Raw genomic sequence first — 57,671 nt, forward strand, 5'->3', positions numbered from 1 at the left:
ATGGTTCGGGCCGGCCGAGTAACGGGTCAGCGCGCGATCCTTGGCCCACACCGGATCTTCGTTGGTGTAGTTGGCACCGAACACCAGCGAGGAGCGGTCGGTGGTGGTGCCGGCGGTGAAGGAGTACTGCTCCTTGGAACCGTCGCCACGGCCGTTCTGGCCGAAGTAGGCCGACGCTTCGGCACCGTCGTAGTTCTGGCGCAGGATAATGTTGACCACACCGGCCACGGCGTCGGAGCCGTAGATCGCCGAGGCGCCGTCCTTGAGGACTTCGATGCGCTCGATCAGCGAGCTGGGAATGGTGGACATGTCGGTCAGGCCGTTCAGGCTGCTGGTCCAACGCTTGCCGTTCACCAATACCAGGGTGCGGTTTTCATTCAGGTTGTACAGATTGACGTACTGGCCGCCCTGCTCCGAATCGGACGTCAGCACTGCAGCCTTGCTGTAGGACTGCGTACCGGCAATCGACAGGTTCTGCAGGATGTCACCAACGCTGACCAGGCCCGACTTCTGGATGTCCTGCTGGGAGACGGTGAACACCGGCTGTGCGGTTTCGACGTCGACCGAGCGGATGCGCGAGCCGGTGATTTCGATGCGGTCCAACGTCGTGGTCGACGGGGCGGACTGCTCTTGTGCATTGGCGGCAAAAGCCGGCGTCAACGCGATCGCAATACCGGCGGGCAACAGGCCCAGCCGCACTGCGGAGGTGCGAAGGTTCATCAATCTCTCCAGGGTTCGTTAGTGGCGCGTTAAGCGCCCCTGTGCAAATTACGATTGCGTGAACATCGTCGCTTTGCGCGTCACGTTCCGTGGCTTTGCCGAATCTGGCGGATTTGTCGTTTGGTCCCGGTAATGCGATGCGGAGACTCCGAAACGCGCACGAAACGCACGCGCGAAGCTGCAGCAATTGTCGAAGCCGCTTGCGGCTGCAACCTCACCGATCATCATCGAGGTATCGCGCAGCAGATCGGAGGCGCGCTCCAGGCGCAGACGTGCCGACAGGGCCTGCGGGCTTTCCTCGTACAGGCTCTGGAACGTCTTGGACACATACCAGCTGGAGAAGTTGGTCAGCTGCGCCAGCTCGGCGATGCGCACCACGCGGTCACTGTTGCCTTCCAGATACAGCCGGGCGCGTTGCATGCGACCGAACACCTGACGGCGACGGCTGCGCGAACGGCCCGGGCAGCGCTGCTCCTGCGCGATGAAGTCGCGCTGCATCGCGGCCAGATGCAGCAACAGGGGGCGTGCCGACGCACTGCCGCTTTGTGCGGCCGCGTTGCGCCACAAGCGCAGTGCAATCCGCAGATCGCCACGCGACAGCTGGCTGCGCCCCGGATACAACGTGGCGTCGGTCAGTTCGGCCAGGGATTGCAGGCTGTCGCCATCGAGGCTGACGCCGACACAGAGCGCACTGCGGTCGGCCTGCACGGTGGGATGCGATTCCTTGTCGAAGGCGATCCAGTCGCCGGCGCGCAGACGGAAACGCCCTTCCTTGGACTCCACCCAGGCGCGGCCGCGCAACTGCACCCACAGCGTAAAGGTGGCGGCGGCAGTACGGATACTGCCCAGGCGCGAGACGGCCAGACAGGTCGTCGACGTCGGCTCGCTGGTGCCGTCCAGTGAGAGTGCGAGCCCGCGATCTGCGGTGATGACCTGTTGCATGGTGGCAGCCCCCTGTGCAAAAGAGGGCGTAGTGTTTTGCCGAATCTGGCGTGAGTCAGGAAGTTCCGACGAAGGTCTGCCGAAATTGCGACGAAGTCTTTCCGAAGAACTTACGAGGCGATTTTTCTCAGCACGATCAACAGGTTGGATACCACACCCAGGGGCGTTGCCAGGCGTTCCGGCAACGGCATGAAGGCGATCGAACTGCCATCTTCTTCCGCCAATGCCACATACAGCGCGCCGCTGCGCTGATCCACGCTGAAGCCGTTGATGGTGGTGTACTTGGCCGCATCCAGGCACCGCCCGGCACCGGCGCGCAGGTCGCTGTCGTGGGTGGCACAGGTGTCGGTGGACGACAGGTAATGCAACTGGCCTCGCGCACCGGGCGCCCAGCTGCGATAACGCCAGCGCGATGGCTGCTGCGGATCGACTTGCTGCAAGGTGTCGGCCGCCAGCGACGGGGCGACCTGCCATAACCCGCCGCCGGTCAGGCGCGTCAGCAATACCTGGCCACTGACGCGATCCAGCCGCAGCTGCGAGACGTCCTGCAGCGACGCCAGCGCGCGCCAGGGAGAGCTGCGTCTGTCGTAGAGCGTGGCGAAGGTGCGCCCGTCATCCGCTGCAGCCACGACCAGCAACCGGTCGGGATCGGGAAGATGGATCGCCTGCAACGGTCGCGCCTGCGGCACCGGCAGCCGCAGCACCCTGCCCGTGCCTGGGGTCACTTCGAACAAGGCCGCATGCCCTTGCGCATCGCTGCCGCTGACCAGCACGCGTTGCGAATCGGCCGACCAGTCGGCGGCCTGGCGCGCATCCGGCCGCAGGCCTTCGATCAGGCGCACCGAGCCAGGTTTGCCGACATCGCCCCACCACAGGCCGTACGCACCGGAGCGGTTGGAGGCAAAGATCAGCTGGTGCCCGTCCGGCGCGATCATCGGCTGGTCGTCGCGCCCGCTGGAGGGAAACAGCCGGCGGCGGATGTAGCCGCCATTCATGGGGTCGTGAATGACCTGATACACGCCAAATTGAGGTTTACGCTGCACGAACACCAGATGGCCCTGCGCCACATCCGGCGCCTGCGCATCGTCCACACCAAGGTCATGCAGGCTGCGGTCGACCAGATCGAGCCGGTAGAGCCGCGCCTCGCTGTCCACACGACGCCCGAAGATCAGGCCGCTGCCGTCGGGCAACCAGCTCCAGCCGCGGACATCCGCGTTGTCATGGGTCAGCCGTTCGGCGGTTCCGCCGCTTGCCGGAATGCGCCACAGGTCGCCAAGCTGCGGATTGCGCAGAAACACGATCCAGTGGCCGTCCGGCGAGTAGCGCGGCGTGTAGTCGAAGTCGCTCGGCTGCGCGCTGTAGCTCAGCGGCTGCCATTGACCCGTTTCCAGATCCAGCCGCCGCATGTGCGGCGCCCCGTGCGCGCCGGTCATGCTGCCGAACAGCAACGCACGGCCGTCTGGCGACCAGCTGAAACTCAGCATGTCCGCGCCGTCGCAGCGCGCCACCTCGCGTGCGGCAGCCGGGCCGCTGGCGGCGGCAATCATGACGCGGCAGCCACCATCGGGCGCCTGCCGCGAGAAGGCGATCTCGCGCCCGTCCGGCGACCAGGCCGGCAGCCGATCGGAGATGCCGGCCGCCGGCGTATCGAGCACGCGCGGATAGGCGTTGTTGGTGGTCTTGACCAGGATCGAGGTGCCTGCCCGATCGCTGGTCAGCGAGGCGTAGGCCACCATCGCCCCGTCCGGCGACAGGCTGGGCGTGAGATCGAAACCGCCGCCTGCAGTGATGATCTGATACGGGCGCTTGGGGCTGCCCAGCACTGCCGAGGCCGCCGCGGTGTCGCTGGCTGGCGCACGCATCCACAGCGTCCGTGCCGCCAGCACCAGCACCACCAGCAAGGTCACGCCGGCCACCGCCAGTGCGATCCAGCGGCGCCGCTGCGCGGCCGCCGGTGCGGACCGAACCAACGGCAGCGGCTGCCGGTTTGCCGCGTCACGCTCCAGGGCGGCAGCGGCCGCGATGCCGGCCGTGGGATCGCGTTCCTCAAGTGTCGTGCTCGATACCGTTGCCACCGATGGGCCCGCGACGGCATCGGCGGAGCTGTCCGAGCGCTGCTCCCATGCCACCGGCGCCAGCAGGCGATAGCCGGTCTTGGCGATGGTCTCGATATGCTCGAAGCGCTGGCTGCCGTTGCTGGCCAACGCCTTGCGCAGTTGCGTGACCGCCTGGGTCACCACGTCGTTGGTCGGCAAGGTGTCGGGCCAGACCTCGGCCAACAACTGCTCGCGGGTCACCACCTGGCCCGGCTGCCGCGCCAGCGTCAGCAACACCGCCAGGGATTTCGGTGCCAGACGCGCGGCGCGCCGGGCGCCGGGCGCATGCACTTCGCGCGAGGCAACATCGACCACGCACTGGCCGACACGCAACCGGCCCGATGGCATCGCATTAGCGGGAGGAACACTCATCGGCAAGAACACGCACCGGCATGCAAGGACTACAAAGAACGCATCACGCACTTCGCGCGAAGCGCCAAATTCAGCAAAGGACCACAACCAACTGTGTCATGCATCCATTTGGTGCAAATTTTACTCTATGCCCCGTTGCTTCCCTACGACAGGTGGCGACGTCAGGCTCTCTCTCTCTCGCCGACGAATTCAAATAATTACGATGTCCCCTTCGCGCCTCTGGCGCGATTTTTTTATCTGCGATTCAGAAAAATGCGCTGAAATGCTTGCCGGCTGTAACCGCTTGCAGCGCAGTCGCAGCGCGGCACTTGCGCACCACGCTGCGATCTGCCTAAGCCGAAGCTGAATTTTTCTTAAGCGAACTATCGGCCCGCTGCAACGCAACATTGCTGGCGCGTGTCAGGTGGCGCGATACACCTGCGCACCCTGCGCCAGGAACTGCGCCGACTTTTCCTCCATTCCCGCCGACAAGGCATGCGCTTCGCCCATACCGTGCTCGGCTGCGTAATCGCGCACGTCCTGGGTGATCTTCATCGAGCAGAAATGCGGCCCGCACATCGAGCAGAAGTGCGCCAGCTTGTGCGCGTCCTTGGGCAGGGTTGCGTCGTGGAACTCCTTGGCCTTTTCCGGATCCAGCCCGAGATGGAACTGGTCATCCCAACGGAATTCGAAACGCGCCTTGCTCAAGGCGTTGTCGCGCACCTGCGCACCGGGATGGCCCTTGGCCAGGTCCGCGGCATGCGCGGCGATCTTGTAGGCCATGATGCCGTCACGTACGTCCTGCCGGTTGGGCAGGCCCAGATGCTCCTTGGGCGTGACATAGCAAAGCATGGCGGTGCCGAACCAGCCGATCATCGCCGCGCCGATCGCGCTGGTGATGTGGTCGTAGCCGGGCGCGATATCGGTGGTCAGCGGCCCCAGCGTGTAGAACGGCGCCTCGCCGCATTCGCGCAGCTGCTTGTCCATGTTTTCCTTGATCAACTGCATCGGCACATGCCCCGGGCCTTCGATCATGGTCTGCACATCGTGCTTCCAGGCGATCCTGGTCAGCTCGCCCAGCGTTTCCAGCTCGCCGAACTGTGCTGCGTCGTTGGCATCGGCAATGCAGCCCGGGCGTAAGCCATCGCCCAGCGAAAACGCCACGTCGTAGGCCTTCATGATCTGGCAGATGTCTTCGAAATGCGTGTAGAGAAAGTTTTCCTTGTGGTGGGCCAGGCACCACTTGGCCAGGATCGACCCGCCGCGCGAGACGATGCCGGTAACCCGTTTGGCAGTCAGCGGCACATAGCGCAGCAGCACACCGGCATGAATGGTGAAGTAGTCCACGCCCTGCTCGGCCTGCTCGATCAAGGTGTCGCGGAAGATCTCCCAGGTCAGCTCTTCTGCGCGCCCGTCGACCTTTTCCAGCGCCTGATAGATCGGCACCGTGCCGATCGGCACCGGCGAGTTGCGGATGATCCATTCGCGGGTCTCGTGGATGTGCTTGCCGGTGGACAGGTCCATCACCGTGTCGCCGCCCCAGCGGATCGACCACACCAGCTTTTCGACCTCTTCTGCAATACCGGACGACACCGCGCTGTTGCCAATGTTGGCGTTGATCTTGGTCAGGAAATTGCGACCGATGATCATCGGCTCGCTTTCCGGGTGATTGATGTTGTTGGGCAGGATCGCGCGGCCGCGGGCGATTTCCTCGCGGACGAATTCCGGCGTGATGCGGTGCTGGATCGCAGCGCCGAAGGCCTCGCCCGGATGCCGCTTGCACAGGATCGCGTCGGTCACCGCTTCCAGGCGCTGGTTTTCGCGGATCGCCACGAACTCCATTTCCGGGGTGATGATGCCGCGCCGCGCGTAATGCATCTGGGTGACATTGGCACCGTCGCGTGCCACGCGCGGCAGGCGCCGCGCAGGAAAACGCACGGCATCCAGGCGCGCATCGTGCTCGCGGCCGCGGCCGAAGCTGGAACTCAGGCCGTCCAGCGCCACGGTGTCGTCGCGCTCGGCAATCCAGCGCGCGCGCAGCGGCGCCAGACCGGCGGCAAGATCGATCGCCGCGTGCGGGTCGGTATATGGCCCGGAGGTGTCATAGACACTGAGCGGCGCATTGTCCTCACCGCCGAACAAGGTGGGGGTGCGGGTCAATGCGATCTCGCGCATCGGCACCTGCAGATCGGCGCGCGAGCCCTGCACGAAGATCTTGCGGGACCCTGGAATCGGCTGGGTCACAGCCTCGGACAGCGACTGGGCTTGTTGCTGCAAAACGGTAGGCGCGGCATTCATGGCGTTCGTCCTGTGTGCTGGAAAACCAGCACCCACGGCGCTGGCTCTGCGAAGAAGTCGCAGGCGGACGAAGCGGCGGCGCTCAATGGCGATGCGCCCGTGCACGGCACGGACCATCGCATCTAACGAAGCTTCCCTACGCCGGTATCAGCCGGATCAGGTTCGAAGGGACTATCTCAACCGCAGCGCACTGCGGTACCCCCACTTCGGCGGCGATTAAACCACATCGCACCCTGCGCGGCTAAAAAATGTCGCCAGCTGTCGGCACCGCGCTCGGCGAAGAGATGCACGCCTGGTGCAGGCCGTTGCGTGCAGCGGCCGCGCTCGCCTGGCGATGACCAACGCAGTGTTGTCACCTTCGGCAGCGACCGTTGTCCGTGTATGGCAGCGCAGGTCGGCAGCACACGCGCAGCGTCGCTGCGGCGCTACAAGAGCGCCCTCGCACTGCACGCCTCGCACTGCAACACAACGCGCATTCGCGAACAGCGCGTCTGCCAACGCGTTCGATTCGGCCTGGGCCATCCCGGGACGCTGCAGCCACACGTAGACGCCCAGCGCTTCTGATCGCACCCATGAGCCGCCGGTCCGTTGCCTGGACACGCCGGTTGTCACAACGACCACTTTGGGGAAGTCGTTGTCCACGTGCCAGGACTGCCACGTCACCGGCCGCCTGGCACGCAGCAGCGCGGTGGTGCCATGCACGGACATTTCCACGGCACATCACACCGCTAGCCTGCAGTCACCACAACAAGAAACCTGCTCTCTCTCCCTGCCGCCGATCTTCGGCGGCTTTTTTTTGATCCACTTGCCACAGCTATCGCCGGTTCGTTATCTTTCTGTGAAACAAGGGAATGGACGACGCAGATGCAAGGGATGCACCGGTTTGGCTGGGCAGCGATGCTGCTGATGGGGTTTTTTTCAGGGACTGCGCAGGCCGCGTCCCCGCCGCCTGTAGAGGCCTTCGTCGAATCCGGCCCGATCTCCTCGCCGGCGATGTCGCCCGATGGGAAGCATCTGGCGGTCAGCGCGGACCTGGGCGATGGCAACTACGCGCTGGTGGTCTACCGCATTGCCGGCATGCAGTCCACCACGATGCTGCGCCTGCCGCGCTATGAATTGCCGGTGCGCATTGCCTGGGTCAACGACCGCCGGCTGGTGATCGGCAAGGGGCGCAAACTCGGCTCGCTGGAAGAGCCCATGCCGATGGGCGAGATCATCGCCACCGATCTGGATGGCAGCAATCAGCGCTATGTGTACGGCTACCTGCAAAGCACCCGCAACGCGGGGCTGGAGCGCGGGTTCGGCTATATCGAGGGCCTGCCGAGTCGCCGCAACGGGCACTTCTACATGCGACGCCTGTCGCTGGACTCGCGCCACTCGATGCTCTACGACGTCGACGCCAGCACCACTACCCATCGCCTGATGGCAGACGTCGACGTTCCCGATCTGCGCTTCGTGCTCGACCACGATGGTGTGGCGCAATACGCGTACGGCACCGACGACAACGATAACCCGTTGCTGTTCCGCCGATCGGGCAATGGCTGGTCGCCGATGTCCCAGGTCCAGGCCAACTGGCGACCGATCGCATTTGCACGGCAGCCTGGCCGCGTCTACGGCTGGTACAGCGAGGCCGGTGGCCCTGCAGTCCTGGTGGCCAGCGATCCCGACGGCCAGCAGCGCAGCGTGCTCGCGTCGGACCCGTTCTACAGCGTGGACGATCTGCAGTGGGGTCCGGCGCCGCAGACGCCATTTGCTGCACGACTTGGGCCAGGGCGGCCGACGCTGCGCTATTTCGAGCAGGACACTACCGAAGCGCAACTGCACCGGAGCCTGAGCCAGACCCTGGCCGGCCAGTACGTGGACTTCGTCAATTTCACCGAGGACGGCAGCGGCCTGCTGCTACGGGCCTATAGCGACCGCGATGCAGGTGCCTGGTACATCTTCGACCGGCCGAGCAACACGCTGAAACTTGTCATCAAGGCACGCAGTGCATTGCCGGCGGCGCAGATGAACGAGCGGCGCATGGTGACGTTTCAGGCCAGCGACGGGTTGATCCTGGACGGCGTGCTCACCGTCCCCGGCACCGCTGCACGCGGTGAACGGCTGCCGATGATCCTGCTGCCGCATGGTGGCCCGCATGCAGATGGCGATGGCTGGGCCTTCGATACCGACGCCCAGTTCCTGGCCAGCCGCGGCTATTTGGTGCTGCAGGTCAACTATCGCGGCGGCCTGGGGCGTGGCAACCGGTTCGAGCGCGCCGGGTATCGCCAATGGGGCGAGCGTATCCAGGACGATCTGGTCGACGGCGTTCGCTGGGCAGTGGGCCAGGGACTCGCCGATCAGACGCGCATCTGCAGCTATGGCGCCAGCTTCGGCGCGTATGCCGCCATGATGGTGCAGGTCAAGGCGCCGGAGTTGTTCCGCTGCGCGGTGGGCGTGGCCGGCATCTACGACCTGCAGATGATGTACAGCAAGGGCGACATCAATCGCAGCGACTACGGCCTGAATTATCTGGAGCGCGCCATTGGCCGTGATACGGCTGAACTGGCGGCGCACTCCCCGGTGATGCTGGCTGAGCGCATCAAGGTGCCGGTGCTGCTCGTGCACGGCGAAGAGGACGAGCGAGCTCCCTTCGCACAGGCCAAGAGCCTGCGCGCGGCATTGACGCGCAGCGGCAACGCGCCGCAATGGATGTCCGTTCCCAAGGAGGGACACGGTTTCTACAAGGAGGCCAACCAGATCACGTTCTATCGCACCCTGGAACGTTTTCTTGCCGAGCAGTTGGGTGGCAACACTGCGACGGCGACGTCCAGTGCCGTATCCGCCGCGCCGCAGTGACGCGGCGCGCTAGTCCAGCGTGTAGCCCACCCGCAAACCGCCCCAGTGCCTGCGGCCGACGTAGATCGGCACCGACAGGTCGAACATGATCTGGCCGGTGTCGCGGCGGTAGACCTGCAGGCGGTACGGGTCGGTGTGCGCGCCCACGCTGCGGCCGACACGGTCGGTGAACTTGCGCTTGGTGCGGTTGCCGACCAGATCGCGCTTGGGATCGCCGGTCAGCGGCTGGGTGAAGCGAAGGTTGTGCGTGGGCACATAACCATCGGGATTGGCGCAGATCGCGAACACGATCCAGGGATGCGCATCCAGCAGCGGCTCCTGCAAGGCAGGCAACACCGCGTCGCAAAGCGCATCGAAGTCGGTGCTGAACTTGGCGGGCTCCACGCCGGCAATCGGCGTGTAGGTGCGTGCGAACAGCGCCGCTTCGTCGATCTGGCCGCGTGCGATGGCCTGCGCCAGGGCGGTGCCGATGCGAGCGGCGGCGGCCACGGCGAGTTCCTTGACGCGCGCGTGGCGGGGAACTGCCAGCGGATCGGCCGGCAGACGGAACAGGCCCACGCAGTCGCGCAGCGTCTCGGTGCCGCGCTCCAGCGCCTCGCTGCGTTCGGCCACATGCGCGGCATGCTGCAGGTTGCTGCGCCCCAGCGCCACCACGCCATCGACGGCACGCTCGATGCCGCGAATCTCGCCGTCCTGCGCCTGGATCCGCCCGGCCACCGTGGTCATCGCGCTGCTGGCCTGGCCGAGCACGCGGGTGATGCCATCGAGCACCGCTTCGGTGCCGCGCGCCGAGGCCGCGCCCTCGCCCACCGCGGCGCTGGTTTCGGCCAGGATCGCGCGCACGTCGCGCGCTGCCGCTGCGGCCCGTTCAGCCAGGCGGCGGATCTCGGTGGCGACCACCGCAAAGCCGCGCCCGGCATCGCCAGCGTGCGCCGCTTCGATGCTGGCGTTGATCGACAGGATGTTGGTCTGGAACGCCACCGAGTCGATGACTTCGATGACCTCGCCGGCACGCGCCGCGCGACGTTCCACCTCGTGCATGGCCTGGCCCAGCGCATGTGCGGCAGCGACGCCCTGGCGTGCGCTGTCGTCGGCGCTGGCGGCCAGCGCAATCACCTGCGCCAGATCGGCGTTGACGTCATGCAGGCTCGCAGCAAGGCGCTCCACCGCGGTGCGCGCGCCATCCAGCGCGTCGGTCTGTGCCTGCGACTGACGCACCATCTCGTCGTTTTCGGCCACCAGCGGCGGCACTTCGGCAGCGATCTGCACCGACAACGCCACTGCCTGGCGGATCGCTTCGGCCAGATTGCCGAAGCCGGCCTGCAGCCGGCGCCCCATGTCGGTCTCGGACAGACCGGGCGGCAGCAACAGCTCCAGCTCGCAGCTAGCCAGTGCCTGGGCGGTGCGCTCGAGTACGGTGCGGTCTTCATGTTCGGCCTGCAGGCGCGCCACCAATGGCTGCAGCAGCGGCGAGATCGGCACCGGCCGGCTGTCTTCGGCCAGGCGGGTGGCTTCGCGCAGCAGGATCGCGGTTTCCACATGCGGCAGCGACAGCATCCAGCCCCCGTACTCGCGGTCGCGCACATAGCGCACGCGCCGGGCCGGGTCGTCGCCGGGGGCGGCCCATACGCCGTCTTCGCCGGCCAGATCGGCTGCACTCAATCCCCACACCACCGACACCGGCGCGCCCTGCAGCTCGCTGGCGGTCTTGCCCAGGACGTCCAGGCCGGCGCGGTTGCAGGCCACCACGCAGGCCTCGGCCGATAGCCGCAGCAGCGCGACCGGTGCATCGGGGAGCAGCGCCGCCTGCGTTTGCGACGGCGGACCGGGCTGTTGCATCGAGCTCATGGGCGTTCCTAATCCATCACCATCATTAGCGGCGCGCCGCGGCTGCAGTTGAGCGGCGCCATGCATCCGCAGGCGCCTGCTCAGTAACCGGCGGCCTGCCCGTCCTTGCGGCTTTCCGAAGCGCCGTAATACACCCCGCTGGCCGGATCACGCGCGATCGCCTGATATCCGCCATACGGGCCATCGGCAAAGATCACCCGGTGGCCCTTGCGCATCAGCGCGCGAATGGTGTCGTAGGAGAAGCCGGTTTCCAGATTGACCTCGCCGCCATCGCTCATCGCGGTGGCCTGGCCGGTCGGCTCGGTGGAGCCTTCGTGCTGGATGCGCGGCGCGTCACCGGCTTCCTGCAGATTCATGTGGAAGTCCACCAGGTTCATCACGATCTGCACGTGACCCTGCGGCTGCATCGCCCCGCCCATCACCCCGAAGCTCAGCCACGGCTTGCCGTCCTTGGTGACGAAAGCGGGAATGATGGTCTGGAACGGCCGCTTGCCCGGCGCGTAGCCGTTGGGGTGATCCTTCTTCAGCACGAACATCTCGCCACGGTCCTGCAGGATGAAGCCCAGCCCCGGCGGGGCCATGCCGCTGCCCATGCCGCGGTAATTGGACTGGATCAACGACACCATCATGCCGTCGGCATCGGCCACGGTCATGTAGATCGTGTCGCCCTCTTCCAGCTGCTTGGGCGTGCCCGGCTGCACCTCCTTGAGCGCCTTGTCCATGGAGATCAGCGCGCGACGCTGCGCGGCGTAGTCCTTGGAAATCAGCCTGGCCAGCGGTGCCGGCTGGAACGCCGGGTCGGCATAGAAACGCGCGCGGTCGGCGAAGGCCAGCTTCTTGGCTTCGGTGAACAGGTGCACGTGTTCGGCCGAGCCGTACGGGATCTTGGAGAAATCGTAGCCCTCCAGGATGTTGAGCATCTGCAGCGCGGCAATGCCCTGGCTGTTGGGCGGCAACTCCCAGACATCAACGCCACGGTAGTTGGTGGACACCGGCTCCACCCACTCGCCGGTGTGGCTGGCCAGATCCTCGTAGCTCAGGTAGCCGCCATTGGCCTTGAAATAGGCGCCGATGGTGCGGGCGATATCGCCCTTGTAGAACGCGTCGCGGCCGCCGTCGGCGATCAGCTGCAAGGTGTTGGCCAGGTTGGGGTTCTTCCACAGCTCGCCCTTGCGCGGGGCATGGCCGTCGATGGTGAACTGCTCCTTGAAGCCGGGGTATTGCGACAGGCGCGGCACCGAGCGGTCCCAGTAATAGGCGATGGTTTCGGCCACCGGATGGCCTTCGCGGGCATAACGGATGGCCGGGGCCAGGTTCTGCGCCATCGGCTTGCGCCCGAAGCGCTCATGCAACGCGAACCAGCCATCCACCGCGCCCGGCACCGACACCGGCAACGGGCCGGTCGGCGGAATGTCCTTCAACCCGCGGCGCTGGAACTCGGCCAGGGTCAGCGACTTCGGCGAGCGGCCCGAGCCGTTGTAGCCGTAGAGCTTGCTGGTCCTGGGGTCCCAGACGATGGCGAACAGATCCCCACCCACGCCGTTGCCGGTCGGCTCCATCAGCCCCAGCGCGGCATTGGCGGCGATCGCCGCATCCACCGCCGAGCCGCCGCCCTTCATCACATCCAGCGCGATCTGGGTGGCCAACGGCTGCGAGGTCGCCGCCATTGCGTGCGGGGCGATGACTTCCGAGCGGGTGGCAAACGGCTGCCCGGTGATCCGGTCGGCAGCACTCAGAGGTGGCGCAAGCAGCGCCAAGGCAGACACCAACAACACAGGTACGCGACGCATGACAGACGATCCCCGAAACACCACATGTGAGTGGTCAACCATACCAGCGGGTCAGGCCACATCGTTCGGCACGCACTGCCTGTCAGCACAAATGCCGCGCATTTAGTGACGCGTAGCGCCTGCCGCTGGCCCGTACCGATCCGGTTTCAACAGCAACCATGCTGCTGCCACGCGGTTTTGCGCGACACAGCGCCCATTGACGCGGCCGTTTCACGCGCAAGGGTTGACACCCCACCAGCAGCGATGGTTATCTCGGTCTCATGCCGCACCGCCACACCACCTCGAACGCCCCAGTGTCCGCACCCATCGGTGCGTCGGCAGCGTCGCTTCTCGTGCTCGTACTTATTACCTCGCCAACCGGTGCGGGACGGGACTTCGTGTAGGCAACAGACACACAAGGCTTCGATCAGACCCCGCACCGGCAACGGCGCGGGGTTTCGCGTTTCAGGGACCACCAAAAGTTTCGAATGACATGAACGACATCACTGACATCGCCGCAATGCCCATCACGCGTGCCCACCGGCGCGCTGGTGATTGCGCGTGCATGCGCAGTGCCATCGTCCATCCCCACTTTGCCTGGCCGGCCAGTGTCTGCACCGCCGGCTGATTTCTTTCCCACTGCCAAACCCCGCAAGGACTACTCCATGAGCAACGACACCCAACCGAAAATCGCGATCATCGGCTACGGCAGCCAGGGCCGCGCGCATGCGCTGAACCTGCGCGATTCCGGCTTCGACGTCACCGTCGGCCTGCGTGCCGGTGGCCCGACCGAATCCAAGGCCCAGGCCGACGGCTTCACCGTGGTGGCGCCGGCCGAGGCGGTGAAGAGTGCCGACCTGGTCGCGATCCTGACCCCGGACATGGTGCAGAAGAAGCTCTACGAGGAAGTCATCGCCCCGAACATGAAACAGGGCGCCTGCCTGCTGTTCGCGCATGGCCTGAACGTACATTTCGACATGATCACCCCGCGCGCCGACCTGGACGTGGTGCTGGTCGCGCCGAAGGGCCCGGGCGCGCTGGTACGTCGCGAGTATGAAATCGGTCGCGGCGTGCCGTGCATCTACGCGGTCTACCAGGACACCAGCGGCAAGGCCGAGCAGTTCGCGCTGACCTATGCCGGCGGCCTGGGCGGGGCGCGTGCCAACATCATCAAGACCACCTTCAAGGAAGAGACCGAAACCGATCTGTTCGGCGAGCAGGCGGTGCTGTGCGGCGGCGCCTCCTCGCTGGTGCAGGCCGGTTTCGAGGTATTGGTGGAAGCCGGTTACCAGCCGGAGATCGCGTATTACGAAGTGCTGCACGAACTGAAGTTGATCGTGGACCTGTTTTACGAAGGCGGCATTACCCGCATGCTGGAATTCGTGTCCGAAACCGCGCAATACGGCGACTATGTCAGCGGCCCGCGCGTGATCGACGCCAGCACCAAGGCGCGAATGAAGGACGTGCTGACCGACATCCAGAACGGCACCTTCACCAAGAACTGGGTGGCCGAATACGAAGCCGGCCTGCCGAACTACACCAAGTTCAAGCAGGCCGATCTGGAGCACCCGATCGAGGAAGTGGGCAAGAAGCTGCGCGCCAAGATGGTGTGGCTCAACGGGCAGCAACAAGCCGCCGCCGCACCCGCGAATCAACAAGCGGCGTAATGCCGCCGCACCCCCACCGCTAACACCGAAGGTCCGCAACGCATGAACACCTCCGCACACAGCACGCCCCGCAACGGCGCGCGCTGGCTGACGCAGGCCCTGGAAGCCGAGGGCGTGGAAACGCTGTTCGGTTATCCGGGCGGCACCATCATGCCGTTCTACGACGCCCTGGTGGATTCCAGGCTGAAGCACATCCTGGTCCGTCACGAACAGGGCGCCGCCCTGGCCGCCAACGGCTACGCCCGTGCCAGCGGCCGGGTCGGCGTGTGCGTGGCCACCTCCGGCCCGGGCGCGTCCAATCTGGTCACCGGCATCGCCGATGCGATGCTCGATTCGGTCCCGATGGTGTGCCTGACCGGCCAGGTCGCCACGCCGCTGCTGGGCACCGATGCGTTCCAGGAACTGGATGTGTTCGGCATGACCATGCCGATCGTCAAGCACAGCTTCCTGGTGCGGCGCGTGGAGGATCTTCCGGGCATGGTGCGCGAAGCGTTCCGCATCGCGCGCGAGGGGCGTCCCGGGCCGGTCCTGATCGACCTGCCCAAGGACGTGCAGATTGCCGACGCGTCGCATCTGCCCGATCACGTGCCGGCGGCGGTGTTGCCGCCCCCGGCGCCGGAAGATGCAAAACTGGCGCAGGCCCTGGCGGCCATCGCCAGTGCCGAACGCCCGGTGGTTTATGGCGGTGGCGGGATCGCGCTGGCCGGCGCGGTGGAGGCGTTCCGGCGCTTTGTCGAAGCCACCGGCATCCCCACCGCGCTGACCTTGCGCGGCCTGGGCGCGTTGCCGCATGCGCATCCGGATTATCTGGGGATGCTGGGCATGCATGGCACGCGTGCGGCCAACATGGCGATCCAGGAATGCGATCTGTTGGTCGTTGTCGGCGCGCGCTTCGACGACCGTGCCACCGGCAAGCTGAGCGAATTCGCACCCTTCGCACGCGTCATCCACCTGGATGCCGACGCCTATGAAATTTCCAAGCTGCGCACGGCCGACATCGCCGTGCCCGGCGATGTGGCGGTCAGTCTGAAGGCATTGAGCGCAGCACGTGGCAATTGCCAGGCATGGCGTACGCGCTGCTTTGCCAACCGCGAGAAATTCGGCGCGCGCTACGACGCACCCGGTACCGATATCTACGCGCCGGCATTGCTCAAGCGCCTGAGCGAAGTGGCCCCGGCCGACACCATCATCGCCTGCGATGTGGGCCAGCATCAGATGTGGGTAGCCCAGCATTGCCGCTTCAACGATCCGCGCAACCACCTCACCAGCGGCGCGCTCGGCACGATGGGCTTCGGCCTGCCGGCGGCGATGGGCGCGCAGTTCGCCTGCCCCGACCGCACCGTGGTGCTGGTGTCCGGCGACGGCAGCTTCATGATGAACGTGCAGGAACTGGTGACGATTGCACGCTGCAAGCTGCCGGTGAAGATCGTGCTGCTGGACAACAGTTCGCTGGGCATGGTGCGGCAGTGGCAGGAGCTGTTCTTTGCCGAGCGCTACAGCGAGATCGACCTGTCCGACAATCCGGATTTTGCGGCGCTGGCGCAGGTCTTCGGCATCCCCGCCAAGCGCATCATCGCGCGCGGCGACGTGGACGCGGCGCTGGCCGAGCTGCTGGCACAACCCGGCCCCGGCCTGCTGCACGTGGCCATCGACGCACGCGCCAACGTGTGGCCACTGGTGCCGCCCAACAACGCCAACAGCACCATGCTGGACAGCAATCCCGCACACGCGGCCAAGGAGACATCGCATGCGTTACCGGCTTGATCTGGTGCTGACGCCGGCCGAAGGCGCCCTGGTGCGCGTGCTCGGCATGACCGAGCGACGCGGCTTTCGCCCCTGTGCCATCCAGGGCGCCTGCGCACCGGACGATGCCGGCCGCTGGCATCTGCAACTGGACGTGGACAGCACGCGCCCGCCGGAGACGCTGCGCCTGCAGCTGGAAAAAGTGTACGACTGCGAGTCGGTGGTGATCACCGCGCTGGACTCGGTCGAGGTTGCGGCATGAACGCCCAGACCTCGCGCGACCAGCAAATCGCCATCCGGAGGTGTCTTCTTCCGGATCGGCCGTGCGCGTGCCGCAATGCCTGATTCCGGCCGCCCCTCCCCGCAGGAGCCAGACGTAGGCGACGTGGCCGTCAGCGTGGCCGACGTGCTGGCCGCACAGGCACGTCTGCGCAAGTACCTGTCGCCGACGCCGCTGCATTACGCCGAGCGCTTCGGTGTGTGGTTGAAGCTGGAAAACCTGCAGCGCACCGGCTCCTACAAGGTGCGCGGCGCATTGAACGCGTTGCTGGCAGGCCTGGAACGCGGCGACGAGCGCCCGGTGATCTGCGCATCGGCCGGCAACCATGCGCAAGGCGTGGCTTGGTCGGCGTACCGGCTGGGCGTGCAGGCCATCACCGTGATGCCCTACGGCGCGCCGCAGACCAAGATTGCCGGCGTCGCGCACTGGGGTGCCACCGTCCGCCAGCATGGCAACAGCTATGACGAAGCGTTTGCGTTCGCGCGTGAGCTGGCCGAGCAGAACGGCTACCGTTTTCTGTCCGCCTTCGACGACCCGGACGTGATCGCCGGGCAAGGCACGGTCGGCATCGAACTGGCTGCGCATGCCCCTGACGTGGTGATCGTGCCGATTGGCGGCGGCGGGCTGGCCTCCGGTGTGGCGCTGGCACTGAAATCGCAAGGCGTGCGCATCGTCGGCGCGCAGGTGGAGGGCGTCGATTCGATGGCCCGTGCCGTGCGCGGCGACTTCCGCGAAATCACTCCGGTCCCCACGCTGGCCGATGGCGTGAAGGTCAAGATTCCCGGTTTTCTGACCCGCCGCCTGTGCTCGAGCCTGCTTGACGATGTGGTGATCGTGCGCGAGGCCGAATTGCGCGAAACCCTTGTGCGCCTGGCGCTGGAGGAACACGTCATCGCCGAGGGCGCTGGCGCGCTGGCACTGGCTGCCGGTCGTCGCGTTTCAGGCAAACGCAAGTGCGCGGTGGTCTCTGGCGGTAATATCGACGCAACTGTTCTGGCCACACTTTTGTCCGAGGTGCGGCCGCGGCCGCCACGCAAGCCGCGTCGTCGCAATACCGAGCGGCTGCGCAACGAACGCAGCGCCAAGTCACTTCCCGAAACACCCGTTCTTTCCCGCCCATCCGCAGTCGCTTCAACGCCTGTCAACGCCATCGCCGTAGAGGAGTCATCCTGGTGAACACGACCGTATCCAACCAGACCCCGCGTATCCGAATTTTCGACACCACCCTGCGCGACGGCGAGCAATCCCCCGGTTGCAGCATGACGCCCCAGCAAAAGCTGGTGATGGCGCGCGCGCTGGACGAGCTCGGCGTGGACATCATCGAAACCGGTTTCCCGGCCAGTTCGCATTCCGACCGCGAGGCGGTGGCGATGATCGGCCGCGAATTGCGTCGCCCCACGCTGGCGGTGCTGTCGCGCTGCCTGCAGGCCGATATCGAAACTTCCGCACGTGCACTGGAAGCGGCTGCCAATCCGCGCCTGCATGTCTTCCTGTCCACCAGCCCGCTGCATCGCGAGCACAAGCTGCGCATGAGCCGCGAGCAGGTGCTGGAATCGGTGCACAGGCATGTGACGCTGGCGCGCGGCTATATCGACGATGTCGAGTTCTCCGCCGAGGACGCCACCCGCACCGAAGAGGATTTCCTGGCCGAGGTCGCGCGCGTGGCGATCGCCGCCGGTGCCACCACGATCAATCTGCCGGACACCGTGGGCTTTACCACGCCGGAGGAAATCCGCGGCATGTTCTCGCGCCTGATCGCCAGCGTGGAAGGTGCCGACAGGGTCATCTTCAGTGCGCACTGCCACAACGATCTGGGTCTGGCGGTGGCCAATTCGCTGGCGGCGATCGAAGGCGGTGCACGCCAGGTCGAATGCACCATCAACGGCATCGGCGAGCGCGCCGGCAATTGTGCACTGGAAGAAATCACCATGGCACTGAAGGTGCGCGGTGCGTTCTACAACATCGATACCGACATCAACACCCCACGCATCGTCTCCACCTCGCAGTTGCTGCAACGCCTGGTCGGCATGCCGGTGCAGCGCAACAAGGCGGTGGTGGGCGGCAATGCGTTCGCGCACGAGTCGGGCATCCACCAGCACGGCATGCTGCGCCATCGCGGCACCTACGAAATCATGCGTCCGGAAGACGTGGGCTGGGAGTCCTCGCAGATGGTCCTGGGCCGCCACAGCGGCCGCGCGGCAGTGGAGCAGCGCCTGCGTGCCCTGGGATATCTGTTGGAGGAAGAAGAGGTCAAACTGGTCTTCGAGCAGTTCAAGGCATTGTGCGAAAAGCAGCGCGTGGTCACCGACGCGGACCTGCAGGCATTGATGCAGGACGCCACCGTGCAGGAAGGCTACCGCCTGGCGTCGATGACCATCAGCGATGTCGGCAGCCGTGCCAATGCGCTGGTGGAATTGTCCGATCCGGAAGGCAACCGCGTGGCCGAAACCGCGCAGGGCAATGGTCCGGTGGACGCGCTATTCGGCGCGTTGGCCTCGGCCACCGGTGTGAAGCTGGAGCTGGACAGCTACCAGGTGCACAGCGTGGGCATCGGCGCGGACGCACGTGGCGAAGCCAGCCTGAGCGTGCGCCACGACGGCGTGGAATACGAAGGCACCGGCACCAGCAAGGACATCATCGAAGCCAGCGCACTGGCCTGGCTGGACGTGGCCAACCGCCTGTTGCGTCAGCGCGAGCGCGGCGTGGTCGCGGGTAAGACGGCTGCGGTGGCGTAATAACGGTAGTTTGCTAGACGATAAGACCTGACGGCCGGCAGCGTGATCTGCTGGCCGTTTTGGTTTTGGTGTTCCAACTTTCTTGCAAGTGCGTCGGGCTGCTGCGGGCGCGTGCACTCGTACCGACACAAAACAACCTCGCACACGAGATCTGCCGGTTTTGTGCGAATGCTTCGGTCTGCTGCGGGCGCTTGCACGTGTACCGGTGTGGGACACGCCGCAAGTACGTCCATGTAGGCTCTGGCGCGGCATCCATGCCGCTCAAGGTCCCACACCGGCACCCGCGCAAGCACCACCAATTGCTATCGGTTGCGGAAAGAAATGCAGAGGGCATGCTGAGCTGGAGGTCCTTCGGAGCGTCCATCCTGGCGACGTGAGCAGATAGATGGCTTGCCGATTACATCGGCTGGGAAGTCTGCAGGCATCAACACGTGCTTGAAGCATTGCTTGCCGATCAGCGATAGCAATGGTGGAAGCGTGGTGTCGCTTCCGGGGGCGGGACCGTGTGGCGGCATGGATGCCGCCACCGAGCCTCCAGGGACGGATTCACGGCGTGTCCCGACACTGGATGCGGCACCGCGCTGCCGACCAGCTCCGCTTACCGATCAATCTTGCGCACGACACCTGGCGTTCCACGCGAACTTAAAAGCATTGCTTGCCGATCAGAGGCGGCAATATTGGGAGCGTGGTGTCGCGTCCGGGTGCGGGACCGTGTGGCGGCATGGATGCCGCCACCGAGCCTCCAGGGACGGATTTACGGCGTGTCCCGACACCGGATGCGGCGCCGCGCCGCCGACCAACTCCGCACACCGACCGGCCTTGTGTACGACATCTGGCGTTCCATGAGAGTGCTCCGGTCTCCTGCGGGCGCTTGCACGCGTACCGGCGTGGGACACGCCGCAAGTACGTCCGTGTAGGCTCTGGCGCGGCATCCATGCCGCTCAAGGTCCCACGCCGGCACGCGCGCAAGCACCACCAATTGCTGTCGCCAGGTGAGGACAGGGATGCGGCATCGCGCTACCGACCAACACCCGCATGCCGGCCACTCCTGCGCACCACAACGCTTCAGGAATGCGGGCGCTGTTACAGCGCTGCCACCACTGCATCCCCCATTGCCACGGTGCCGACCTTGGTCGTGCCTTCCGACCAGATGTCGGCGGTGCGCAGGCCCTGGTCGAGCACCTTGCCGACAGCCTGATCGATGGCATCCGCTGCAGCCGATTGCGCGAAGGTGTAGCGCAACATCATTGCCACCGACAGGATGGTAGCCAACGGATTGGCAATGCCCTTGCCTGCGATGTCCGGCGCCGAGCCATGACATGGCTCGTACATGCCCTTGTTGTTGGCATCCAGCGAGGCCGAAGGCAGCATGCCGATCGAGCCGGTGAGCATCGACGCCTGGTCGGACAGGATGTCGCCGAACATGTTGTCGGTCACGATCACATCGAACTGCTTGGGCGCACGCACCAACTGCATCGCCGCGTTGTCCACGTACATGTGCGACAGCGCAATGTCCGGATAGTCCTTGGCCACCTCTTCGACGACCGCGCGCCACAGCTGGCTCGATGCCAGTACGTTGGCCTTGTCGACCGAGCACAGCTTCTTGCCGCGCAGGCGTGCCATCTCGAAGCCGGCCTTGGCGATGCGGCGGATCTCGCTTTCGCTGTAGGGCAGCGTGTCGTAGGCCTGACGCTCGCCATTTTCCAGCGTGCGCGTGCCACGCGGCTGACCGAAATAGATGCCGCCGGTGAGCTCGCGCAGGATCAACAGATCCAGCCCCGACACCACCTCAGGCTTGAGCGTGGAGGCATCGGCCAGCTGCGGATACAGCAGCGCCGGACGCAGGTTGGCGAACAACCCGAGCTGCGAGCGGATCTTGAGCAGGCCGCGCTCCGGGCGCAGCGATGGATCGATGGTGTCCCATTGCGGGCCACCCACCGCACCCAGCAGCACCGCGTCGGCGGCGCGTGCGCGCTCCAGCGTTTCGTCGGCCAGCGGGCTGCCGTACTTGTCGTAGGCCGCACCGCCCAGTTCGTCATACACCAGGCTGACACCCAGCCCATGCTGCGCATCGATGCGCGTCAGCACCTTGACCGCTTCGGCCATGATCTCCGGGCCAATGCCGTCGCCGGGAAGAATCAGAATCTGCTTGCTCATGCAATCCTCGTCAGTGAAATCAACACAGCGCAGCACGTACTGACGCAACCAGGGCGTGGGTACGTGCCGGCGGAATTACTGCAGCGCGCCGAACAGCCACGGTTGACGCGCGCGATGCCCTTGCTCGAAGCGGCCGATCGCATCGGCGTCCTGCAGGGTCAGACCGATGTCGTCCAGCCCGTTGAGCAGGCAGTGCTTGCGGAACGCATCGATCTCGAAGCCGTATTCCACGCCATCGGGGCGGCGCACGCGCTGTGCGGCCAGATCCACGGTGAGTCGGTAGCCCTCGGTGGCCAGGCATTGCGCGAACAGGGCGTCCACTTCTGCTTCGGCCAGCACGATCGGCAGCAGGCCGTTCTTGAAACTGTTGTTGAAGAAGATGTCGGCAAAGCTGGGCGCGATCACCGCGCGGAAGCCGTATTCGTCCAGCGCCCACGGCGCGTGTTCGCGCGAGGAACCGCAGCCGAAGTTCTCGCGTGCCAGCAGGACGCTGGCGCCCTGGTAGCGCGGGAAATTGAGCACGAACTCCGGGTTGAGCGGGCGCTGGCTGTTGTCGCGGCCAGGCTCGCCGACGTCCAGGTAGCGCCATTCGTCGAACAGGTTCGGCCCGAAGCCGGTGCGCTTGATCGACTTGAGGAATTGCTTGGGAATGATCTGGTCGGTATCGACATTGGCGCGATCCAGCGGCGCCACCAGTCCGGTGTGTTGGGTGAAAGGGGTCATTGAGAGAGGCCGGGATTGGGGATTGGGGATTCGAAAAGGCTGGGGATGGCGGAGCGCTTTTTACGAATCCCGAATCCCTATTCCCGAATCCCCGAGGTCACGCACATCAACAAAATGCCCGCTGACCGCCGCTGCTGCGGCCATGGCCGGGCTGACCAGATGAGTGCGGCCGCCGGCGCCCTGGCGGCCTTCGAAGTTGCGGTTGGAGGTGGAGGCGCAGTGTTCGCCGCTGCCCAGCTTGTCCGGGTTCATCGCCAGACACATCGAGCACCCCGGCTCGCGCCATTCGAAGCCGGCGTCCAGGAACACCTTGTCCAGGCCTTCGGCCTCGGCCTGCGCCTTGACCAGACCCGAGCCCGGGACCACCAACGCCTGCTTGATGGTGGAGGCAACCTTGCGCCCCCGGGCGACCGCTGCGGCCGCGCGCAGATCCTCGATGCGTGAGTTGGTGCACGAGCCGATGAACACGCGATCCAGGCGGATCTCGGTGATCGGCTGGTTTGCCCGCAAACCCATGTATTTCAGCGCGCGCTCGATCGAGTCGCGCCGGGTCGGATCCTGTTCGGTTGCCGGGTCCGGCACCTGCTGGTCGACCGCCAGCACCATTTCCGGCGAGGTGCCCCAGCTGACCTGCGGCTTGATGTCTTCGGCACGCAGCTCCACCACGGTGTCGAAGTGCGCGTCCGCATCGGAAACCAGCGTGCGCCACAGTGCGACGGCGGCCTCCCAGTCGGCGCCCCTTGGCGCGAACGGGCGGCCCTGCACGTAGGCAATGGTCTTTTCGTCCACCGCGACCATGCCCACGCGCGCACCGGCTTCGATGGACATGTTGCAGATGGTCATGCGCCCTTCCATCGACAGGGCGCGGATCGCGCTACCGGCAAATTCCAGCGCATGGCCATTACCGCCGGCGGTGCCGATCCTGCCGATCACCGCCAGCACGATGTCCTTGGCGGTCACCCCGAACGGCAGCGTGCCCTCCACCCGCACCTGCATGTTCTTCATCTTCTTGGCGATCAGGCATTGCGTGGCCAGCACATGCTCGACCTCGGAGGTGCCGATGCCGTGCGCCAGCGCGCCGAACGCGCCATGGGTGGAGGTATGCGAATCGCCGCAGACCACGGTCATGCCCGGCAGGGTGGCGCCCTGCTCCGGGCCGACCACATGCACGATGCCCTGGCGCGCATCGTTCATCTTGAACTCGAGGATACCGAAGTCGTCGCAGTTCTCATCCAGCGTCTGCACCTGCAGCCGCGAGACTTCGTCGGAGATCGACTCCAGCCCGCCCTGGCGCTCGGCCCGCGTGGTCGGCACGTTGTGGTCGGGCGTGGCGATGTTGGCGTCGATGCGCCACGGCTTGCGCCCGGCCAGGCGCAGGCCTTCGAACGCTTGCGGCGAGGTCACTTCGTGCAGGATGTGGCGGTCGATGTAGATCAGCGACGAACCATCGTCGCGGCGCGTGACCTCGTGCAGGTCCCACAGCTTGTCGTACAGCGTCTTGGCAGTCATTGCGGCGATCCGGTTGGCGGATGGTGGGAGTGCCCACCTGGCTGCGTTCGATGCTAGGAGCTTGCCTTCGATAACGCAAATTCATATTGTTTATTCAACAAATGAAATTTGGGAATGGCAATGGACCTGGCAAGCCTCAGCGCCTTCGTGGCGATTGCCGAAAGCGGCAGCTTTTCGGCCGCCGGCGAGGCCCTGCACCTCACCCAGCCGGCGGTGAGCAAGCGGATCGCCTTGCTGGAAGCACAACTGTCGGCGCGGCTGTTCGACCGCCTGGGCCGCCAGGTGGTGCTGACCGAGGCCGGCCAGGCCTTGCTGCCGCGTGCGCAACGCATCCTGGCCGAGCTGCAGGACACCCGCCGCGTGCTGGAGCATCTTGGCGCGGCGGTCGGCGGGCGGCTGAGCCTGGCCACCAGCCATCATGTCGGCCTGCATCGCCTGCCCGCCCTGCTGCGCCGCTTCGCCGCGGAGCATCCTCACGCAGCGCTGGACATCCAGTTCCTGGATTCGGAGCTGGCCTATGCCGCGGTGCTGCGCGGCGAGGTGGAGCTGGCGGTCACCACGCTGGCACCGGACACGCGTGCGCCGCTGCGCGCGCAACCGATCTGGCATGACCGCCTGCAGTTCGTGGTGGCGCCCGATCACCCGCTTGCCGCGTTGCGCGCGGTGTCGCTGGAGGATGTGGTGGCGCATCCGGCGGTGCTACCGGATCCGGGCACGTTCACCCATCGCATCGTCGCCGGTCTGTTCGCCGGGCATGGGCTGGTGCCGAGCCTGCGCATGACCACCAACTATCTGGAGACGATCAAGATGCTGGTGTCGGTCGGCCTAGCGTGGAGCGTATTGCCGGAACGCATGATCGATCACCAGATCGTGGCGCTGCCGCTGGCCGATGTGACGCTGTCGCGCGAGCTGGGCTGCGTGACCCATGGCGGGCGCACCCTGTCGCGCGCCGCGCAGGCGTTTGTCGCCTTGTTGAACGCGCAGGCGGACCAGTTGCAGGAGTAAGCGCGGCAGCGCCATGCCCCTGGCAACGCGACAGGCTTACTGATCCACCAAGCGGTCGCGCCCCAGCCGCTTGGCCTGGTACAGGCGGCGGTCTGCCAGTGCCAGCAGTTCGCGGCGGCTCGGTGCTTCATCGCTCATCGCCATGCCCATGCTGGCGGTGCAGCGCACCGTCGTGCCCTGCGTCTCGATGCCGATCGCCGCCAGCCGCTGGCGCATGCGCTCGAACAGCGCGCGTGCCTGTGCAACGTCCACCCCCACTGCCGCGAGCAGAAACTCTTCGCCACCGTGGCGCGCGGCGAAGCACTGCGCCTGATCCTGCTCGTTAAATGCTTCGCCGATCGCGCGCAGCACCGCATCGCCGACCTCATGGCCGTACTCGTCGTTGATGCGCTTGAAATGGTCGATATCCATCAGCACCAACGCCAGCGAGGGACCACCGGCGCGCGCATCATCGAACCATTGCTGCAGGACGCGCTCGGCCTCGCGCCGATTCGGCAAGGCGGTCAGCACGTCGTGGCTGGCGCGGTATTCGAGCTGGCGCATCAGGGCTTCGCGCTCCTGGCTGGCCTGCTGCAGCGCGAGGTTCTTGTCGCTCAACTCGCGGGTGCGTGCGTCGATCACCGTATTGAGTTGGCGCTGACGACGGCGGTAGCTGGCGGTGCGCCACAGATAGAGCCCGTAGATCAGGCTGCCCAGTCCGAGGATGCCCAGGGCGATCACTTCGCCACGCCGCCACCACGGCGGCGCCAGTGCGATCACCAGGCTGGATTCGCCCACCAGCGCGGTCTGCCGCCAGTCCACCGGCAGCGACATCGCCTGGACGCGGAAACGAAAACGGCCCGGCGGCAGATTGGTGTAGACCGCTTCGCTGGCGCTGTCGGCGTCCACCCAGTCCGGGTCGAAGCCTTCCAGCCGGTAGCGGTAGCGCACCTTGTCCGGGCCACGATAATTCAGCCCCGCATAGACAATGGCGATGCGCCGGGTCTCCGCGCCGAAGCGATGCAAGCCATTGAGCGGCTGCACCGTGCCGTCGACCAGCAGCCGCTCGAACACGATCGGCACGCGATGGCCTTGCAAGGTGCCCACGCGCGCCGGATCGATCACGCCCAGGCCCGCAGCGGTGGGAAACAGCAATTGCCCGGACTGGGTCATCCAGCCTGCCGGCGCGCTGCTGCCATTGCCCTGATTGCCGGGCATGCCGTCGCTGCGATCCACCACCTCCACACTCAACTGCTCGCGCGTGCCGGCATCGAGCTGGTCGAAGTCGCTGCGCGCGATGCGGAACACGCCGTGGTTGCTCGACAACCAGAAATAACCGCGGCCGTCGTCGATCACCCGGAACACCTTGTCGCGCGGCAGCCCGACCCGGTGGTCGTAGACGCGGAAGGTCTCTCCACTCAGGCGCAGCAGGCCGCGATCGCTGGCGATCCACAGGTCGCCATTGGTATCGCGCAGGAAGTCGAACGCGTTCTGCCCGGGGAAATCCTGCTCGCCCAGCCATGCGCGTGTACTGCCATTTGCCGACAGCGCAGTCATGCCACGATCGGTGCCGATCCACACATTGCCCTGCGTATCGCGATACAGCACCTGCACCGAGCCATCGGGTACGCCGTCGGCGGCGGTGAAGCGGCGTGCCTTGCCATCGCGCCAGCGCACCAGCCCGGCGGTGGTGCCGATCCACAGCGTCTGGCCATCGGGCAACACCGCGCGTACCGACAGCGACGGCAGGCCGTCGGCCGCACCAATGCGCGCCAGCACGCGCCCTTGCGCATCCAGGCGCACCACACCCTGGCTGTACGTGCCGGCCCAGACGCCGCCATCGCCGGCATCGGCCAGGGCCAGCACCGATTGCTCCAGCACGCGGCCGCCCTCGTTCGGCACCACCGACACGCGGCTGATCCGGTCGTTGTGCCAGCGGTCCAGGCCCACCGCGCTGCCCACCCACACGGTGCCGTTGCCGGTCTGCAGCACCGTGCGCACGTAGTCCGAGGCCAGGCCGTCTTCGTGGGTGACGCCATGCGCGGCGCCTTCGGCAATGCGGAACAGGCCGTGCGTGCTGCCGACCCAGATCAGGCCCTCGGCGTCTTCCAGCAACGCCGGGCTGGCGACGCCCGAAATGGCGATCTGTTCGTCCGGCGTACCCGCGCCGCCATGCACCACCAGCGTGCCCGACGGCAGGCTCATCCACAGATGTCCGCGCCGATCCAGCAGCAATGCATCCACCCGCTGGCCTTGCCGGAAACGCTGCAGTCCGCCACCGCGGCTCCACCACCACACGCCGTCGTCGCCAGCGACCAGCAGGCCGCCCTGACGATCGCTGGCCAGCCGTCGCACCGGTGCGGCGCGCATGCCATGTGCCTTGCCCCAGGCCTCGGCCACAATGCCATCGCGGGGCAGACGATAGAGCCCCACTTCGGTGCCCACCCACAAATCGCCATCGGCATCGGCCGCCAGCGCGGTGATGCGCGCGCGCGGCAGGCCGGCCTGGCGCCCGACGTCCACCACCCGCCCGTCCGGCTCGATGCGGTACAGCGTCTGCGGCGTGCCCACCCACAATGCGCCATCGGCGCAGCGCAGCAGTGCACTGACTGCCAGGTGCCGTGCCGAAGCATCGCCCAGCTGCTGCCAGTGGCCGTCCTGGTAGTGGTAGACCCCATCGAAGGCGGTGCCGAACAACATCCCGCCGGCGCTGTCGCGTGTCACCACGAACACGCCCCCCAGCTCGACGCCCGGTGTGTTCTGACGGTCATACACGGTGAAGTCACGGCCGTTGAAGCGCGCCACACCTTCCCAGGTGCCCAGCCAGATCAGGCCATCGGCGCCCTGTGCCACCGCATGCACCAGATTGTGCGGCAGGCCGTCGTCCATGCTCCAGCGCGTGACGGTGTGGTACGCGGTATGGGTCGGCGGCTGGGCGCCGGCCGGCCAGACGCCGAACAGCACGCAGGCCAGCAATGCCCATCGCCACAGCAGCCCGGTCCGCCGCACGCATGTGCTGCGGACGCAGCCCGTCTGCGCATGCGCCCCGACCCTGTCCACGCTCCCCATCCCCTCATTGTGCTGGCCAAAGGGGCTGCCGACGTGCGCCGACAGACCGTTAGCCAATCTATCACCGGGGGTTTTTCAACGCGCTAGGTGGATTCCCCACACCGATGGGATGCACCATGACACCGGGAGGCATTCAGCCGAAACAATTACCGGCCATAACCAAGCTGGTGCGCAGCTAACGCCTGGGCGCGGCCGTTCCTGAGCGCTTGCCTGCATTCCACCGGCAGCGAGTATAAATATAGAACCCGATGGTCTAGTATTGGCAGCATGTCCAGCTCGCCCCCCCTCAAGTCCAAGGCCAGGAGCAACGGCCCCGGACGGCCCAAGGATCTTGGGAAACGCGCCGCCATTCTTGGCGCTGCCCGCACCATGTTCATGGAGCAGGGGTATGCCGGGGTAAGCATGGATGGCATTGCCGCCCAGGCGGGCGTGTCCAAGCTCACCGTCTATAGCCATTTTGGCGACAAGGAGAGCCTGTTTTCCGAGGCGATCCGTGCGCAATGCCAGCATATGATGCCGGACGACCTGTTCGATCATGCTCCCGAGGGCGCGCTGCGCGATCAGCTGATCGAAATCGCCGATGCCTTCTTCGCCATGGTCAGCACCGAGTCGGCCATTGCCACCCACCGCATGATGATGGCGCCCGGTACCGGCGACGTGCATGTACGCGAGATGTTCTGGGATGCCGGCCCCAAGCGAACCCAACGGGCGCTGGCCGATTTCCTGTCCGCACGCGTGGCCGATGGGCAGCTGAAGATCGACGATGTGGCACGCGCCGCGTCCCAGTTCTTCTGCCTGCTCAAGGGCGAGCTGTATGCGCTGATGATGTGCGGCCTGCACGGCCAGCCCACCCGCGCGCAGGTGGACGAGCACTTGCAGGCCAGCGTGGATTTCTTCTTGAGGGCGTATGCGCCGCGCTGACCGCCCCCGGCCTTTGGTGGCGATGACTTCCGGCACTGCGTCGTTTGCCGGCGCGCAGCGATGCTAGATGCGCCAGTTGCCCCGTGCACCGGTAAAATGCCTGCCCCACCGCGTTGGATAACCGCACCATGACGATCGATTTCTCCCAGGCCCGCGAAAAGATGGTCGAACAGCAGATCCGGCCGTGGGACGTGCTGGACCTGCGTGTGCTCGACGTGCTGGCGCGCCTGCCGCGCGAGGCCTTCGTGCCCGAGGCCTACAAGACCCTGGCCTATGTCGATGTGGAAATCCCGCTGTCGGCCGGCCACAAGATGATGAAGCCGGTGGTGGAAGGCCGCATGTTGCAGGCACTGGACCTGCAGCCGGGCGAAGACGTGCTGGAAATCGGCACCGGCAGCGGGTTTTCCACCGCCTGCCTGGCCGCGCTCGCCCGCGAAGTGCTGAGCCTGGAGATCGATCCGGCCCTGGCCGCCGCTGCCCGCGCCAATCTGGACAGCAGCGGCCTGGGCAGCAACGTGCGGATTGAAACCGCCGACGTGTTCGGCTGGCAGAGCGAGCGCCGCTTCGATGCCATCTGCGTGACCGGCGCGGTCGATACGCTGCCGACGCAATGGCTGCAATGGCTGCGGCCGAACGGGCGCCTGTTCGTGGTCCGCGGTCACGAACCGGTGATGGAAGCGGTCCTGGTCCGTGGCGACGTCAACGCTCCGCGCATCGAATCGTTGTTCGAAACCGACCTCGCCTATCTCCAGGGCGCCGCACCGACGCCCCGATTCCAATTCTGATTCTGATTCCCAAGGAAGCTTCCCCGATGATCCGCCGATCCCTCGTCCTGGCGCTGGCCGCCGCCCTGTCTCCGATGGCCGCGAACGCCACCGATCTGCTGCAGGTCTACGAAATGGCCCGCAACGGCGATCCGCAGCTGGCAGTGGCCGAGTCCACCCGGCTGGTCAATCGGGAGGGCGAAGTGCAGGCGCGTGCGGCGCTGTTGCCGCAGTTGGACGGCACTGCCGGGTACACCCAGTCGCACCGCGAGTTGGAAGGTGTGGATGGGCGCTCGACCACCAAGCAGCGTCAGTACGCGATCCAGGGCAGCCAGACCATCTTCAACTGGGCGCAGTTCGCCAATCTGCGTGCGCAGCGCGAAGTGGCCAAGGCAGCCGACTTCACATTGGAATCGGCCAACAACGACCTGATCACCCGCACCTCGGCGGCATATTTCCAGGTCCTGGTCGGCATCGAATCGCTGGCGGCGGCAGAGACCAACGAAGCGGCCGCCAAGAAGCAGTTCGATTACGCCGACAAGCGGCTGGAAGTGGGCCTGGCCCCGATCACCGACGTGCATGAAGCGCGTGCCCAGTACGACCAGGCGCGTGCCGACACGATCAACGCGCGCAACACCTTGAAGGATTACTACCAGGCCTTGACCGAACTCACCGGCCAGCCGGTCACGTCCTTGCGCGCACTTCCCGAAGACTTCCGCCCCGAAGTCCCGGCGGCGTACAGCAATGTCGATCAATTGGTGGCCACTGCCATCGCCGACAACCCGGCGCTGAAGTCGCAGCAGTTGCAGGTCAGCGCGGCTGAGGCACAGGTCAATGCCGCACGTGCGGGCCATTACCCGACTTTGAACCTTGGTGCCAATGTCGGCCGCAGCAACAGCTGGGGAGGCGCAGGCACCATCGATCAGGCCGCAGGCAACTTCACCACGCAGGGTCGCGATATCGACACCGATTCGATCGGCCTTACGCTGTCGATTCCGATCTTTGCCGGCGGCGCCACCCAGTCGGCCGTGCGCCAGGCGTTGTCACGCCGCGATATCCAGCAGGACACCTACGAGCAGCAGAAGCGCGCGCTGGATCGCAATACGCGCAATGCCTACCAGACCGTGGTTGCCGGCATCAGCGAAGTGGAAGCCCGTCGCCTGGCCGTGGTTTCCGCGCAGGCCGCATACGACGCCTCGCAGGTCGGCCTGGAAGTCGGCACGCGCACCGTGCTGGACGTGGTACAGAACCAGCGCACCCTGTTCCAGGCGCAGCTGAACTATGCACAGTCGCGCTACACCTTCCTGCAGAACCGCCTGCTGCTGGGCCAGGCGATCGGCAAGCTCAACATCACCGACCTGCAGGATGTGAACCGGCTGCTGTCGCAGGATGCCGAGTCCAAGCTGCAGGGCAGTGGCTCGCTGCAATAAGAAGATCTCGGCATGACTGAAGAGGCGGGCACAGGCCCGCCTTTTTTGTGCGTGATGCGATGTGATGCGATCGCGTGTCGGCCGATCATCCGCGGATTGGCTGCGGAGCCTTGCCCGCCCATCATCACGGAACACGCCGGAAGTCCGTGGCGGCATCCATGCCGCACAAGGCCTTGCGACGCTGGCTGACAAGGATCATCAAGGATGGTTGGCGTGCCTGCTCCAGGGGCACTGCACACTGCGACGCAGCCGCAGTGACATCCTCAGGACGCGGCACCCTCGCTCACCACCGGCGGCAGGTGCGGCGCGATCTGCACCAGCGTCCTCGCCACTGCGCCCTTGCCGTTGGCGACCAGTGCCAGCCCTGCCGCGGCCATCGCTTCACGCTGGACAGGGTCGCCGAGCAGGCGCGCCAGATCGTGGTACACGCTGTCGGCATCTTCGCAGATGGTCACCGCCTCGGCCTCGCGCATGCGCCGCGAAATCTCCGAGAAATTGTGCAGATGCGGGCCGGTGACGGCCGGCGTGCCGACTGCCGCCGGCTCGAGCAGGTTGTGCCCGCCGATCGGCTGCAGACTGCCGCCGACGAAGGCGACCTGTGCACAGGCGTAGAAACTCATCAGCTCGCCCAGGGTATCTATGACAAACACTTTGTCGCGCGCCTGCGGCCATTGCTGGCTTTTACGCGTGGACACGGCCCAGCCACGCTCGCGCGCCACGGCCTCGACCTTGGGAAAGCGCTCGGGGTGGCGCGGCGCCCATAACATCAGCAGATCCGGAAACTGCAGCAGCAGGCGCGCATGGATGTCGGCCACGGCCGCCTCCTCGCCTTCGTGCGTGCTGGCGGCAATCCACACCGGCCGCGAGGCCGGCACGTGCGTGTGGAACTGCGTGACCAGGGCCTGCAGCTGTGCAGGCGCGGCGATATCGAATTTGAGATTGCCCAGCGCGATCACCTGGTCGGGCCGCGCACCCAGCGTGACGAAGCGTTCGGCATCGTCGTGCGACTGCGCCGCCACGCAGGTGACGGTGCGCAGCGCGCGGCTGATCAACGGTGCCAGCAGGCGATAGCCACGCAGCGAGCGCGCCGACAGCCGCGCGTTGAGGATGTACACCGGAATCCCGCGGTCGCGGCAGCCGAACAACATGTTCGGCCACAGCTCGGTTTCCAGGATCAACGCCAGGCGCGGGCGGAAATGCTCCAGGAAGCGACCGACGCTGCCGGGCACGTCGTAGGGCAGATACACGTGGTCCACTGCATCGCCCCAGACCGCGCGCACGCGCTCGGAGCCGGTGGGGGTAATGGTGGTGATGACCCAACGGATATCCGGGCGCTGCGCACGCAGGGCGTTGACCAGCGGCGCGGCGGCATTGACCTCGCCCACCGACACCGCATGCACCCACACGCGCGGGCGACCGCAGGCGTGCGTGTAGGAGGCATAGCGCTCGTTCCAGCGGTTGAAGTATTCGCGGACGCGAAAACCGCGCCACACCAGGTGGTACACCGTCACCGGCAGCAACAGGTACAACAGCGCCGAGTACAGTCCGCGCAACAGCCATTCGATCGGGTCTTTCCGCATCGGTGCAGGATACGGGAGCGTTGCGGCGTGCGCATGTGCACGCTGCCGCGCGCGCATGATCCCTTAGAATTGCCCCATGTCCGAGCCCGCCAACGTCGCTGTCCGCCCTTCCCTGCGCAACCCCAGGCACTGGCCGATGTACCTGGCCCTTGTCGTCATGGTGATCGCCGGACGCCTGCCCTGGATGCTGCAGCGTGCGCTGGGGCGTGGCGTGGGCTGGATCGCGATGCGCCTGGCCGGCACGCGTCGGCGCGCTGCCGAGGTCAACCTCAAGCTGTGTTTTCCCGAACAGGACGATGCCTGGCGGGCGCGGCTGTTGCGCGACAGTTTCGATGCGCTGGGCGTGGGCCTGTTCGAATTCGCGCGCGCCTGGTGGGGCAGCATTGATGCGATCCGCCCGGGCGTGCAGGTCGAAGGGCTGGAACACCTGCAGCGCCTGCAGGAACAAAAACGCGGCGTGTTGCTGGTGTCCGGCCACTTCATGACGCTGGAGATGTGCGGGCGGCTGCTATGCGATTACGTGCCGCTGGCCGGCATGTACCGCAAGCATCGCAACCCGGTGTTCGAGTGGGCGGTCAAGCGCGGGCGGCTGCGCTATGCCACGCACATGTTCGCCAACGAGGATCTGCGCGCCACCATCAAGCACCTCAAGCGCGGCGGTTTCCTGTGGTACGCGCCGGATCAGGACATGCGCGGCAAGGACACCGTGTTCGTGCCGTTCTTCGGGCATCCGGCCTCCACCATCACCGCCACCCATCAGCTGGCGCGGCTGACCGGTTGCGCGGTGGTGCCGTACTTCCATCGGCGCGAAGGTGGCCGCTACCTCCTCAAGATCGCACCGCCGCTGGCAGACATCCCCTCCGACGATGTGATCGCCGATACCACGCAGGTCAATGCGGCGATCGAGGACATGGTGCGCGAGGCGCCGGACCAGTACCTGTGGATCCATCGGCGCTTCAAACGCCAGCCGGGTGGGCGCAGCGATTTTTATCGTTGATATCGCGTATCTGGATGCAGGCGGCGCGTGCAGCCGCAGCACCGCAAAGGATCCTCAGCGCGGCGGCGGCTGATCTGCGTCGTCGTTGAGCAAGGCACCGGCATACAGGCCGGCCAGCATCAGGCTCAGCCCGCCCCAGAAGCTGGAATAGAACGCCAGATGCGTGTTGAGCGGGAACACCGTGGCCACCAGCGCGATCATCGCCGGGCGTGCCTGCTCGCGCGCGGCCAGGCTGGAATAGCGCCACGCGCGCCAGGCCTGCGCCGCACCGGCCAGCCACAGCAGCAACCCGATCACCCCGGTTTCGGCCAGGATTTCCAGCACGATCTGGTGCGCATGGAAGGCCGGCCCATCGCCCCAGGCCGGCGCCTGCGCGGGTGCCGGATTGCAGGCCGGATACGCCTGCCGGAAGCCGCGGGCGCCCACCCCATTGAGTGGATGCGCGTGGATCATGCACAGCGCTGCGCCCCAGATCTGCGCACGCCCGGACAAGGCCTGGTCGACGCCCTGCTGGTCATCGCTGAAGGCCAGCGCGGTGCGCTGGATCCGCTCGCGCGCCTGCGGCGCCACCGCCACCACGCCGGCCGCCAGCAGTGCGCCGACCACCGCCACCGCAAGCAGGCGGCGGCCACCCAGCAACTGCCAGCCGGACAGCAGCACGATCACGCCGTAGGTGATCCACGAGGCCCGCGACCCCGCCAGCACCAGCACCACGCCGACCGCCGCCGCAGCGCCCGCCCAGGCCCAGGCATTGCGCCGCCCCAGTGCCAGCAGCAGGAAGGGCGACAGGCTCGCAAGCGTCTGACCGAACTTGAGATTGCACGGCCCCAGCACGCCGCTGAGGCGGTCGACCAGGGCCAGCTCCTGCGGCGTGCACAGACCATGCCCGCTGATCAGCTGCTTGATCTGATCCAGGCCGAAGAACAACGGGCTGCTGCCGAACACGGCCTGCAGCAGCGCATCCAGTGTCCACACCCCGCCGATCACCGCCAGGCCGGTGAAGGTGCGCCGACGCCGCTGCGCATTGGCCACCGCGATCGCGCACAACCACATGAACGGCAGATAGCGCAGATCGGTGGCCGACTTGCGCAGCGCGCGCCCCACGTCCACCGCATCGAACGCCGACAGCATCTGCGGCAACCAGTACGCGAAGAACAGCACGCTGGTCAGCGCCCAGGCCGCACCACTGAGCAGCCGGGTGCCGCCACGGAACCGCGCATGCAGCAGGCGGTAGGCCGCAAACAGCGCGCCCAGCGACAACACCGTCTCGGCCAGCCCGGGCGTGGGCCATAGCGCCACGAACAGGAGCACCCACAGCGGCGCCCAGCGACCGGCGTCGGGGGTCAGCGCGGACGCGGGTGGGATGGCCTCAGCGGCGGAGTTCGTCATAGACCTTCAGGGTGGCCGCTTGCATGGCCTGCAACGTATAGGGGAGCACGGCGGGCGGTGTCGGCGCCTGCCGCAGCAACTGCAGCGCCTGGGTGCGCAAGGCATGGGCATCGAAGGCCGGCACGGCGCCGCCGGGTTGTAACTCGGCCAGCAGCTCGCCGACGCCGCCGTGCGCCCAACCCAGCACTGGCCGGCCCACCGACAGGGCCTCAACCACGGTGCGGCCGAAGGCCTCGGGCTTGCGCGACAGCTGCAGCACCAGATCGCTGGCGGCATAGGCCTCGGCGATGCGTGCGGTGGGTTCGGTGAAGGCCACCGCCTCGGCCACGCCCAGTCTGGCGGCCTCGGCTTCCAGCTCGCGCAGATAGGCATCACGGCCCGGCTCGCGCGCGCCTGGCAGCCACAACCAGGCCGGCACGCCGGCAGCGCGCACGTCGGCGAGCAATTGCAGGCCGTCGGCGTGCCCTTTCAGGCGCGTGCCGCGTCCGGGCAGCAGCAGCAGCGGCGCATCGGCCGGCAAGCCGGGCAGCACGGTCTGTGCCCAGCTGCGCGCACGGCGGTCCGGCTGCGGGCGACGCGGAAATTGGGCGATGTCGACGCCGCGCGGGATCGTGCGCAGGCGCGCGGTGTCGGTCTGCGGATAGTGCGTGCAGACGTACTCGCGCACCGTCTGCGAGACGCAGATCACCCGCTCGCCATAGGTCATCACCGCGCTGTAGCGGCTGGGCGAGTTGAGCCCGTGCACGGTAGTGACGAAGCGCGGCCGGGTGGCCTGCGGCATGCCGCGCAACGCGTACCAGCCCAGCCAGGCCGGCAGGCGCGAACGTGCATGCACGATGTCGGCGCCCAGTTCGGCGAACAGCCGGCGCAGGCCGACCACGTGACGCAAGGTCAGCAACGACTTGCGCCCGATGTCCAGCGTGAGATGTTCGCCGCCCGCCTCCAGCAGCGGCTGGACCAGGCGACCGCCGGCCGAGACCACCACCGCGCGGTGGCCGGCGCGCACCAGCGCAGCGGCGATTTCCAGGGTGGAGCGCTCGACGCCGCCGGACTGCAGCGCCGGCAGCAGTTGCACCACGGTCAGGCGGTGCATCCGGCCAGGATCAGTCGGCGAGCACGAACAGCGCGCCGCAATACGGGCACTTGGCTTCGCAGTTGGGCTCGTCCTCGATCGGCAGATACACGCGCGGATGCGAGTTCCACAACGCCATCTGCGGCGTCGGGCAGCTCAGCGGCAGATCGCCGCGATGCACGGTGTAGCGCGATTCGGCATTGGCGGGCGCGGTGGCGGTCTGGCTCATGGCGGCACGATCGTAGAGACAAGGCAGAGCGCGGATTCTAGCAGCCTGCGTGGTGATCGGCCCATTGACCGGCCACACCGGTTCGGGTGGTGATGCTCTCAACAGCCGCCCGGGCGCTGCCAGCGTCGGGGAGCGATGCGGCAGCCCTGGCTGGCCTGGCCTTGCTGGCCCAGCAGCGCCAGGCAGCCACACCCGGACATCGCGCTTATCATCGCCGGACAATGGCGCACCGCCCCGGCGTGCGCGTGCCCGGCTCGCATGCCTCGGCAGGCCGGACCTGCCCTGCGGCATCGCACCCAAGGAGACATCGCCACGTGACCTCGTCTGTTGTGTTGCTGCATCCGCGTGACCTGTGGTTCCGGCTGGTCGTTGCCCTGGGCGTCGCTGCGCCGTTGTCGGTGAGTGCGGCGACCGGGTTGTCGACCTCGTTTGAAGCCGGCCAGCCGTTGCCGGTGAGCGCGGCGGCGGGCGATGTGCAGATTGCCATCGGCACCGGTCCGGCGGCGCCGTATGCGGCCAAGCCGAACGCCGGCTACAGCGGTGCGCATGCCCTGCGGTACGACAGTCGTGGCGCAGGTGGGCGGCGCACCTTGTTGACCGGCGAGATCCCGATCGGTGCCGATACCACGCTGTCCTGGCTGGTATTGCCCGAGAGCGTGGGCGGCGAGCATGTGGCATCGACCTATGTGTCGCTGGACCTGCTGCTGGACGACGGCACACGCGTGTCGGCCAGTGCTGCGCGGGATCAACATGGCGTCGCGCTCGGTGCGCGGGCGCAAGGCGAGTCGAAGACGCTGTATCCGCAGCAATGGGCGCGCAAGGCGGTGCGGCTGGGTGACGTGGCCGGTCTGCGTGGGCGCCATGTGCGTGCGATCGAGCTGGAAGTTGCACCGCCGGCAGGCGCGCCCGGTGCCGGCTGGATCGACGATATCGCCATTGCCGTGGTACCGCTCACGCCGGCAACGCGTCCGTCGGATTGGGTGCTGACCACGCGCGGCACGCAGTCCAATGGCACGTTCTCGCGCGGCAACAATTTCCCGGCAACCGCGGTGCCGCATGGCTTCAACTTCTGGACGCCGGTGACCGATGCGGGCACGCTGACCTGGCTGTATCGCTGGAACGAACACAACGATGCGGACAATCGCCCGCGCCTGCAGGCGTTGTCGCTCAGCCATCAGCCCAGCCCGTGGATGGGCGACCGCCAGACCTTTCAGGTGATGCCGTCGCTGGCGGCCGGCGTGCCGCCAGCCGATCGCAAACAGCGTGCACTGGCGTTTTCGCACACCAATGAAACTGCGCGCCCTTATCGCTACGCGGTGCAGCTGGACAACGGGATCCAGGCCGAGATCGCGCCGACCGACCATGCCGCGTTGTTCCGTTTTCGCTTCCCGGCGCAGGGCGATGCCAATCTGGTGTTCGACAATGTGGACGCGCGTGGCGGGCTGCGGCTGGATGCGGCGACACAGACACTCTCCGGCCATACCGATGTGCGTAGCGGGCTGTCGACCGGCGCCACGCGCATGTATGTCCATGCCAGCTTCGATACGCCGTGGGAAACCAGCGGCCTGAGCGACACCGGCCGGCCCACCGGCTGGATCAAGTTCGCTGCCGGCAGCACCCGGCAAGTGCAGATGCGCATTGCCACCTCGCTGATCTCGCTCGAGCAGGCCAGGCACAACCTGGCACTGGAAATCGCACCGCAGACAACATTCGAGCAGGTCGCCGCGCGGGCGCAGGACGCCTGGGATGCGTTGCTGGGGCGCCTGGAAGCGCCCGACGCCACCGCCGAGCAGAAGACCACGCTGTACTCCAACCTGTACCGGCTGCACCTGTATCCCAACTCCGGCCATGAGAATGTCGGCAGCGCCGGTGCCCCGGACTGGCGTTATGCCAGCCAGAGCAGCTGGTCGGACGACAACATCGACGGCAGCGCGGTGCGCAGTTTCGCGCCGATCCGCGATGGCCGGGTCTACGTCAACAACGGCTTGTGGGACACCTTCCGCACTGCGTGGCCGGCGTATGCCTTGTTCGCCCCCGACGCTGCCGGCGCGCTGGTGCAAGGCTTTCTGGAGCAGTCGCGCGCGGGCGGCTGGGTGGCGCGCTGGTCGTCACCGGGGTATGCCGATCTAATGGTCGGCACCAGTTCCGACGTGGCGTTTGCCGATGCCTGGCGCAAGGGCGTGCAGGGCTTCGATCCGGCCGAGGCATACGTTGCCGCGCGCAAGAACGCCACCGTGGTGGCGCCCGACAGGCACGTCGGCCGCAAGGGCATGGCGCGTTCGACCTTTCGCGGTTATGCCGATACCGACACGCACGAAGGCATGTCGTGGTCGATGGAGGGCGCGCTCAACGATTTCGGTATCGCCAACATGGCCGATGCGCTGGCCGGGCAGGCAAAGACGGCCACGGCGCGCGAGCGTTACACGACCGAGGCACTTTATTTTCGTCAGCGCGCGGCGGGCTATTCGGCGTTGTTCGATCCGGCGATCGGTTTTTTCCAGGGCCGCACACCGGACGGCCACTGGCGCGTGGACGCGGCACGGTACGACCCGCGCGTGTGGGGCCACGATTACACCGAGTCCAGCGGCTGGACGTTTGCGTTCACCGCACCGCACGACGGTGAAGGCCTGGCGGTGTTGTATGGAGGACGCGCGGGCCTGGCAGCGAAACTGGATATGTTCTTTGCCACCCCCGAGACCGCCGAGGCCAGGTTCGCCGGCTCCTACGGCACCACCATTCACGAGATGACCGAAGCGCGCGATGTGCGGATGGGCATGTATGCGCACAGCAACCAGACCGCCCACCATATCCCGTGGATGTATCTGTACGCCGGGCAGCCGTGGAAGACGCAACGCATCACCCGCCAGATCCTGGCACGCCTGTACCTGGGCAGCGAGATCGGCCAGGGCTATCCCGGTGATGAGGACAACGGCGAAATGTCGGCGTGGTATCTGTTCGCGGCACTGGGCCTGTATCCGTTGCGCATGGGCGCGCCGGAATACGTGATCGGCTCACCGCTGTTCAAGCATGCCAGCGTGCGGTTGCCCGATGGCGGGACGCTGACGGTCAATGCGCCGCAGAATTCGCCGCAGAACGTGTACGTGCAATCGCTCAAGGTCAACGGAAAGCCCTGGCGCAAGACCTGGTTGCCGCATGCGGACATCGCCAGGGGCGCGACGCTGGACTTCGTGATGGGGCCTGCACCCTCGTGCTGGGGCACCGGGCCGAACGATGCGCCACCGTCGCTGACCGCTGCGGGCAAGCGCCCTGCCCCGTTACGTGATGTGCTCGGAGACACGGCGCGCATCACGCTGGCCGATGGTGGCGAGGTCGCTGCCCTGCATGACGACGATGCGGGAACCGTCGCTGCAGTTGCATCGACATCGACGCTGACGCTCAGTGGCATGGCGCGCGGCACGCCCACGCTCTACACACTGACCAACGGCAACGCGGCCATTGCGGCCAGTGGCTGGACGTTGGAAGCGCGTGCGGCCGATGGTGCGTGGACGGTGGTCGATCAGCGCCATGAGGAAGCGTTCGACTGGCCGTTGCAGACGCGGCCGTTTCGTATTGCCACGCCTGGTGCCTATGCCGAGTATCGGCTGCGATTCAGTGCGCCTGCGAAAGTGCAGCTGGCGGAGATCGAGTTGCTGGGGACTGAGCCTGCGGTGCGTTGAGGCGCCGGTCTCGCAGCGCTGATTGCGCTGCTTTCTGCAGGCAGGCGACTGCAGGATGCAGGCACCCGCTCACGCAATCGACGGATTCGCACGGGTGCTTCCGGAGCGAGGTCCCACCGCAATGTCGGCAGCGCTGGTGAACCGTACCCTCACCCACCCCCCGCTCCGCGCCCCGGCCCGCGCTTGCGGCGCGGGCGCTTCAAGGCACGCGTGCCAGTGGCGCGCAAGCAGTGCCTTGTCGCCCCGGGAGGAGAGGGGCTTGGCGCGGTGCGTCTGGTGCCGCTCGCGGATCGGTCTTTGATGTCTTCCCGGTGGGAGGATCTCAACCGCTATTTTTTTCGCTGGCGTTCTTCTCGGCATCGCGCTGCCGGCGGATCTGCGCATCCACCGCCGCGATCGCGGTCATGTTCATCACCCGGCGCGAGGTGGCGCTGGTGGTGAGGATGTGCACCGGCTTGGAGATGCCCATCAGGATCGGGCCGATCGCCACGCCGTCGGTGAACACGCGCACCAGGTTGTAGGCGATGTTGGCCGCCTCCAGGTTCGGCAGCACGAACAGGTTGGCGCGACCCTTCAAGGTGCTGTTGGGCATGATCTGCTTGCGCAGTGCTTCGTCCCAGGCGGTGTCGCCCTGCATTTCGCCGTCGATGTTGAGCTCGGGCTTGCGCTTGAGCAGGGCCTCGCGCACCTGGCGCATCTTCAGCGCATCGCGCGAGTCGTGGCTGCCGAAGTTGGAGTGCGACAGCAGCGCGATGTTGGGTTCGATGCCGAACAGCTTCAGGCGGTACGCGGCCTGCAGCGTCGCTTCGACCACCTGCTCCACGGTCGGGTCCTCCTGCACATGCGTGTCCAGGAAGAAGAACACGCCCAGCTGGTTGATCACGCCGGTCATCGCCGAGGTGGAGCTCACCCGCGGCTCCAGCGGAATCACGCTGCGTGCGTAGCCCAGCTTCTTGTGGAAGCGGCCGACCACGCCGGACAGCATTGCATCGGCTTCACCACGCGCCACCATCACCGCGGCGATCAGGGTCGGACGCGAGCGCATCAGCTCCTTGGCGGCAGTGACGGTCACGCCGCGACGCTCGGTGAGCGCGTGGTAGTACTGCCAGTACTCGTTGAAGCGGGGATCGTCGAGGATGTTGGTGATCTCGAAATCCACCCCGGCGGTCAGGCGCAGGCCCATGCGCTCGATGCGCGCCTCGATCACGTCGGGGCGGCCGATCAGGATCGGGAAGGCCAGGCCTTCGTCGACCACGTTCTGCACCGCGCGCAGCACCACTTCCTCTTCGCCTTCGGCATACACCACGCGCTGCTTGTCGGCGCGCGCACGGTCGTAGACCGGCTTCATCATCAGGCTGGTGCGGTAGACGAACTGGCCGAGCTTGTCGCGGTAGGCCTCCATGTCGGCGATCGGCCGCGTGGCCACGCCCGAATCCATCGCCGCCTGCGCAACGGCGGAAGACAGCTCCACCAGCAGGCGCGGGTCCAGCGGACGCGGAATCAGGTATTCCGGGCCGAAGCTCGGGGTCTCGCCGCCATAGGCCGCGCCCAGGTCGGAGGCCTCGCGCCGTGCCATCGCGGCGATCGCCTTGACGCAGGCGATCTTCATTTCTTCGTTGATGCCGGTGGCGCCCACGTCCAGCGCACCGCGGAACAGGTACGGGAAGCACAGCACGTTGTTGATCTGGTTCGGGTAGTCGGACCGGCCAGTGCCGATGATGCAGTCCGGGCGCACCGCCTTGGCCGCTTCCGGGGTGATTTCCGGGTTGGGATTGGCCAGCGCGAAGATCACCGGCTGGCGCGCCATCGTGGCGACCATTTCCGGCTTGAGGATGCCGGCCGCCGACAGGCCCAGGAAGATGTCCGCGCCCTCGACGATTTCGGCCAGGGTGCGCTTGTCGGTGTCGCGCGCGTAGCGCTGCTTGTCCGGGTCCAGGTCGGTACGGCCGGTGTGGATCACGCCATCGCGGTCCAGCGCCAGGATGTTCTCCGGCTTCAGGCCCAGCGAGACCAGCATGTTGACGCAGGAGATGCCGGCCGCGCCCATGCCGGTGGTAGCCAGCTTGACCTCTTCGATCTTCTTGCCGGTGACCACCAGCGCGTTGAGCACGGCGGCGCCGACGATGATCGCGGTGCCGTGCTGGTCGTCATGGAACACCGGGATGTTCATGCGCTCGCGCAGCTTGCGCTCGACGATGAAGCACTCCGGCGCCTTGATGTCTTCCAGGTTGATGCCGCCGAAGGTCGGCTCCAGGCTGGCGATGATGTCGACCAGCTTGTCCGGGTCGTTCTCGTTGATCTCGATGTCGAACACGTCGATGCCGGCGAACTTCTGGAACAGCACGCCCTTGCCTTCCATCACCGGCTTGGACGCCAGCGGGCCGATGTTGCCCAGGCCCAGCACGGCGGTGCCGTTGGTGATCACCGCCACCAGGTTGCCGCGCGCGGTCAGCTCGCTGGCCTGGGTGGGTTCTTCGACGATCGCCTCGCAGGCGAAGGCCACGCCCGGCGAATACGCCAGCGACAGGTCGCGCTGGGTCAGCATCGGCTTGGTCGCGGTGACCTTGATCTTGCCGGCCGGCTGCTGGCGGTGGTAGTCGAGGGCGGCCTGTTTGAAGTCGTCGTTGGACATCGGCGTTGTGGGTCTCGAAGGCGCAGGAGGGCTGAATTCTACCCCCCTGCCTGAACATGGGCCTGTCGCGCAGCTGTCGCGGCGGCAGGAAGATCGCATGCCACAACGCGGCATACATTGCGGCCAGTGCTGGCTGGATGTGGAAACGGCCCTGCATCCCGCCGGCAGCGCCGACGGAATGCAGGGCCGTAGGAAGCATCAGCGCGCGCTGATCGGGGCGACGACGTCGGTCGAGGCCACCGGTGCCTGCAGCGGCGGCGAGCCGCCATCCAGCACCAGCTTGAGCTGATCGCGGTCCAGCGCATTTTCCCAGCGCGACACCACCACCGTGGCGACCGCGTTGCCGATGAAGTTGGTCAGCGAGCGGCACTCGCTCATGAAGCGGTCCACGCCCAGGATCAGCGCCATGCCGGCCACCGGCACGTCCGGCACCACCGACAGCGTGGCGGCCAGGGTGATGAAGCCGGCGCCGGTCACGCCGGCCGCGCCCTTGGAGCTGAGCATCGCCACCGCCAGCAGGGTGATCTGCTGGCCCAGGGTCAGGTCCACGTTGGTGGCCTGGGCGATGAACAAGGCGGCCAGGGTCATGTAGATGTTGGTGCCATCGAGGTTGAACGAGTAGCCGGTCGGCACCACCAGGCCCACCACCGACTTCTCGCAGCCGGCCTTTTCCATCTTCTCCATCAGCGAGGGCAGCGCCGACTCCGATGAGGAGGTGCCCAGCACCAGCAGCAACTCGGCCTTGAGATAGCGGATCAGCTTGAGCACCGAAAAGCCGCACAGACGGCAGACGATGCCCAGGATCACCAGCACGAAGAACAGCGATGTCAGGTAAAACGAGCCCACCAGCCAGGCCAGGTTGACCAGCGATTCCACCCCGTACTTGCCGATGGTGAAGGCGATCGCACCGAATGCACCGATCGGCGCGGCCTTCATCAGCATGTGCACCAGGCGGAACACCGGCGCGGTCAGCGCTTCCAGGAAGCTCAGCACCGGCTGGCCACGCTCGCCGACCAGGGCCAGCGCGATCCCGAACAGCACCGCCACGAACAGCACCTGCAGGATGTTGCCATCGACGAACGCGCTGACCAGCGTGGCCGGGATGATGTCCATCAGGAAGCCGACCAGGCTCAGCTCGTGGGACTTCTGCACGTAGGTGTTGACCGCGCTCTGGTCCAGCTCGGCCGGATTGATGTTCATGCCGGCGCCGGGCTGCACCACGTGCGCCACGATCATGCCCACGATCAACGCCAGCGTGGAGAAGAACAGGAAGTAGGTCATCGACTTGGCGAAGACCCGGCCCACCGTCTTGAGGTGGGTCATGCCGGCGATGCCGGTGACGATGGTCAGGAAGATCACCGGGGCGATGATCATCTTCACCAGCTTGATGAAGGCATCGCCCAGCGGCTTGAGGCTTTCGGCGAAGGCCGGCTCGAAGTGGCCCAGCAGGGCACCCAGGACGATCGCCACCACCACCTGGAAATACAGCTGACGGTAAAAGGGGACGGGCGCCGGCAAGGGGCCGGCAGGCTTGCTGATGTGCATGACGCCACTCCGAGGGAACATAGAGGGGGCCTGAGCAGGCACCCGGTGCGGGCATTCTGGCCGTACGTCGCAGCCCGGGCCGATAGCCCATTGGTACTACGCACTGTCGCCGGGCTGAACGTCGCCTTACACTTCAGCGGCGTCGCCACCGGCCGTTAATTCCGTTTAACGCAGACACCGATTGTTGTGTCGTTGGCCGTCCGGAACCTGCGCGCTTGCTGAAGCTGTTCAGTGCGACCGCCATGGCAGGACGCCCGGCCCTTTCTCCTTGCCGAAGACCACACCTATGCGCCTCAATCCGCTCGTTCTCGCGTTGGCCATCGCCGCCGCGCCCGCAGCCGCCAATGCGGCCACCTCGCTGGAAAACTGGCCCACCAAGTACACCTTCGGTGATGGCACCGAGCTCGGCCTGACCGGCAACTACGCCTACGACGACAACAACTTCTCCGGCGACGACCGCCTGGAAGACCGCACCGACTTCCGCCGCAAGGAGTTCGGCGCCACCCTCAAGAAGAAGGGCGTCTACGACGCCATGGTGTATTTCGACTTCGAAGCCAAGCTGTGGCTGGACGTGTTCTTCCGCGTCGAGACCAAGGCCGTGTTCGGCCAGGATTACGGTCGCGTGCGGCTGGGCTACATGAAGGTGCCGGTGGGCCTGGAAGCGGTGCAGAGCTCGCGTGCGGGCAGTTTCATGGAACTGGGCCTGCCGGTCCAGGCGGTGTTCCAGGGCCGTCGTACCGGCGTGGAATGGACGCTGGAGCGCCAGCAGTACCTGCTGCAGGCCGGCGCGTACGGCGGCAAGGATCTGCAGGGCGACAACCCGGGCACCACCCAGGCCGTGCATGCCGCCTGGACCCCGTTCAAGGCCGAAGGCAATGTGCTGCACCTGGGCCTGGCCGGCTCGGTGGAGAACCCGCGTGGCTTCAGCGACGGCCGCGGCGTGTCGTTCAGCCCGCGCGTGCGCCTGCGTGCCCGCCCGGAGGCCGGCCTGACCGACGTGCGCCTGATCGACACCGGCACCATTCTCGACGTGGACCACGTGATCCGCGCCGGCGTGGAAGCGGTGTGGATCCACGGCCCGTTCTCGCTGCAGAGCGAAGCGCTGCGCGCCGAGGTGGCACGTAACGACAACCAGCCGCATTACATCGCGCAGGGCCAGTACCTCTATGGCACCTGGACGCTGACCGGCGAGTCGCGCAGCTATGCCGGCGGCGTACCGGGCAACATCAAGCCGGCGCACGACTACGGCGCGGTCGAGCTGACCGCCCGCTACAGCCGCCTGGACCTGGAAGACAACCGCGTCAGCGGCGGCCGCCAGCACGACACCACCATCGGCGCCAACTGGTACCTCACCAGCCACTTCAAGTTCCAGGCCAACTACAGCTGGGTGGATGCCACGCGCAACGGCGTGCATGAAACCCCGCACGTGATGGAGCTGCGCGCGCAGGTGCAGTTCTAAGCGTGATGGCGCACAGCTAACCCGGGCCTGGTCGGCCGCGCGCTGCCTTCGCTTCAACGCGCCAAGGCGGCAACCCACACCAGCGCACGTGCCCCTGCGGCCCCCTCCTTTCGGGGATGCGGCCGCATGCGTTTGTGGCTGCGGCGGTGTCGGCGCCTGGCGCAGGCCCGGTGCCGATAGCTGCACGATGCAGCGGCGCACCGCCATACTTGCCGGCATGTACGCCTCGCAACGCCGCCGTCTGCTGCTGACCCTGACCATCGTGCTGGGCGGCATGCTGGTGGCCATGCTGGCGGCCGGGCACTTCGTCGAACAGAACGCCCTGCACGAGGAAAGCGCCACCGTGCGGCGTCAGCTGCGCCTGTACGCGCAGGCCCTGCAGCAACGCGTCGATCGCTATCGCACCCTGCCGCAGATCCTGGCGCTGGACCCGGAACTGCGCGCGGCCGTCTCCGGGCCGTTATCGGCCGCGCAGGTGGAACGGCTCAATCGCAAACTCGAGCGCGCCAACAACGTCACCCAGTCCTCCACGCTGACGCTCATCAACCGCGACGGCCTGGCATTGGCTGCCAGCAACTGGCGCGGGGCGCGCAGCAACGTGGGCGTGGACTACGCCTTCCGCCCGTATTACCAGCAGGCATTGTCCAACGGCAGCGGCAGTTTCTACGGCATCGGCATGACCACCAGCGAGCCGGGTTACTTCCTGTCGCAGGCCATCGTCGACGCCGGCGGCCAGGTGCAGGGCGTGGTGGTGATCAAGATCGCGCTGGCCGCGCTGGAACGCGAGTGGCTGCAGACCCCGGACATCGTGCTGGCCTCCGACGCGCACCAGGTGGTGTTCCTGGCCAGCCGCCCGCAGTGGCGCTACCGCATGCTGGCACCGCTGAGCCTGCGCGACCGCAGCGAATTGCGCAGCACCCGCCAATACGCCGACCAGGGCCTGCTGCCGCTGCGGCGCCGGCTGATCGAGCAGACCGGCAACGGTGGCGTGCTGGCCGAGGTCAGCGACCCACCGCTCGCCGGCCCGGTGCTGTGGCAGACCCTGGAGGTGCCCGAAAGCGGCTGGCGCCTGCATCTGCTGCACGACACCCGCGCCAGCGCGGCGGCCGGCCGCGCCGCTGCGATCGCCGCCGCCGGTGCATGGTTGGCGCTGGCCTTGCTGTGGTTGTTCGTGCAGCAGCGGCGGCGCCTGTCCGCCCTGCGCCAGCGCAGCCGGCACGAGCTGGAAACGCTGCTGCAACAACATGCCGAAGAGCTGCGCACCGCGCAGGATGGCGTGGTCACTGCCGCGCAACAGGCCAATGCCGGCCTGAGCCGCAGCCTGGAACACCTGCCGCAGGGCGTGGTGGTGATCGACGAGGCGCTCAAGCTGGTGGCGTGGAATTCGCGCTATGTGGAACTGTTCCGCTTCCCGCCGGAACTGCTCAAGATCGGCCGCCCGATCGAAGACCTGTTCCGCTTCAACGCACGCCGCGGCCTGCTCGGACCGGGGCCGATCGAAGCGGCGATCGAGCGCCGCCTGAACCATTTGCGCAGCGGCAAGCCGCATATGCGCGAGAGCGAGAAGGAAGACGGCACGGTGCTGGAAATCCGCGGCAATCCGTTGCCCGATGGCGGATTCGTCACCAGCTATGCCGACATCACCAGCTACAAGAACGCCGCGCGCGAACTGCGCTCGCTGGCCGATGCGCTGGAACACCGCGTGGCCGAACGGACCCGCGACCTGGCCGCGGCCAAGCGCGAGGCCGAGAGCGCCAACCGCTACAAGACCCGCTTCGTCGCCTCGGCCGTGCACGACCTGCTGCAACCGCTCAACGCCGCACGCATGTTCGTCTCGGTGCTGCGCGGGCAGGTGCGCGAGGCCGGCAGCGCGCGCGTGGTCGACAACATCGAGGGCGCGCTCGCCGCGCAGGACGCCATCCTCAACAGCCTGCTGGACATCTCGCGGCTGGAGGCCGGCAGCCTGAAGACCCGGGTGCGCGACTTCGCCATCGCCCCGCTGCTGGAAACCCTGGCCCGCGAGTTCGGCATCCTTGCCGAAGACCGCGGCCTGGTGCTGGACTGGGTGCCCACCTCGGCGGTGGTGTTGAGCGACGAGAACCTGCTGCGGCGCATCCTGCAGAACTTCCTGTCCAACGCCATCCGCTACACGCCGCGTGGGCGCGTGCTGATCGGCTGCCGTCGTCGCGGCGGCTGGCTGCGCATCGAAGTGCATGACCAGGGGCCCGGCATTCCCGAGGCCTTGCAGGACGAGATCTTCGAAGAATTCCGGCGCCTGGACGACGGCGTGGCCAACGACCGCGGCGCCGGTCTGGGCCTGGCCATCGTCGAGCGCATCGGCCGCCTGCTCGGCCACCGCATCAGCCTGCGTTCCACCCTGGGCAGCGGCAGTGTGTTTTCGGTGACCGTGCCGCTGGGCGAGCGCGCCTCCATCGCCAGGCAGTTGCCACCGCCCATCGCCAGCGCTGAAACCGCCAATGACCCGATCCTGCACGGCTGCCGCGTGTGGTGCGTGGACGACGACCCGCGCGTGTGCGAGGCCAGCCGCGCCCTGCTGCAGCGCTGGGAATGCCGCGTGGACTTTGCCGGCGGCCCCGACGAGGCATTGGCCGCCGCCAACGCCGACGAGGTGCCGGAGCTGCTGTTGCTGGACGTGCGCATGGGTGAGCACTACGGCCCGATATTGCTGCCGCAACTAGTGGCGCGCTGGCAACGCGAACCGCGCGTCATCCTGGTCACCGCCGAACCCGACCCGGCGCTGCGTGAACATGCGCTCGACCTGGGCTGGGGGTTCCTGGCCAAGCCGGTGCGGCCGCCGGCGCTGCGTGCCCTGATGACGCAGATGCTGTTGCGGCGCGGGTGAGCTGCGCCGTCGCGCAGCATCGACAGGCAACAACGGGCTGCGCTGGGCGTGTCGCGACGCTTCCGGCCTGCTTGCCGCCGAAAGGCCGCATGATGGCGCGCCGTGCTGCACGCCTCCCATGCCGCGATTTCCTGGCCCTGCAGGGTCTGGCGAGTTTCGCCGGATCGTTTCAGCGTACCGAAGTGCGTGCTGCCTCAAGCGCGCGTTGGCGATGGCGCTACAGTGCGTGTGTCCATTGCTGCCCACGTCTGCATCGTGCACAGCTCACCTGCCGATGTTTCTCCCCCGGAAACTTGTGGAGCCCTCATGTTCAGGCCTGCCTCCGTGATGTTGACCGCGTTGCTCGCCGCAGGTTGCGCGGCGGAGATGCCCGTGCAGGCGTCCACGCCATCGGCGACCGTGCCGCCCTCCGGCCCGGTGCGCGCTGACATGGACCCGTACACCTTGCAGACCCTGGACCGCGTGCTGCACCAGGCATCCACGCAGCGCGGCGTGAGTCCGGGGCATCTGATCAAGCTGCTCTCGGCGGAATTTCTCGGCACGCCGTATCAGGCCAACATGCTGCAGGGCTCGGCCACCGTGCCGGAGCGGCTGATCATCGACTTCAGGGGCCTGGATTGCTTCACCTATCTGGACTATGTCGAAGCGGCGCGCCACGCCCATTCGCAGCAGGATTTCGTCGATCGCGTGGTCCTCACCCGCTACGTCGATGGCGTCATCGGCTTCACCTCGCGCAAGCACTTCTTTTCGGACTGGGTCGCACGTGCCTACCCGCTTGCCGACGACATCACCGCAACGCTCAGCCCCAGGGCCGTGCGCGTGGACAAGACACTCAACCTCAAGGCCGACGGCAGCAACTATCTGCCCGGATTGCCGCTGGTGCAGCGGTCCATCACCTACATCCCCGCCGCCGATGTGGACAGCACGGTGGTCCGGCAGCTGCGCACCGGCGACTATGTGGGCAGGTACTCGCCGGCGCCCGGGCTGGATGTCAGCCATGTCGGCATCTTCGTCATGACCGACCGGGGCCCGGTGTTACGCAATGCCTCATCGCGCCCGGAAAACGGAAAGGTCGTGGACTCGCCGTTCATGGAGTACGTCGCCCGCACGCAGGGCATCGTCATCTACAGGGCCAGGCCCTGATCCCGGTCGCGATGCGGGCAACCGCCAGTCCGGCGGCAGGCATCGTCTCGATCCGCTCCGCCGGTGCATTGCCGGCGCCACACCGTGTCGGTGGGCGTGGGCGCCCATCTCCCGCTGCAGCGCGCACTGGGTGAACGTGTGATGCCAACGCAGCGTGCGGATCTGCACGATCGCCGCTGAGCATCGCATGGAGGTCGGCGCGACGCCGGCACTCGCGCACCAGCCGGTAGCGTGCCCGGCACCCGGGCGACTGCACCTGCTACACTATCGAGAACGATTCCCATTTGACTTTGCCTAGCGGAGCATGCCGCGTGCTCCGTCAGCGCCCTGGAGTTCTTACTCGATGAAGCTTTCCGCCCATGGATCGGCCGGCATGCCGTTCGTTGCCACCCTCTGCCTGTTCGCCTCCGCCACCGCTTCGGCCCAATCGGACGTCACCGACACGCTCGACACCGTGGTGGTGGCCGCCTCGCGCTCCAACATGACCGTGGCCGAGTCGCCGCAGACGGTGCTGATCATCGACAAGGCGCAGATCCAGCAGCAGTTGACGATCTCCAGCAATTCGTCCGACGTGCTCGCCAACCTGATTCCCTCGTACACGCCCAGCCGCGGCAAGATGAACGGCAGCGGCGAAACCCTGCGCGGGCGCACGCCGTTGATCCTGATCGACGGCGTGCCGCAGTCCAACCCGATCCGCCCCACCGGGCGCGAAGCGCACACCATCGACTATGCGATGGTCGAGCGCATCGAAGTCATCCAGGGCGCCAATGCCATCAACGGGCTGGGTGCCACCGGCGGCACCATCAACATCATCACCCGGCGCCCGCAGGACGGCTCGCTGAATCAGCACATCGACGTGCAGGCCACCGCGCCCACCTCGGAAACGCGTGCGGAAACCACCAGCGGCGAGACGCGTTACCGTGTGGATGGCCGCGCGGACAAGCTCGATTACCTGTTCTCGGCCAGCTACAGCGACCAGGGCCTGTATGTGGACGGACTGGGCCGGCCGATCGGCGCCGACAACACCCAGGGCGACCTGATGACGTCCAAGAGCTACGACGTGCTGGCCAAGCTCGGCTACGCGCTCACCGACACGCAGCGCCTGAGCGTCAGCGTCAACCGCTACCGCATCAAGAACGACAACGACTACATCGGCATCGCCGGCAACCGTGCGCAGGGCCTGCCCACCACCTCGGTGCGCGGCACCCCGCAAGGCACCGCGCCCTGGAACGATGTGCTGACCTCCAGCCTGTCGTACACCCATGACGACCTTGCCGGCATGCAGCTGAGCGCGATGGTGTTCAACCAGGAGTTCGAAGGGCTGTTCGGCGCCGACAACTCGTCCACGTTCCAGGATCCGCGCATTGCACCGGTCGGCACGCTGTACGACCAATCGCGTTCGGTCGCCTCCAAGTGGGGCAGCAAGATCAGCCTGACCAGGGACGACCTGCTCGACAACCGGCTCAAGCTCACCGGCGGCGTCGACCTGCTGGCCGACACCGGCAAGCAGGATCTCTACGGCACCGGGCGTACCTATGTGCCCGAATCGGACTACCGCAACCTGTCGCTGTTCGTGCAGGGCGAATACAAGCTGCTGCCCGAGCTGACCTTGCATGCCGGCGTGCGCCGCGAAGAAGCCGAGTTGAAGATCGACAGCTACCAGACGCTGTGGCGCTACAACCGCGTCGCTGTCGAAGGCGGCACGCTCGACTTCAACCAGACCCTCTACAACGCCGGCCTGGTCTACACGCCGGTCGAGGGTGTGAGCTTTTTCACCAGCTATTCCGAAGGCTTCGGCATGCCGGACGTGGGCCGCGTGCTGCGCGCGATCAACACGCCGGGCACACGCGTTGCCAGCCTGAGCACGCTGGAGCCGATCCTGACCAAGAGCGTGGAAGCGGGCACCCGCCTCACGCGTGGCGCCTTCGATGCGGACCTGAGCTACTTCCAGTCCAACTCGGACCTGGGCACGCGCGTGGTGCCGATCAACGGCGCCTTCATGATGAGCCGCGAAAAGACCCGCGTGCAGGGCGTGGACGCCAGCCTGGGCTATCGCCTGGATGCGGCGCATCGGCTGCGCCTGTCCTACGCCTACACCCGTGGCCGCTACGACAGCGACAACGACGGGCAGCTGGACGCACGCCTGGACGGGCTCAACGTGGCGCCCAACCGCGTGATTGGATCGTGGTCGGCGCAGTGGACGCCGAAGCTCTCCTCGTTCGTGCAGGCCCAGCACGCCTTCAGCCAGTCCTTCGACGAGGCCGACAAGCGCTTCAGCGGCTACACGCTGGTGGATGCGACGTTCAATTACGCGTTGCCGCGTGGCGCAGTGCGCATGGGCGTGTCCAACCTGTTCGACAAGCAGTACATCACTTACTACTCGCAAGCAGCCCTGGTCGAACCGCTGCGCTACTTCGCCGGGCGTGGCCGCACCATTACGCTGGGGTATTCGCTGGATTTCTGATGGCGTGGCGTGATTGCCGGCAGCGCGCGACCGATACGCCCGCGCAAGCGTGCTGCTGCGCCTGGATGTCGAGCCGTAGCGCCGTTTAGATACAGTCAGCAGCCACTGCCCTCGCCGCCCTAGACAGTTGGTCGGCTGCTTTACTGAAACCATGCGCACCGACCGTCTCGACTGGTCCTTGCCCGCTCACCGTCGCGGGACCCTGAGCGGCATGGATGCCGCGCCGGAGCCTACAGGGACGTACTTGCGGCGTGTCCCGCGATGGTGGGCGGGCAAGGGCCCTGCAGCCAACTGACAGCGTCGAGGGCGCGGTGCCCTCAACGGTTGCGGGACACGCCGTGAATCCATCCATGGAGGCTCGGTGGCGGCATCCATGCCGCCACACGGTCCCGCGACCGGCGAGGACGCCGCACCAGATAGGTTGCTGGCTGCTTTATTGAAAACCATGCACACCGACCATCTCGACTGGTCCTTGCCCGCTCACCGTCGCGGGACCTTGAGCGGCATGGATGCCGCGCCAGAGCCTACACGGACGTACTTGCGGCGTGTCCCGCGATGGTGGGCGGGCAAGGGCCCTGCAGCAAACTCACAGGGTCGAGTGCGCGGTGCCCTCAACGGTTGCGTGACACGCCGTGAATCCATCCATGGAGGCTCGGTGGCGGCATCCATGCCGCCACACGGTCCGCGACCGGCGAGGACGCCGCACCAGATAGGTTGCTGGCTGCTTTATTGAAAACCATGCACACCGACCATCTCGACTGGTCCTTGCCCGCTCACCGTCGCGGGACCCTGAGCGGCATGGATGCCGCGCCAGAGCCTACACGGACGTACTTGCGGCGTGTCCCGCGAGGGTGGGCGGGCAAGGGCCCTGCAGCGCAGCCGCGGATATCAGCATCTTGCTCGCTCAGTCGCCACCCCGGAAAGGCGCATCTGCGCCCGCTACGCGCGTGTTCGTTGGCGCCCTGCAATCGACGCGGCAGCGCCCCACGCACATCGCATCGAACGCTGCGATGCATGCATGCGGCTGCGGCTGCGTGACGATGCTGCGTTGACGATCCGGAGGATCGGGCAAGGATGCCGGATCACCAGGCTCACACCGACCCGGCGGCCCGCGGCACAGTGCATTGCACGACGCACAACGCCACTATCGGGAGACACACCGCATGACTCAGACACTGTCGCTGGACCACTATCGCCTGCTTGGCCGCTCCGGGCTGCGCGTCTCGCCGCTGTCGCTGGGCACCATGACCTTCGGCGAAGCCTGGGGCTGGGGCGCGGATGCGGGCGAAGCCAGGCGCATCTTCGATGCCTATGCAGACCGCGGCGGCAATTTCATCGATACCGCGGTCAACTACACCAACGGCGGCGCCGAGCGCATCCTCGGCACGCTGATCAAGGACCGCCGCGAGCGCTTCGTGCTGGCGACCAAGTTCACCATGGCGCGCGATGCGGACAACATCAATTCCGGCGGCAATCATCGCCTCAACCTGATCCGCTCGGTCGAGACCAGCCTGCGCCAGCTCGACACCGACCGCATCGACCTGCTGTATCTGCACGCCTGGGATTTCACCACCTCGCCGGAGGAAGTGATGCGCGGGCTGGAGCATCTGGTGCAGTCGGGCAAGGTGCTCTACCTCGGCATCTGCAACACCCCGGCCTGGCGCGTGGCGCAGTTGCAGACATTGGCCGATCTGCGTGGCTGGTCGCCGCTGGTGGCGCTGCAGATCGAATACAGCCTGGTCGAACGCAGCGTCGAACACGAATTGCTGCCGATGGCACGCGAACTGGGCCTGGGCGTATTGCCCTGGTCGCCGCTGGGCGGCGGCATCCTGACCGGCAAATACAGCCGCGCCGATCTCTCCGACGACAACGCGGCAGAGGTCTCGACCAGCCGCAAGGGCGTGATCGCCTCGACCGGGCATCTCAACGCACGCTCGCTGGAGATCGCCGATGTGGTCGGTGCGGTCGCCGAGGAACTGGGCGCCTCGCGCGCGCAAGTTGCGCTGGCCTGGACCTTGCGCAACCCGGCGGTGGTCTCGCCGGTGATGGGCGCACGCACGCTGCAGCAGGCCGAGGACAACTTCGGCGCGCTGGAGATCGTGTTCAGCGACGACCAGCTGGCGCGGCTGGATCAGGTCAGCGGCCTGTCGCCGATCTTCCCGGAGCGCTTCATCGGCCGGCCGATGGCGCAGCAGCTCATCTACGGCAGGCACACGCTACAGCTGCGCAACTGAGCAAACGGCAGGCGCAGGGGCACAGTCACCACCGTCGTCGCTGCAATGCGCCTGGTCGCTGCAAACCCGCGCCGACCGCGATCCCGCAGCGCCGCTGTCCGGCAGCGATCAGCCCTCGCCTTCCGGCTCCAGCGCCTTGACCAGCACCGCCGCCTGCGTGCGGCTGTAGCAGTCCAGCTTCTTCAGGATCGCGGTGACATGCACCTTGACGGTGTTCTCGGCCAGCCCCAGTTCGTGCGCGATCTGCTTGTTGAGCAGGCCGTCGGCCAGGCTCAGCAGCACGCGGAATTGTTGCGGGGTGAGCTGGGCCAGCTTGGAGGCCAGTTGCGCGTCGGCCTCCGAGCGCTCGGCGGTCATCGGCGGGAACCAGGTGCCGCCCTCCAGCACGCTGGCCACCGCAGTGCCGATCGATTCGGCCGGAGTGGATTTGGGAATGAAGCCGGCCGCGCCGAACTGCTGCGCGCGCCGGATCACGCGTGGGTGATCGTTGGAGGAGATCACCACCACCGGGATGTCCGGATGCTCGCCCCGCACATGCAACAGCGCCGAGAAGCCGCGCGCGCCCGGCATCGCCAGGTCCAGCAGCACCAGCTCGGCCTGTGGGTGCGAGCGCAGCATCGCGCTCAGCGTGGCGGCGCTGGAGGCCTCCACCACATCGGCCTGCGGCAGGGTCTGCTGCAGCACATGGATCACGGCGGCACGGAACAGCGGGTGGTCGTCGGCGACGAGGATGGTGAGATCGGCCATCCACCAAGTCTGGCACATGGCCGTGTCGGTTTCCCGCGCCCGGGCGTCCACCGCCACTGCGTTGCGCAGGCGTCAGGCCTGTCGGCAGCCAGCGTGTGCGTTGTGAGCGCCGCTGCCACGTCCCGCAGACGCAAGGCACGTAGCGCGCGCCGCGCTGGCGCGCAGCCGTGCTCGCGGGTCGTCAGCGCCCGCCCTGGCGCGGCGGCTGCGTGCTGGCGCGCCAGGCGTCCAGAAACTGCCGGCGCTTGAGCTTGTCCAGATACACCAGCAGGCCCGGGCCCAGCGGGATCGGGCGGAACGGCGGCTGCGCCGAGCCGCCACGCCCGCCGGCGGCCGGCAGGATCGGCATCAAGCGCGCCTCGCGCGAAAGCACCTGCTGGCCGCGCGGCGACAGCAGGTAGTCCAGGAACCGGCGCGCCTCCGGCGCATGCGGCGCGGTCCTGGGGATCACCGCCGTACGCAAGGCCACCAGCGTGTAGTCCTGCGGCTGCACGATGCCCAGCGGCGCGCCGGCGTCGATCCGCGTCTGCGCATAGGAGCCCAGCACGTTGTAGGCCAGCAGCAGCTCGCCCCGGCTGACGCGGTCGAGCAAGGTGCCGGTACGTTCTTCGAGCCTGACCTGGTTGGCCCCCAACGCGGCCAGCAGCGCACCGGCGATGCTGCCGACCTGCCCGTCCTGGGTGGCAAACAGATAGCCCACCCCGCTGCGCTCGACATCATAGGTGCCGACCCGGCCACGCAGCGGCGCGGCGGGTGCGCGCAACAGGGCCAGCAGTTGCCGGCGCGTGCGCGGCACGCGTGAGGCCGCCAGCTTGCGCGTGTTGTAGACGATCGCCACCGGCTCGTAGCTGATGCCGAATACCTCATGCCGCCACTGCGCCCACGCTGGCAACGCTTCGGTCTGCGCGGAGCGATGCGCCAATGCATGCCCATCGTTGACCAGCTTGGTCTGCAGATCCATGCTGGCGCTGATCAGCATGTCGGCGGCCGCCGTGGCCTTGCCGGGATGCAGATAGCGGTCATAGATGTCCCAGGCGATCACATCTTCGTAGATCACCTGGGTGCCCGGATGCAGGCGCTGGTAGTCTTGGATGACCGCGCCGAACACTTCCAGATCGGTGGAGCCCTGCACGCGCAATTGCGCCTGCACCGGGCCATGCGCGGGAAACACCCGTACATCGCCGGGTGCGGCGCGCGCCACAACCGGCGCCAGCAGCGCCACCATCAGCAACAGCACGCGCATCACCGCGTCCCTCCAGGAAAATGCAACGAGGCGATCAGCCCGCCGCCGACGCGGTTGCTCAGATCGATGCGCCCGCCGTGCGCTTCGACCACGCGCTTGACGATGGCCAGCCCCAGCCCCGCGCCGCCGGCCGGTGCCTCCGGCCCGCGGACGAAACGCTCGAACACGCGCTCGGCCTCGGCGGCGGGAATGCCGGGGCCGTGATCGGCGATGGTCAGCACGTGATGGCTGCCGTCGCTGGTGAGCGCCACCTGCAATGGTGCCCCGGCGCCGTACTTGCAGGCGTTGTCGATCAGGTTCTTCAGCGCCTCGCGCAGCAGCAAGGCATCGCCACGCAGCAGCGCCGGCTGCGGGTCGATCGCCAGGTGCACGCGCGGGGCGCCGTCGCCACGCGGCAAGGCCTCGTGCAAGGCCTGATGCAGCACCTCGGCCAGATTCACGGTGGCAAAGCGCTGCAGGTTGGCGCGATGGATCACGCTGGCGTCGCTGAGCAATTGATTGAGCAGCCGGCTCATGTGGCTGGCATTGCGCTCGATCGCCACCAGGCTGCGTTGCATCTCGCGCGGGTCGTCGTCGTCCATCGCCAGTTGCGCCTGCGCGCGCAAGGCAGCCAGCGGCGTGCGCATCTGGTGCGCGGCTTCGGCCATGAAGGCGCGCAGGGTTTCGTTGCTGGACGACAGCCGCGCCATGAAGCGATTGAGCGCGGTCACCATCAACTGCATCTCCTGCGGTGCCGGCGCGCTCAGCGGTTTCAGGTCGGAAGGCTCGCGCCGCGACAGATCGCGCTCGATGCGCTGCAACGGGCGCAGGGCGCGATACACGCCCAGCCACACCAGGCCCAGGGCCAGCAGCGACAGCACGCCGATCGCCACCAGCGCATTGAGCACCACATCGCGTGCCACCGCATCGCGCGCGCGCCGGGTCTGACCGACCTGCACGCGCACCTCGCCCTGCCCGGACGCCGATGCCACCCGATGCATCACCACCGCAAAGCGCACCGGCTCGCCGCTGTAGTCGGCATCGAACAGCACCGGGCGCTCGTCGCCGGGCGCGCGCGCCGGCAATGGCAGCCTGTCCTCGCCGGTGATGGTGCGGCCTTGCGCATCGAATACGCGGTAGAACACGCGGTCTTCCGGTGCCATGCCGAGCAGGTCCAGCGAGGCGTACGGCAGATCCACCTGCCAGTCGCCGCCGACCAGCGCCACGCTGTCGATGATCGATAGCGCCGAGGACACCAAAAGATGATCGTAAGAGCGGTTGGCGGCGCGCTCGCCGTAATCGCGGGCGGCAAAGAACAGCACCACCGCGCCCAGCAACGACAGGCTGCCCAGGTACAGCAGCAGAGTGCGCCGGATCGACGGTGCCACCATCCGCGGCTCAGCCATCGAGGCCGGGCTCCACCGGCGCATGCGGATCGGCTTCCTCGAGTTTGTAGCCGGCCCCGCGCACGGTGACGATGCGCAACGGCGCGCCCGCCAGCTTGCGACGCAGGCGGCCGACATACAGCTCGATCGCATTGGGCCCGGCATCGTCGTCGAAGCCGAACAAGCCGT

Annotated in this window: 37 protein-coding genes and 1 riboswitch (2 of these 38 cut by a window edge); of the genes, 17 read left to right on the forward strand and 20 right to left on the reverse strand. The window is 66.8% G+C overall.

What is annotated here, in order from left to right:
• The 4 genes from EO174_RS10815 to thiC all read right to left on the reverse strand — a co-directional run.
• Positions 1 to 720, reverse strand: partial view of a TonB-dependent receptor gene (locus tag EO174_RS10815; protein ID WP_164739257.1) — the beginning only. It extends 2,169 nt beyond the left edge of the window; only the first 720 of its 2,889 coding nucleotides appear in the window; it begins with the start codon at positions 718 to 720; its stop codon lies beyond the left edge, outside the window.
• A 48-nt stretch (positions 721 to 768) separates the two neighbouring features.
• Complete coding sequence (locus tag EO174_RS10820; protein WP_104584037.1) at positions 769 to 1,662, reverse strand: helix-turn-helix domain-containing protein; 894 nt, start codon at positions 1,660 to 1,662, stop codon at positions 769 to 771.
• 110 nt (positions 1,663 to 1,772) lie between these two features.
• Entirely contained in the window at positions 1,773 to 4,106 is a 2,334-nt protein-coding gene (locus EO174_RS10825) for a winged helix-turn-helix domain-containing protein (protein ID WP_126944563.1), read from the reverse strand.
• 423 nt (positions 4,107 to 4,529) lie between these two features.
• The gene (thiC, locus tag EO174_RS10830) at positions 4,530 to 6,407 is read right to left on the reverse strand and encodes a phosphomethylpyrimidine synthase ThiC (protein WP_126944482.1); all 1,878 of its coding nucleotides are present in this window, start codon (positions 6,405 to 6,407) and stop codon (positions 4,530 to 4,532) included.
• A 115-nt stretch (positions 6,408 to 6,522) separates the two neighbouring features.
• A riboswitch (TPP riboswitch) is annotated at positions 6,523 to 6,620 on the reverse strand.
• Positions 6,621 to 7,271: 651 nt separating this feature from the next.
• On the opposite strand from thiC, the gene EO174_RS10835 reads away from it, so the two are divergent.
• Positions 7,272 to 9,245, forward strand: a complete 1,974-nt coding sequence (locus tag EO174_RS10835; protein ID WP_126944485.1) for a prolyl oligopeptidase family serine peptidase — start codon at positions 7,272 to 7,274, stop codon at positions 9,243 to 9,245.
• Between the two features lie 9 nt (positions 9,246 to 9,254).
• On the opposite strand, the gene EO174_RS10840 is transcribed toward EO174_RS10835, so the two are convergent.
• Positions 9,255 to 11,093 carry a methyl-accepting chemotaxis protein gene (locus EO174_RS10840; protein ID WP_164740172.1) on the reverse strand — a complete coding sequence of 613 codons (1,839 nt, stop codon included), beginning with the start codon at positions 11,091 to 11,093 and terminating at the stop codon, positions 9,255 to 9,257.
• Between the two features lie 80 nt (positions 11,094 to 11,173).
• Positions 11,174 to 12,883 (reverse strand): gamma-glutamyltransferase, encoded by a 1,710-nt coding sequence (gene ggt / locus EO174_RS10845; RefSeq protein WP_126944488.1) that lies wholly within the window; start codon positions 12,881 to 12,883, stop codon positions 11,174 to 11,176.
• 644 nt (positions 12,884 to 13,527) lie between these two features.
• Here ggt and ilvC point away from each other — a divergent pair.
• The 5 genes from ilvC to EO174_RS10870 all read left to right on the forward strand — a co-directional run bounded on the left by ilvC (position 13,528) and on the right by EO174_RS10870 (position 19,287).
• On the forward strand, positions 13,528 to 14,529 hold the full coding sequence (gene ilvC, locus EO174_RS10850) for a ketol-acid reductoisomerase (protein ID WP_024940100.1): 1,002 nt from the start codon (positions 13,528 to 13,530) through the stop codon (positions 14,527 to 14,529).
• 42 nt (positions 14,530 to 14,571) lie between these two features.
• Entirely contained in the window at positions 14,572 to 16,293 is a 1,722-nt protein-coding gene (gene ilvG, locus EO174_RS10855; protein WP_126944491.1) for an acetolactate synthase 2 catalytic subunit, read from the forward strand.
• Positions 16,277 to 16,534, forward strand: coding sequence for an ACT domain-containing protein (locus EO174_RS10860; protein WP_104584030.1), 258 nt, complete (start codon positions 16,277 to 16,279; stop codon positions 16,532 to 16,534). Before ilvG ends, EO174_RS10860 begins: the two co-directional genes overlap by 17 nt.
• A 75-nt stretch (positions 16,535 to 16,609) precedes the next feature.
• The gene (locus EO174_RS10865) at positions 16,610 to 17,728 is read left to right on the forward strand and encodes a threonine dehydratase (protein ID WP_126944494.1); all 1,119 of its coding nucleotides are present in this window, start codon (positions 16,610 to 16,612) and stop codon (positions 17,726 to 17,728) included.
• A complete protein-coding gene (locus tag EO174_RS10870; RefSeq protein ID WP_119127399.1) occupies positions 17,725 to 19,287 on the forward strand; it encodes a 2-isopropylmalate synthase in 1,563 nt (520 codons plus the stop codon). The genes EO174_RS10865 and EO174_RS10870 overlap by 4 nt, the downstream gene beginning before the upstream one ends.
• 1,083 nt (positions 19,288 to 20,370) lie before the next feature.
• Here the strand turns inward: EO174_RS10870 and leuB are convergent.
• The 3 genes from leuB to leuC form a co-directional block, all read right to left on the reverse strand.
• A complete protein-coding gene (gene leuB, locus EO174_RS10875) occupies positions 20,371 to 21,444 on the reverse strand; it encodes a 3-isopropylmalate dehydrogenase (RefSeq protein WP_126944497.1) in 1,074 nt (357 codons plus the stop codon).
• A 75-nt stretch (positions 21,445 to 21,519) separates the two neighbouring features.
• Entirely contained in the window at positions 21,520 to 22,167 is a 648-nt protein-coding gene (leuD, locus tag EO174_RS10880; protein WP_104584025.1) for a 3-isopropylmalate dehydratase small subunit, read from the reverse strand.
• Positions 22,168 to 22,227: 60 nt separating this feature from the next.
• Positions 22,228 to 23,676, reverse strand: coding sequence for a 3-isopropylmalate dehydratase large subunit (gene leuC / locus EO174_RS10885; RefSeq protein WP_126944500.1), 1,449 nt, complete (start codon positions 23,674 to 23,676; stop codon positions 22,228 to 22,230).
• Positions 23,677 to 23,796: 120 nt separating this feature from the next.
• On the opposite strand from leuC, the gene EO174_RS10890 reads away from it, so the two are divergent.
• Complete coding sequence (locus tag EO174_RS10890; RefSeq protein ID WP_126944501.1) at positions 23,797 to 24,681, forward strand: LysR family transcriptional regulator; 885 nt, start codon at positions 23,797 to 23,799, stop codon at positions 24,679 to 24,681.
• Positions 24,682 to 24,717: 36 nt separating this feature from the next.
• Here the strand turns inward: EO174_RS10890 and EO174_RS10895 are convergent, their stop codons facing one another.
• Positions 24,718 to 27,729: a ligand-binding sensor domain-containing diguanylate cyclase gene (locus EO174_RS10895; RefSeq protein WP_164740173.1), complete on the reverse strand. Its 3,012-nt coding sequence runs from the start codon at positions 27,727 to 27,729 to the stop codon at positions 24,718 to 24,720.
• Positions 27,730 to 27,996: 267 nt separating this feature from the next.
• Here EO174_RS10895 and EO174_RS10900 point away from each other — a divergent pair, with 267 nt between their 5' ends.
• The 3 genes from EO174_RS10900 (at position 27,997) to EO174_RS10910 (ending at position 30,844) form a co-directional block, all read left to right on the forward strand.
• Complete coding sequence (locus EO174_RS10900; RefSeq protein WP_104584022.1) at positions 27,997 to 28,650, forward strand: TetR/AcrR family transcriptional regulator; 654 nt, start codon at positions 27,997 to 27,999, stop codon at positions 28,648 to 28,650.
• A gap of 128 nt (positions 28,651 to 28,778) precedes the next feature.
• A complete protein-coding gene (locus EO174_RS10905; protein WP_104648815.1) occupies positions 28,779 to 29,435 on the forward strand; it encodes a protein-L-isoaspartate O-methyltransferase in 657 nt (218 codons plus the stop codon).
• 26 nt (positions 29,436 to 29,461) lie between these two features.
• Positions 29,462 to 30,844 (forward strand): TolC family outer membrane protein, encoded by a 1,383-nt coding sequence (locus tag EO174_RS10910; RefSeq protein WP_104584020.1) that lies wholly within the window; start codon positions 29,462 to 29,464, stop codon positions 30,842 to 30,844.
• Between the two features lie 263 nt (positions 30,845 to 31,107).
• On the opposite strand, the gene waaA is transcribed toward EO174_RS10910, so the two are convergent.
• Positions 31,108 to 32,424, reverse strand: coding sequence for a lipid IV(A) 3-deoxy-D-manno-octulosonic acid transferase (gene waaA, locus EO174_RS10915; protein WP_126944502.1), 1,317 nt, complete (start codon positions 32,422 to 32,424; stop codon positions 31,108 to 31,110).
• Between the two features lie 76 nt (positions 32,425 to 32,500).
• Between waaA and EO174_RS10920 the strand changes: the two genes are divergently transcribed.
• Complete coding sequence (locus tag EO174_RS10920) at positions 32,501 to 33,421, forward strand: LpxL/LpxP family Kdo(2)-lipid IV(A) lauroyl/palmitoleoyl acyltransferase (RefSeq protein ID WP_126944503.1); 921 nt, start codon at positions 32,501 to 32,503, stop codon at positions 33,419 to 33,421.
• Between the two features lie 54 nt (positions 33,422 to 33,475).
• On the opposite strand, the gene EO174_RS10925 is transcribed toward EO174_RS10920, so the two are convergent.
• From EO174_RS10925 to EO174_RS10935, 3 genes are read right to left on the reverse strand one after another with little or no spacing between them, the layout of a single operon-like run.
• Positions 33,476 to 34,810 carry an O-antigen ligase gene (locus tag EO174_RS10925; protein WP_104648811.1) on the reverse strand — a complete coding sequence of 445 codons (1,335 nt, stop codon included), beginning with the start codon at positions 34,808 to 34,810 and terminating at the stop codon, positions 33,476 to 33,478.
• Complete coding sequence (locus EO174_RS10930; RefSeq protein ID WP_126944504.1) at positions 34,791 to 35,903, reverse strand: glycosyltransferase; 1,113 nt, start codon at positions 35,901 to 35,903, stop codon at positions 34,791 to 34,793. The genes EO174_RS10925 and EO174_RS10930 overlap by 20 nt, the downstream gene beginning before the upstream one ends.
• Positions 35,904 to 35,913: 10 nt before the next feature.
• Entirely contained in the window at positions 35,914 to 36,111 is a 198-nt protein-coding gene (locus tag EO174_RS10935; RefSeq protein WP_006451050.1) for a zinc-finger domain-containing protein, read from the reverse strand.
• A 314-nt stretch (positions 36,112 to 36,425) separates the two neighbouring features.
• On the opposite strand from EO174_RS10935, the gene EO174_RS10940 reads away from it, so the two are divergent.
• Positions 36,426 to 39,788, forward strand: a complete 3,363-nt coding sequence (locus EO174_RS10940; RefSeq protein ID WP_126944505.1) for a GH92 family glycosyl hydrolase — start codon at positions 36,426 to 36,428, stop codon at positions 39,786 to 39,788.
• A gap of 322 nt (positions 39,789 to 40,110) precedes the next feature.
• Here EO174_RS10940 and EO174_RS10945 read toward each other — a convergent pair whose 3' ends face one another.
• On the reverse strand, positions 40,111 to 42,420 hold the full coding sequence (locus EO174_RS10945) for an NADP-dependent malic enzyme (protein WP_104584015.1): 2,310 nt from the start codon (positions 42,418 to 42,420) through the stop codon (positions 40,111 to 40,113).
• Between the two features lie 198 nt (positions 42,421 to 42,618).
• Positions 42,619 to 43,965, reverse strand: coding sequence for a dicarboxylate/amino acid:cation symporter (locus EO174_RS10950; RefSeq protein WP_104584014.1), 1,347 nt, complete (start codon positions 43,963 to 43,965; stop codon positions 42,619 to 42,621).
• Positions 43,966 to 44,251: 286 nt separating this feature from the next.
• Between EO174_RS10950 and EO174_RS10955 the strand changes: the two genes are divergently transcribed.
• The 5 genes from EO174_RS10955 (at position 44,252) to EO174_RS10980 (ending at position 54,128) form a co-directional block, all read left to right on the forward strand.
• Positions 44,252 to 45,424 carry a porin gene (locus EO174_RS10955; protein WP_104584013.1) on the forward strand — a complete coding sequence of 391 codons (1,173 nt, stop codon included), beginning with the start codon at positions 44,252 to 44,254 and terminating at the stop codon, positions 45,422 to 45,424.
• 217 nt (positions 45,425 to 45,641) lie between these two features.
• On the forward strand, positions 45,642 to 48,287 hold the full coding sequence (locus tag EO174_RS10960; protein ID WP_119130974.1) for a PAS-domain containing protein: 2,646 nt from the start codon (positions 45,642 to 45,644) through the stop codon (positions 48,285 to 48,287).
• Positions 48,288 to 48,593: 306 nt separating this feature from the next.
• On the forward strand, positions 48,594 to 49,430 hold the full coding sequence (locus tag EO174_RS10965) for a DUF1460 domain-containing protein (protein ID WP_164740174.1): 837 nt from the start codon (positions 48,594 to 48,596) through the stop codon (positions 49,428 to 49,430).
• Positions 49,431 to 49,773: 343 nt separating this feature from the next.
• Positions 49,774 to 51,894, forward strand: a complete 2,121-nt coding sequence (locus EO174_RS10970; RefSeq protein WP_241240005.1) for a TonB-dependent receptor — start codon at positions 49,774 to 49,776, stop codon at positions 51,892 to 51,894.
• A gap of 1,163 nt (positions 51,895 to 53,057) precedes the next feature.
• Complete coding sequence (locus EO174_RS10980) at positions 53,058 to 54,128, forward strand: aldo/keto reductase (RefSeq protein ID WP_126944508.1); 1,071 nt, start codon at positions 53,058 to 53,060, stop codon at positions 54,126 to 54,128.
• A 108-nt stretch (positions 54,129 to 54,236) separates the two neighbouring features.
• Here EO174_RS10980 and EO174_RS10985 read toward each other — a convergent pair whose 3' ends face one another.
• The 4 genes from EO174_RS10985 to EO174_RS11000 all read right to left on the reverse strand — a co-directional run.
• A complete protein-coding gene (locus tag EO174_RS10985; RefSeq protein WP_024938967.1) occupies positions 54,237 to 54,875 on the reverse strand; it encodes a response regulator transcription factor in 639 nt (212 codons plus the stop codon).
• 181 nt (positions 54,876 to 55,056) lie between these two features.
• A complete protein-coding gene (locus EO174_RS10990) occupies positions 55,057 to 56,118 on the reverse strand; it encodes an ABC transporter substrate-binding protein (protein WP_126944511.1) in 1,062 nt (353 codons plus the stop codon).
• Positions 56,118 to 57,503, reverse strand: a complete 1,386-nt coding sequence (locus EO174_RS10995; protein WP_119127369.1) for a sensor histidine kinase — start codon at positions 57,501 to 57,503, stop codon at positions 56,118 to 56,120. Before EO174_RS10995 ends, EO174_RS10990 begins: the two co-directional genes overlap by 1 nt.
• Positions 57,496 to 57,671 carry the end of a response regulator gene (locus tag EO174_RS11000; protein ID WP_119127367.1) on the reverse strand. It continues 526 nt past the right edge of the window, so 176 of the gene's 702 nt are visible here — the last part of the coding sequence; its start codon lies off the right edge, out of view; the stop codon is at positions 57,496 to 57,498. The genes EO174_RS10995 and EO174_RS11000 overlap by 8 nt, the downstream gene beginning before the upstream one ends.

Origin of the sequence: Xanthomonas sp. BRIP62418 (genome assembly GCF_003993495.1) — a bacterium.
In the GTDB taxonomy this organism is placed as follows: Bacteria; Pseudomonadota; Gammaproteobacteria; order Xanthomonadales; family Xanthomonadaceae; genus Xanthomonas; species Xanthomonas euroxanthea.

Excerpts from the sequence above, each read along its gene's own strand:
- EO174_RS10820 (WP_104584037.1), bottom strand. The coding sequence starts at position 1,662 with ATGCAACAGGTCATCACCGCAGATCGCGGGCTCGCACTCTCACTGGAC.
- EO174_RS10825 (WP_126944563.1), bottom strand. The coding sequence starts at position 4,106 with ATGCCATCGGGCCGGTTGCGTGTCGGCCAGTGCGTGGTCGATGTTGCC.
- thiC (WP_126944482.1), bottom strand. The coding sequence starts at position 6,407 with ATGAATGCCGCGCCTACCGTTTTGCAGCAACAAGCCCAGTCGCTGTCC.
- EO174_RS10835 (WP_126944485.1), top strand. The coding sequence starts at position 7,272 with ATGCAAGGGATGCACCGGTTTGGCTGGGCAGCGATGCTGCTGATGGGG.
- EO174_RS10840 (WP_164740172.1), bottom strand. The coding sequence starts at position 11,093 with ATGAGCTCGATGCAACAGCCCGGTCCGCCGTCGCAAACGCAGGCGGCG.
- ggt (WP_126944488.1), bottom strand. The coding sequence starts at position 12,883 with ATGCGTCGCGTACCTGTGTTGTTGGTGTCTGCCTTGGCGCTGCTTGCG.
- ilvC (WP_024940100.1), top strand. The coding sequence starts at position 13,528 with ATGAGCAACGACACCCAACCGAAAATCGCGATCATCGGCTACGGCAGC.
- ilvG (WP_126944491.1), top strand. The coding sequence starts at position 14,572 with ATGAACACCTCCGCACACAGCACGCCCCGCAACGGCGCGCGCTGGCTG.
- EO174_RS10860 (WP_104584030.1), top strand. The coding sequence starts at position 16,277 with ATGCGTTACCGGCTTGATCTGGTGCTGACGCCGGCCGAAGGCGCCCTG.
- EO174_RS10865 (WP_126944494.1), top strand. The coding sequence starts at position 16,610 with ATGCCTGATTCCGGCCGCCCCTCCCCGCAGGAGCCAGACGTAGGCGAC.
- leuB (WP_126944497.1), bottom strand. The coding sequence starts at position 21,444 with ATGAGCAAGCAGATTCTGATTCTTCCCGGCGACGGCATTGGCCCGGAG.
- leuD (WP_104584025.1), bottom strand. The coding sequence starts at position 22,167 with ATGACCCCTTTCACCCAACACACCGGACTGGTGGCGCCGCTGGATCGC.
- leuC (WP_126944500.1), bottom strand. The coding sequence starts at position 23,676 with ATGACTGCCAAGACGCTGTACGACAAGCTGTGGGACCTGCACGAGGTC.
- EO174_RS10890 (WP_126944501.1), top strand. The coding sequence starts at position 23,797 with ATGGACCTGGCAAGCCTCAGCGCCTTCGTGGCGATTGCCGAAAGCGGC.
- EO174_RS10895 (WP_164740173.1), bottom strand. The coding sequence starts at position 27,729 with ATGGGGAGCGTGGACAGGGTCGGGGCGCATGCGCAGACGGGCTGCGTC.
- EO174_RS10900 (WP_104584022.1), top strand. The coding sequence starts at position 27,997 with ATGTCCAGCTCGCCCCCCCTCAAGTCCAAGGCCAGGAGCAACGGCCCC.
- EO174_RS10905 (WP_104648815.1), top strand. The coding sequence starts at position 28,779 with ATGACGATCGATTTCTCCCAGGCCCGCGAAAAGATGGTCGAACAGCAG.
- EO174_RS10910 (WP_104584020.1), top strand. The coding sequence starts at position 29,462 with ATGATCCGCCGATCCCTCGTCCTGGCGCTGGCCGCCGCCCTGTCTCCG.
- waaA (WP_126944502.1), bottom strand. The coding sequence starts at position 32,424 with ATGCGGAAAGACCCGATCGAATGGCTGTTGCGCGGACTGTACTCGGCG.
- EO174_RS10920 (WP_126944503.1), top strand. The coding sequence starts at position 32,501 with ATGTCCGAGCCCGCCAACGTCGCTGTCCGCCCTTCCCTGCGCAACCCC.
- EO174_RS10925 (WP_104648811.1), bottom strand. The coding sequence starts at position 34,810 with ATGACGAACTCCGCCGCTGAGGCCATCCCACCCGCGTCCGCGCTGACC.
- EO174_RS10930 (WP_126944504.1), bottom strand. The coding sequence starts at position 35,903 with ATGCACCGCCTGACCGTGGTGCAACTGCTGCCGGCGCTGCAGTCCGGC.
- EO174_RS10935 (WP_006451050.1), bottom strand. The coding sequence starts at position 36,111 with ATGAGCCAGACCGCCACCGCGCCCGCCAATGCCGAATCGCGCTACACC.
- EO174_RS10945 (WP_104584015.1), bottom strand. The coding sequence starts at position 42,420 with ATGTCCAACGACGACTTCAAACAGGCCGCCCTCGACTACCACCGCCAG.
- EO174_RS10950 (WP_104584014.1), bottom strand. The coding sequence starts at position 43,965 with ATGCACATCAGCAAGCCTGCCGGCCCCTTGCCGGCGCCCGTCCCCTTT.
- EO174_RS10955 (WP_104584013.1), top strand. The coding sequence starts at position 44,252 with ATGCGCCTCAATCCGCTCGTTCTCGCGTTGGCCATCGCCGCCGCGCCC.
- EO174_RS10960 (WP_119130974.1), top strand. The coding sequence starts at position 45,642 with ATGTACGCCTCGCAACGCCGCCGTCTGCTGCTGACCCTGACCATCGTG.
- EO174_RS10965 (WP_164740174.1), top strand. The coding sequence starts at position 48,594 with ATGTTCAGGCCTGCCTCCGTGATGTTGACCGCGTTGCTCGCCGCAGGT.
- EO174_RS10970 (WP_241240005.1), top strand. The coding sequence starts at position 49,774 with ATGAAGCTTTCCGCCCATGGATCGGCCGGCATGCCGTTCGTTGCCACC.
- EO174_RS10980 (WP_126944508.1), top strand. The coding sequence starts at position 53,058 with ATGACTCAGACACTGTCGCTGGACCACTATCGCCTGCTTGGCCGCTCC.
- EO174_RS10985 (WP_024938967.1), bottom strand. The coding sequence starts at position 54,875 with ATGGCCGATCTCACCATCCTCGTCGCCGACGACCACCCGCTGTTCCGT.
- EO174_RS10990 (WP_126944511.1), bottom strand. The coding sequence starts at position 56,118 with ATGCGCGTGCTGTTGCTGATGGTGGCGCTGCTGGCGCCGGTTGTGGCG.
- EO174_RS10995 (WP_119127369.1), bottom strand. The coding sequence starts at position 57,503 with ATGGCTGAGCCGCGGATGGTGGCACCGTCGATCCGGCGCACTCTGCTG.